Annotated in this window: 59 protein-coding genes, 1 tRNA gene and 1 pseudogene (2 of these 61 only partly in view); 29 read left to right on the forward strand and 32 right to left on the reverse strand. The window is 62.7% G+C overall.

Translation table 11 applies throughout. From position 1 onward, the window contains the following. A protein-coding gene (locus LB553_RS00305; RefSeq protein ID WP_224509259.1) for a hypothetical protein crosses the window boundary here: on the reverse strand, positions 1–574 show its 5' portion. Its footprint begins 68 nt before the window's first position; only the first 574 of its 642 coding nucleotides appear in the window; the start codon lies at positions 572–574; its stop codon lies beyond the left edge, outside the window. Positions 575–763: 189 nt separating this feature from the next. Between LB553_RS00305 and LB553_RS00310 the strand changes: the two genes are divergently transcribed. From LB553_RS00310 to ptsP, 5 genes are read left to right on the forward strand one after another with little or no spacing between them, the layout of a single operon-like run. Then, positions 764–1,201, forward strand: coding sequence for a transcriptional regulator GutM (locus LB553_RS00310; protein WP_224509260.1), 438 nt, complete (start codon positions 764–766; stop codon positions 1,199–1,201). Positions 1,202–1,253: 52 nt separating this feature from the next. Next, positions 1,254–2,021: a PTS glucitol/sorbitol transporter subunit IIC gene (locus tag LB553_RS00315; RefSeq protein WP_224509262.1), complete on the forward strand. Its 768-nt coding sequence runs from the start codon at positions 1,254–1,256 to the stop codon at positions 2,019–2,021. Positions 2,022–2,036: 15 nt separating this feature from the next. After that, a complete protein-coding gene (locus LB553_RS00320) occupies positions 2,037–3,041 on the forward strand; it encodes a PTS glucitol/sorbitol transporter subunit IIB (protein WP_224509264.1) in 1,005 nt (334 codons plus the stop codon). A 26-nt stretch (positions 3,042–3,067) separates the two neighbouring features. Next, positions 3,068–3,448 (forward strand): PTS glucitol/sorbitol transporter subunit IIA, encoded by a 381-nt coding sequence (locus LB553_RS00325; protein WP_224509266.1) that lies wholly within the window; start codon positions 3,068–3,070, stop codon positions 3,446–3,448. Positions 3,449–3,495: 47 nt separating this feature from the next. Further along, a complete protein-coding gene (gene ptsP / locus LB553_RS00330) occupies positions 3,496–5,472 on the forward strand; it encodes a phosphoenolpyruvate--protein phosphotransferase (RefSeq protein WP_224509268.1) in 1,977 nt (658 codons plus the stop codon). A 17-nt stretch (positions 5,473–5,489) separates the two neighbouring features. Here the strand turns inward: ptsP and LB553_RS00335 are convergent, their stop codons facing one another. After that, a complete protein-coding gene (locus LB553_RS00335) occupies positions 5,490–6,275 on the reverse strand; it encodes a hypothetical protein (protein WP_224509270.1) in 786 nt (261 codons plus the stop codon). Positions 6,276–6,425: 150 nt separating this feature from the next. Here LB553_RS00335 and LB553_RS00340 point away from each other — a divergent pair, with 150 nt between their 5' ends. Then, a complete protein-coding gene (locus LB553_RS00340; RefSeq protein ID WP_224509272.1) occupies positions 6,426–7,439 on the forward strand; it encodes a sugar-binding transcriptional regulator in 1,014 nt (337 codons plus the stop codon). Between the two features lie 178 nt (positions 7,440–7,617). Here LB553_RS00340 and LB553_RS00345 read toward each other — a convergent pair whose 3' ends face one another. From LB553_RS00345 to LB553_RS00380, 8 genes are all read right to left on the reverse strand, one after another. After that, positions 7,618–8,133, reverse strand: coding sequence for a hypothetical protein (locus LB553_RS00345; RefSeq protein WP_224509275.1), 516 nt, complete (start codon positions 8,131–8,133; stop codon positions 7,618–7,620). Positions 8,134–9,258: 1,125 nt separating this feature from the next. Beyond that, positions 9,259–9,335 (reverse strand) — tRNA-Pro (locus tag LB553_RS00350). A gap of 145 nt (positions 9,336–9,480) precedes the next feature. Then, positions 9,481–10,392 carry a putative phage abortive infection protein gene (locus LB553_RS00355; RefSeq protein WP_224509278.1) on the reverse strand — a complete coding sequence of 304 codons (912 nt, stop codon included), beginning with the start codon at positions 10,390–10,392 and terminating at the stop codon, positions 9,481–9,483. A gap of 98 nt (positions 10,393–10,490) precedes the next feature. Further along, positions 10,491–11,786 carry an O-antigen ligase family protein gene (locus tag LB553_RS00360; RefSeq protein ID WP_412033171.1) on the reverse strand — a complete coding sequence of 432 codons (1,296 nt, stop codon included), beginning with the start codon at positions 11,784–11,786 and terminating at the stop codon, positions 10,491–10,493. A 41-nt stretch (positions 11,787–11,827) separates the two neighbouring features. Further along, positions 11,828–13,363: an undecaprenyl-phosphate glucose phosphotransferase gene (locus LB553_RS00365; protein WP_224509281.1), complete on the reverse strand. Its 1,536-nt coding sequence runs from the start codon at positions 13,361–13,363 to the stop codon at positions 11,828–11,830. 99 nt (positions 13,364–13,462) lie between these two features. Further along, positions 13,463–14,593, reverse strand: coding sequence for a glycosyltransferase (locus LB553_RS00370; protein WP_224509284.1), 1,131 nt, complete (start codon positions 14,591–14,593; stop codon positions 13,463–13,465). A 10-nt stretch (positions 14,594–14,603) separates the two neighbouring features. After that, entirely contained in the window at positions 14,604–15,167 is a 564-nt protein-coding gene (locus LB553_RS00375; RefSeq protein ID WP_040983193.1) for a polysaccharide biosynthesis/export family protein, read from the reverse strand. Positions 15,168–15,232: 65 nt separating this feature from the next. Then, positions 15,233–15,493 carry a hypothetical protein gene (locus LB553_RS00380; RefSeq protein WP_224509287.1) on the reverse strand — a complete coding sequence of 87 codons (261 nt, stop codon included), beginning with the start codon at positions 15,491–15,493 and terminating at the stop codon, positions 15,233–15,235. Between the two features lie 203 nt (positions 15,494–15,696). Between LB553_RS00380 and LB553_RS00385 the strand changes: the two genes are divergently transcribed. Continuing rightward, positions 15,697–16,971 (forward strand): acyltransferase family protein, encoded by a 1,275-nt coding sequence (locus tag LB553_RS00385; RefSeq protein WP_224509290.1) that lies wholly within the window; start codon positions 15,697–15,699, stop codon positions 16,969–16,971. On the opposite strand, the gene LB553_RS00390 is transcribed toward LB553_RS00385, so the two are convergent. Then, positions 16,920–17,144 carry a hypothetical protein gene (locus tag LB553_RS00390; protein WP_224509292.1) on the reverse strand — a complete coding sequence of 75 codons (225 nt, stop codon included), beginning with the start codon at positions 17,142–17,144 and terminating at the stop codon, positions 16,920–16,922. The two genes, LB553_RS00385 and LB553_RS00390, sit on opposite strands and share 52 nt — an antisense overlap. A 299-nt stretch (positions 17,145–17,443) precedes the next feature. Here LB553_RS00390 and LB553_RS00395 point away from each other — a divergent pair, with 299 nt between their 5' ends. After that, on the forward strand, positions 17,444–19,684 hold the full coding sequence (locus tag LB553_RS00395) for a GumC family protein (RefSeq protein ID WP_224509294.1): 2,241 nt from the start codon (positions 17,444–17,446) through the stop codon (positions 19,682–19,684). Between the two features lie 59 nt (positions 19,685–19,743). Here LB553_RS00395 and LB553_RS00400 read toward each other — a convergent pair whose 3' ends face one another. Further along, positions 19,744–20,973 carry a GNAT family N-acetyltransferase gene (locus tag LB553_RS00400; protein WP_224509296.1) on the reverse strand — a complete coding sequence of 410 codons (1,230 nt, stop codon included), beginning with the start codon at positions 20,971–20,973 and terminating at the stop codon, positions 19,744–19,746. A 90-nt stretch (positions 20,974–21,063) separates the two neighbouring features. Here LB553_RS00400 and LB553_RS00405 point away from each other — a divergent pair, with 90 nt between their 5' ends. Further along, positions 21,064–22,122, forward strand: coding sequence for a polysaccharide deacetylase family protein (locus LB553_RS00405; protein ID WP_224509298.1), 1,059 nt, complete (start codon positions 21,064–21,066; stop codon positions 22,120–22,122). Positions 22,123–22,175: 53 nt separating this feature from the next. Here LB553_RS00405 and LB553_RS00410 read toward each other — a convergent pair whose 3' ends face one another. After that, positions 22,176–22,391, reverse strand: coding sequence for a DUF2842 domain-containing protein (locus LB553_RS00410; RefSeq protein WP_224509300.1), 216 nt, complete (start codon positions 22,389–22,391; stop codon positions 22,176–22,178). 151 nt (positions 22,392–22,542) lie between these two features. Here LB553_RS00410 and LB553_RS00415 point away from each other — a divergent pair, with 151 nt between their 5' ends. After that, positions 22,543–23,634 carry a COX15/CtaA family protein gene (locus tag LB553_RS00415; RefSeq protein ID WP_224509302.1) on the forward strand — a complete coding sequence of 364 codons (1,092 nt, stop codon included), beginning with the start codon at positions 22,543–22,545 and terminating at the stop codon, positions 23,632–23,634. Positions 23,635–23,821: 187 nt separating this feature from the next. On the opposite strand, the gene argC is transcribed toward LB553_RS00415, so the two are convergent. Continuing rightward, positions 23,822–24,754: an N-acetyl-gamma-glutamyl-phosphate reductase gene (gene argC, locus LB553_RS00425; protein ID WP_224509304.1), complete on the reverse strand. Its 933-nt coding sequence runs from the start codon at positions 24,752–24,754 to the stop codon at positions 23,822–23,824. Positions 24,755–24,777: 23 nt separating this feature from the next. After that, a complete protein-coding gene (gene speB / locus LB553_RS00430; protein WP_224509307.1) occupies positions 24,778–25,785 on the reverse strand; it encodes an agmatinase in 1,008 nt (335 codons plus the stop codon). A gap of 124 nt (positions 25,786–25,909) precedes the next feature. Between speB and LB553_RS00435 the strand changes: the two genes are divergently transcribed. Then, entirely contained in the window at positions 25,910–27,124 is a 1,215-nt protein-coding gene (locus tag LB553_RS00435) for an acyltransferase family protein (protein ID WP_224509309.1), read from the forward strand. Between the two features lie 83 nt (positions 27,125–27,207). Next, positions 27,208–28,265 (forward strand): annotated as a pseudogene (locus LB553_RS00440) (glycerophosphodiester phosphodiesterase family protein). 202 nt (positions 28,266–28,467) lie between these two features. On the opposite strand, the gene LB553_RS00445 reads toward LB553_RS00440, so the two are convergent. Continuing rightward, entirely contained in the window at positions 28,468–29,340 is an 873-nt protein-coding gene (locus LB553_RS00445) for an aldo/keto reductase family oxidoreductase (RefSeq protein WP_224509311.1), read from the reverse strand. Between the two features lie 95 nt (positions 29,341–29,435). Here LB553_RS00445 and LB553_RS00450 point away from each other — a divergent pair, with 95 nt between their 5' ends. Further along, positions 29,436–30,344, forward strand: a complete 909-nt coding sequence (locus LB553_RS00450) for a LysR family transcriptional regulator (protein WP_224509316.1) — start codon at positions 29,436–29,438, stop codon at positions 30,342–30,344. 57 nt (positions 30,345–30,401) lie between these two features. Here the strand turns inward: LB553_RS00450 and rpsI are convergent, their stop codons facing one another. The 4 genes from rpsI to LB553_RS00470 all read right to left on the reverse strand — a co-directional run bounded on the left by rpsI (position 30,402) and on the right by LB553_RS00470 (position 32,766). Beyond that, positions 30,402–30,872: a 30S ribosomal protein S9 gene (gene rpsI / locus LB553_RS00455; RefSeq protein WP_040999876.1), complete on the reverse strand. Its 471-nt coding sequence runs from the start codon at positions 30,870–30,872 to the stop codon at positions 30,402–30,404. Then, positions 30,872–31,336 carry a 50S ribosomal protein L13 gene (rplM, locus tag LB553_RS00460; RefSeq protein WP_040983169.1) on the reverse strand — a complete coding sequence of 155 codons (465 nt, stop codon included), beginning with the start codon at positions 31,334–31,336 and terminating at the stop codon, positions 30,872–30,874. Before rplM ends, rpsI begins: the two co-directional genes overlap by 1 nt. A 272-nt stretch (positions 31,337–31,608) precedes the next feature. Further along, on the reverse strand, positions 31,609–32,220 hold the full coding sequence (locus LB553_RS00465; RefSeq protein ID WP_224509320.1) for a LysE family translocator: 612 nt from the start codon (positions 32,218–32,220) through the stop codon (positions 31,609–31,611). An 81-nt stretch (positions 32,221–32,301) separates the two neighbouring features. Continuing rightward, complete coding sequence (locus LB553_RS00470) at positions 32,302–32,766, reverse strand: PaaI family thioesterase (protein ID WP_224509323.1); 465 nt, start codon at positions 32,764–32,766, stop codon at positions 32,302–32,304. Between the two features lie 151 nt (positions 32,767–32,917). Between LB553_RS00470 and LB553_RS00475 the strand changes: the two genes are divergently transcribed. From LB553_RS00475 to LB553_RS00500, 6 genes are all read left to right on the forward strand, one after another. Continuing rightward, the gene (locus LB553_RS00475) at positions 32,918–33,739 is read left to right on the forward strand and encodes an enoyl-CoA hydratase (RefSeq protein WP_224509326.1); all 822 of its coding nucleotides are present in this window, start codon (positions 32,918–32,920) and stop codon (positions 33,737–33,739) included. A gap of 9 nt (positions 33,740–33,748) precedes the next feature. Further along, a complete protein-coding gene (locus LB553_RS00480) occupies positions 33,749–33,916 on the forward strand; it encodes a hypothetical protein (RefSeq protein ID WP_224509329.1) in 168 nt (55 codons plus the stop codon). A 10-nt stretch (positions 33,917–33,926) separates the two neighbouring features. Beyond that, positions 33,927–34,682: a GNAT family N-acetyltransferase gene (locus LB553_RS00485; protein ID WP_224509331.1), complete on the forward strand. Its 756-nt coding sequence runs from the start codon at positions 33,927–33,929 to the stop codon at positions 34,680–34,682. Further along, positions 34,679–35,200, forward strand: coding sequence for a CoA-binding protein (locus LB553_RS00490; protein ID WP_224509334.1), 522 nt, complete (start codon positions 34,679–34,681; stop codon positions 35,198–35,200). The genes LB553_RS00485 and LB553_RS00490 overlap by 4 nt, the downstream gene beginning before the upstream one ends. Before the next feature lie 160 nt (positions 35,201–35,360). Further along, complete coding sequence (locus LB553_RS00495; protein ID WP_224509337.1) at positions 35,361–36,641, forward strand: O-acetylhomoserine aminocarboxypropyltransferase; 1,281 nt, start codon at positions 35,361–35,363, stop codon at positions 36,639–36,641. Between the two features lies 1 nt (position 36,642). Next, positions 36,643–36,987, forward strand: a complete 345-nt coding sequence (locus LB553_RS00500) for a cupin domain-containing protein (RefSeq protein ID WP_224509339.1) — start codon at positions 36,643–36,645, stop codon at positions 36,985–36,987. A gap of 17 nt (positions 36,988–37,004) precedes the next feature. Here LB553_RS00500 and LB553_RS00505 read toward each other — a convergent pair whose 3' ends face one another. From LB553_RS00505 to LB553_RS00515, 3 genes are all read right to left on the reverse strand, one after another. Beyond that, positions 37,005–37,712, reverse strand: a complete 708-nt coding sequence (locus LB553_RS00505) for a transporter substrate-binding domain-containing protein (protein ID WP_224509341.1) — start codon at positions 37,710–37,712, stop codon at positions 37,005–37,007. 51 nt (positions 37,713–37,763) lie between these two features. Beyond that, on the reverse strand, positions 37,764–39,011 hold the full coding sequence (locus LB553_RS00510; protein ID WP_224509343.1) for a cytochrome P450: 1,248 nt from the start codon (positions 39,009–39,011) through the stop codon (positions 37,764–37,766). Between the two features lie 146 nt (positions 39,012–39,157). Beyond that, positions 39,158–39,886, reverse strand: coding sequence for a hypothetical protein (locus LB553_RS00515; RefSeq protein ID WP_224509346.1), 729 nt, complete (start codon positions 39,884–39,886; stop codon positions 39,158–39,160). A 59-nt stretch (positions 39,887–39,945) separates the two neighbouring features. Between LB553_RS00515 and LB553_RS00520 the strand changes: the two genes are divergently transcribed. Both LB553_RS00520 and LB553_RS00525 read left to right on the forward strand, forming a co-directional pair. Beyond that, positions 39,946–40,341 carry a DUF6949 family protein gene (locus LB553_RS00520; RefSeq protein ID WP_411962215.1) on the forward strand — a complete coding sequence of 132 codons (396 nt, stop codon included), beginning with the start codon at positions 39,946–39,948 and terminating at the stop codon, positions 40,339–40,341. A 19-nt stretch (positions 40,342–40,360) separates the two neighbouring features. Continuing rightward, entirely contained in the window at positions 40,361–40,888 is a 528-nt protein-coding gene (locus LB553_RS00525; protein ID WP_224509349.1) for a gamma carbonic anhydrase family protein, read from the forward strand. A 28-nt stretch (positions 40,889–40,916) separates the two neighbouring features. Here LB553_RS00525 and LB553_RS00530 read toward each other — a convergent pair whose 3' ends face one another. From LB553_RS00530 to LB553_RS00545, 4 genes are all read right to left on the reverse strand, one after another. Beyond that, a complete protein-coding gene (locus LB553_RS00530) occupies positions 40,917–41,468 on the reverse strand; it encodes an ankyrin repeat domain-containing protein (protein ID WP_224509352.1) in 552 nt (183 codons plus the stop codon). 258 nt (positions 41,469–41,726) lie between these two features. Next, entirely contained in the window at positions 41,727–42,332 is a 606-nt protein-coding gene (locus LB553_RS00535; RefSeq protein WP_224509355.1) for a transglutaminase-like cysteine peptidase, read from the reverse strand. 249 nt (positions 42,333–42,581) lie between these two features. Next, positions 42,582–43,199, reverse strand: coding sequence for a PilZ domain-containing protein (locus LB553_RS00540; protein ID WP_224509356.1), 618 nt, complete (start codon positions 43,197–43,199; stop codon positions 42,582–42,584). 173 nt (positions 43,200–43,372) lie between these two features. Then, positions 43,373–44,011 carry a PAS domain-containing protein gene (locus LB553_RS00545; RefSeq protein ID WP_224509359.1) on the reverse strand — a complete coding sequence of 213 codons (639 nt, stop codon included), beginning with the start codon at positions 44,009–44,011 and terminating at the stop codon, positions 43,373–43,375. 428 nt (positions 44,012–44,439) lie between these two features. Between LB553_RS00545 and LB553_RS00550 the strand changes: the two genes are divergently transcribed. Continuing rightward, complete coding sequence (locus tag LB553_RS00550) at positions 44,440–45,177, forward strand: rhomboid family intramembrane serine protease (RefSeq protein WP_224509361.1); 738 nt, start codon at positions 44,440–44,442, stop codon at positions 45,175–45,177. 235 nt (positions 45,178–45,412) lie between these two features. Further along, entirely contained in the window at positions 45,413–45,844 is a 432-nt protein-coding gene (locus tag LB553_RS00555) for a CBS domain-containing protein (RefSeq protein WP_095767888.1), read from the forward strand. Positions 45,845–45,899: 55 nt separating this feature from the next. Here LB553_RS00555 and LB553_RS00560 read toward each other — a convergent pair whose 3' ends face one another. After that, positions 45,900–46,157, reverse strand: a complete 258-nt coding sequence (locus tag LB553_RS00560; RefSeq protein ID WP_224509363.1) for a YjhX family toxin — start codon at positions 46,155–46,157, stop codon at positions 45,900–45,902. Between the two features lie 282 nt (positions 46,158–46,439). Here LB553_RS00560 and gatB point away from each other — a divergent pair, with 282 nt between their 5' ends. The 3 genes from gatB to LB553_RS00575 all read left to right on the forward strand — a co-directional run bounded on the left by gatB (position 46,440) and on the right by LB553_RS00575 (position 49,261). Beyond that, positions 46,440–47,942 (forward strand): Asp-tRNA(Asn)/Glu-tRNA(Gln) amidotransferase subunit GatB, encoded by a 1,503-nt coding sequence (gene gatB / locus LB553_RS00565; RefSeq protein ID WP_224509365.1) that lies wholly within the window; start codon positions 46,440–46,442, stop codon positions 47,940–47,942. A gap of 2 nt (positions 47,943–47,944) precedes the next feature. Further along, positions 47,945–48,433 carry a GNAT family N-acetyltransferase gene (locus LB553_RS00570; RefSeq protein WP_224510461.1) on the forward strand — a complete coding sequence of 163 codons (489 nt, stop codon included), beginning with the start codon at positions 47,945–47,947 and terminating at the stop codon, positions 48,431–48,433. A 129-nt stretch (positions 48,434–48,562) separates the two neighbouring features. Then, complete coding sequence (locus LB553_RS00575; protein ID WP_224509367.1) at positions 48,563–49,261, forward strand: AIM24 family protein; 699 nt, start codon at positions 48,563–48,565, stop codon at positions 49,259–49,261. A gap of 29 nt (positions 49,262–49,290) precedes the next feature. On the opposite strand, the gene panC is transcribed toward LB553_RS00575, so the two are convergent. After that, positions 49,291–50,142: a pantoate--beta-alanine ligase gene (gene panC, locus LB553_RS00580; RefSeq protein WP_224509370.1), complete on the reverse strand. Its 852-nt coding sequence runs from the start codon at positions 50,140–50,142 to the stop codon at positions 49,291–49,293. Further along, complete coding sequence (panB, locus tag LB553_RS00585) at positions 50,139–50,978, reverse strand: 3-methyl-2-oxobutanoate hydroxymethyltransferase (protein WP_224509373.1); 840 nt, start codon at positions 50,976–50,978, stop codon at positions 50,139–50,141. The genes panC and panB overlap by 4 nt, the downstream gene beginning before the upstream one ends. 214 nt (positions 50,979–51,192) lie before the next feature. On the opposite strand from panB, the gene LB553_RS00590 reads away from it, so the two are divergent. The 3 genes from LB553_RS00590 (at position 51,193) to LB553_RS00600 (ending at position 52,802) form a co-directional block, all read left to right on the forward strand. Further along, complete coding sequence (locus tag LB553_RS00590) at positions 51,193–51,591, forward strand: NADH:ubiquinone oxidoreductase subunit NDUFA12 (protein ID WP_224509378.1); 399 nt, start codon at positions 51,193–51,195, stop codon at positions 51,589–51,591. A 125-nt stretch (positions 51,592–51,716) separates the two neighbouring features. Beyond that, positions 51,717–52,349, forward strand: coding sequence for a DUF2155 domain-containing protein (locus LB553_RS00595; RefSeq protein ID WP_224509381.1), 633 nt, complete (start codon positions 51,717–51,719; stop codon positions 52,347–52,349). A 60-nt stretch (positions 52,350–52,409) separates the two neighbouring features. Beyond that, positions 52,410–52,802, forward strand: a complete 393-nt coding sequence (locus LB553_RS00600; RefSeq protein ID WP_224509383.1) for a hypothetical protein — start codon at positions 52,410–52,412, stop codon at positions 52,800–52,802. Here the strand turns inward: LB553_RS00600 and aat are convergent. Beyond that, positions 52,793–53,410, reverse strand: a complete 618-nt coding sequence (gene aat / locus LB553_RS00605) for a leucyl/phenylalanyl-tRNA--protein transferase (protein ID WP_224509386.1) — start codon at positions 53,408–53,410, stop codon at positions 52,793–52,795. The genes LB553_RS00600 and aat overlap by 10 nt on opposite strands. A gap of 12 nt (positions 53,411–53,422) precedes the next feature. After that, on the reverse strand, positions 53,423–54,740 hold the 3' portion of the coding sequence (gene accC / locus LB553_RS00610; RefSeq protein ID WP_224509389.1) for an acetyl-CoA carboxylase biotin carboxylase subunit. Its footprint extends 26 nt past the window's final position; the window shows 1,318 of its 1,344 coding nt (coding positions 27–1,344); its start codon lies off the right edge, out of view — the gene reads right to left on this strand; its stop codon occupies positions 53,423–53,425.

Here is a 54,740-nt window from a genome sequence, read left to right on the forward strand (position 1 = left end):
GCGCGCGGTCCGGCGTGATCCAGTTGGGCTCGGCGCCGAGGAACCGGTCGAGGAAGGCCACGGCGTAGGCGGGCATTTCCGTTGCGTTCTCGCGGTAGGACCACCATGTGCGCAGGTCGTCGGCGCATTTGTCGATGCTGGGCGCCGTGCCGAACTCCTGTTCGTGCACGGCCAGGATCGCCGACACGCAATAGTTGGTATAGAGAAAACCCTCCGGCCAGAAGCGCACGATTTCCGCCGTGCCGGCATTGGCTTCGGTCTCGATCATTTCGGTGAGTCCTGAGACCTCCCGCGCCGGCGCCTGCCGGATCAGCTCACGCAGAACCAGCCCGGCGGCGAAGACGATGAAGTCGGCGCGGTCTATCGCCGCGAATCGCTTCTGCGCTTCCATGACTTCGATCCAGTCGAGAAAGGCGCGCGTCAGCTTGGCCTCGTCGATCTCGAAACGAACGCCGAAGGTTTCCGACACCACCTTTGCGCTGCTGCGGAAGGTGGCGCGGAACCAGCGCAGCTGCCGCAGCCGGTGACGAAGGTCCGGCATAAGCGCGAGTTCGTGCCTGAAAGGCAGATCCATGTCTCTAATCCCGTTTGACGACAGGCTAGCACAGGCGCTGCCGATGCCGAAATCGATCAGCCGCCTGTGGAGCGTTACGGTGGCTAATATAATACATGTTGACATTCTAGGAAACAAATGTTCTCACTTTCGGGTCATCTCGCCTCCGTCCAATATGTGCCGGAGGAAGAGAATCGGGAGGAAACCGAAATGGCGATCTGGCAGTGGGCGCTGCTTCTGCTGTTTGTTGTCTGGGCGCTGCAATCGCTCGGTGTCTGGCTGCAGATGCGGCATTATTCGGACGTCTTCAAAGGTGTCACCGGAGAGTTCAAGGACGGCTTCGTCGGCGCTGGTAATTTCCGCGGACGGCTGGCCAAGGGCACGATTGCGCTGATTGTCGTGACGCCGGACCTCATCGTGCGTCGCATGATGGTCATGAGCGGCCGCTCGGTGCTGACCAAGTTCAAGCGACATGAAGAATTCGAGGGCATCCCCCTCGATCGACTCCGGTCCAACCCTGCGATCATGGGGGAGGGGGAACCCGGTGTGGCCGAGGCCGTGAAACGGGCGATCGAGCAGATCGACCGCGCGCGGTCGGAGCCGGGGAAGAAGCCGGGCCTGTCCGGCTTGAACGTAGCAAGGGCTTAACGGACGCCGGCAGCCGGCTGGGAATGACCGGCAGGGGTCATAAGGAGGAGAAATGTCTGTAATTGCACTATTGGCGCAGCATGCCGACCTGGCGGTGCATAACCTGCATGTCGCAGGCACCATGGTCTCGGATGCTGCCTGGCACGGCAAGCTCGGCGTCGAGCACGCCACCGATCATCTCGTGGTCCTGGCGCAGGCGACGACCGACAATGCGCCGGTCACCGCCGATCAGCTCAAGGAACAGCTCAAGAACGTGCAGCAGGAAGAGCAGCTCGGCTGGCTGACTGCGATCGGCAAGTATTTCATCGGCATCTTCCAGAAGGGCGGCGAAGTGTTCGCCGGCTTCGTCACCGGCATCATCCCGACCCTGGTCGTGCTGATGACCGCATTCTATGCCGTCACCGAACTGGTCGGCGAAGAGCGCGTCCACGGCCTGGCGCGCGGCGCCGGCCGCATCGCCCTGACCCGCTATACGGTGCTGCCGGTCCTGTCGGTGTTCTTCCTCACCAACCCGATGGCCTACACCTTCGGCTCTTTCCTGGAAGAAAAGCACAAGCCTGCCTTCTACGATGCGGCAGTGTCCTACGTGCATCCGCCGCTCGGTCTGTTCCCGCACATCAATCCCGGCGAATATTTCGTCTGGGGCGGCATGCTGGTCGCGCTGCTCGACCTTGAGAAGCGGGGCGTCATCTCCAATGGCTATCACGTCAAGGTGGCGATCTGGTACGCCATCGTCGGCCTCGTCGTCATCCTGCTCAAGGGCATCCTGACCGAGCGCATCACGGCCATCATGGCACGCCGCCAGGGCGTCGAGCTCTAAGGGCGGGAGGACACCATGGCCAAGACATACAAGGCAGTAAAGATCTCGAAGGGCTCCACCGGTTGGGGCGGGCCTCTGGTCATCGAGCCGACCGAACAGCGCAACAAGGTCGTGTCGGTAACCGGCGGCGGCATTCATCCGGTGGCGCAGCTCATCGCCGACATGACCGGCGCCCAAGCCGTCGACGGCTTCAAGTCGCCGCCGATCGAAAGCGAGATGGCGGTCGTCGTCGTCGACTGCGGCGGCACCGCCCGCTGCGGCGTCTATCCGCGCAAGCGTATCCCGACCGTCAACCTGACGCCGGTCGGCCAGGCGGGTCCGCTCGCCCAGTTCATCACGGAAGACATCTACGTTTCGGGCGTGAAGCCGGCCAACGTCACAATGGCGGACGGATCCGAAGCGGTCACCACTGCGGGGGGGGCAGCATCGATGAGTTCAAGCAACAACACAACTGCCAGGGCGACCGAGCCGCTGCCGAGCGAAGGCGGGCTTATCGGCCTGATCAGCTCGATCGGCCGCGTCATGGGCCGTGTGGTCGGCATCTTCTTCAATTCCGGCCGCCGCACCATCGATCAGGTCGTCCGCAATGTGCTGCCCTTCATGGCCTTCGTGACCATGCTGATCGGCCTGATCCTCTATACCGGCATCGGCGACGTACTGGCGCAGCCGATGGGACCTTTAGCCAACAACATCGTCGGCCTGCTGGTTATCTCGGCCATCTGCGGCCTGCCGTTCCTGTCGCCCATCCTGGGGCCGGGCGCCGTCATCGCCCAGGTCATCGGCGTCGCCATCATCGGCCCGCAGATCGCCAACGGCACCATCTCGCCCGCAATGGCCCTGCCGGCGCTGTTTGCCTACAACACGCAGGTGGGCTGCGACTTCGTTCCCGTCGGTCTGGCGCTCGGTGAGGCCAAGCCGAAGACGATCGAAATCGGCGTCCCGGCGGTGCTCATCAGCCGCCAGATCATGGGCCCGGTCTCCGTGCTGATCGCATGGATCGTCTCCCTGATCGTGTTCTAAAAACGCGTAACAACGAGGTTCGCCATATGTCGGTTCTTCTCAAGACACGGGTCACAGCAATAGGACCCGAAGTGGCGGACCTCGCCGAGGGCGGCGTGGTCATCCTTTTCGCGGATGGCTCGCCTCCCGAACTGGCGGAAGTTTCCGTGCTGCATAAGACGGAAGAAGGCCCAAGCGACGATGCGCCGGCGACGGGCGCCTCGATCACGCTCGGACCGATTTCGGCGACGATAACGGCGGTCGGCTCCACGGCCTGGAGCAAGGTCCGCGAAATGGGTCATGTCGTGATCTCCTTCAACGGAGCATCCGAGGCCGAACGGCCGGGCGAGGTTTGCGCATCCGAGGTCGATAGCGGGGCGCTCGTGGCGGCGCTGACGCCAGGCGCTGTCATCACCATCGCCGCCTGATAATATCCGCGCTGTCTGTCGACGGCGCCCAAACCTAGAGTATTGCCATGGAACGCTCGACTATCGTCAGAGTGCACGAAGGTTTGCACGCCCGTCCCGCCACGCGGTTCGTGAAACTCGCCAAGGGTTTCGAATCCGATGTCGAGCTGGTCAAGGACGGCAAGGCGGTTAGCGCCAAGAGCTCGGTCAAGCTGATGCTCCTGGCTGTCAAGGAGAACCAGGAAGTCACCGTGCGCGCCAACGGCGCCGACGCGATCGAGGCGATCGAGGCGCTGATCGGCTATCTTGAGAACCCGCGCGCCGGCCTCGACGACGAGAACGACGGGGGTGATGAGGGCTCGGAAGCAGCCGCGCCTGCCCCGAAGGCAACGCCGGCTGCCGCGCCCACGGATGGGACACCCAAGCTCCAGGGCGTCGCCGCAAGCGAGGGCGTGGCGATCGGGCCGGCCTTTGCCCATTTCCCGCCGGAGATCGAGGGGCCGGGCAGGCGCCTGCAGGCCGATGAGATCGAAGACGAGCTCAAGCGCTTCCGCGGTGCTGTCGCCAGCGTCCAGTCCCGCATGGACCGCACGCTTGCCGAGAGCAATCTCTCCGCCGGCGACCGTGGCATCGTCGCGGCCCTGCGCGACATCGCCGCCGACGACAGCCTGACCGGCGAGGTCGAAAGGCTGATCAAAGGCGGTGACGATGCGGTCTCGGCGGTCATCGCGGCCGCGGCCACCATCGCCGCCGATTTCAGCGCGGTCGACGACCCTTATCTCAACGCCCGGGCCGACGACGTCCATGCCGTCGGCCGGCAGATCTGCCTGGCGCTGCTCGGCCAGGACGAAGTCAGCCTGGAAACCATACCGCAAGGTGCGATCCTCATTGCCGACGACATCGGCGCCTGGGATCTGGCGCGCGCGCCGCTGAAGCGCATCGGCGGCGTGGTCTGCGGCCATGGCGGCGCCACCTCGCACATCGCCATCATCGCCCGCTCGCACGGCATCCCGGCCGTGCTGGGTCTCGGCGACAAGATCAACGAACTGCGCACCGCTAGGGAGGTGGCGATCGACGGCAATGCCGGGCATGTGATCGTCGATCCGGACGAGACCGCGCGCGCAGACTTTACCCGGCGTCTCGAGGCAGCGGCGCAGGAGCGCGCCGGGCTAAAAGTGTTCAAGAACGTGACCCCGACCCGCGCCGACGGCACGGTGATCGAGGTCGCGGCCAACATCGGCTCGCTGGAGGAGATCGAGGCGGCGCAGGAAGCAGGCGCCATGGGCGTCGGCCTGTTCCGCACCGAGCTGCTCTTCATGCGCCACATGCATCTGCCGTCGGAAGAGATGCAGGCCGAGACCTACAGCGCGCTGGCCAGGGCCTTCGCGCCGCATCCGGTCATCGTGCGCACGCTCGACATCGGCGGCGACAAGCCGATCGCGGGCATCGAGTTCCCGGCCGAAGAAAACCCGTTCCTCGGCTGGCGCGGCATCCGCATGTGCCTGGACCGTCCCGACATCTTCAAGCGCCAGTTGCGGGCGCTGCTCAGGGCCGCCGTCCATGGCAACATCAAGGTGATGCTGCCGATGGTCTCGGAGATTGGCGAGGTCAGGCGCACGCGTGCGCTGGTCGACGAGTGCGCAGGTGAACTGAACGCCGAAGGCGTGCGGCATGCGAGCTTCGACCTCGGCGTGATGATCGAGACGCCCGCCGCCGTGCTGATCGCGCCCGCATTGGCGAAGGAGGTGGGGTTCTTTTCGATCGGCACCAACGACCTGACCCAGTACATCATGGCCGCCGACCGTCTCAATCCGACCGTTGCCAAGCTTAATGACGTCACCAATCCGGCGGTGATGTCGGCGATCGAGCTGACGGCCAAGGCCGGTGTCGCCGCCGGCATCATGGTGGGCATGTGCGGCGAGGCTGCCGGCCGTCCGGACCTGATCCCGACCTTCATCGGGATGGGCCTGACCGAGCTCAGCATGAGCCCGGCCTCGATCCAGCGCGCCAAGAAGACGATTGCGGCCATGGCGGCCGAGCGATAGCGGATCCCTCGCGGCGGTTACGTCAGATGCGCGAGCAGGGTGGCGAGTACCGGTGTCAGTTCCTGGACGGCATTGGCCTGGACGCAGGCCTGCCGGATGCGATCCTCCCGCACTTGGGCCGCCAGCACTGCGATCTCGAGAATGTCGGGTTCGGGCGTGGCGCCGTCCGCCTTGGTTGCCAGTCCGCAGGCAAGCACCACGGGCGCGAGGCACCTGATGTCGAGAGACCGGTCGCCGGCTATCGCCGGGCCTGTCCCGGTCTCGCCGGACTGAACCGGACGGTGGTTGAGGCATTCGACGAGGAGAGCCGCGCAGGCCGCGGCGACCTGGTCCGTGGAGGCCGTTTCCGCGGTCGCGCCGGCCAGAAGATCCGCGTGGCGCTTGCGCATCGCGACATGCACTGCCGAAAAACTCGCCTCGTGAACGCGGGGATTGTCGATGCCGTAGCCGGCGAGAACCGCGCGGGTCAGATAATACATATCACGCCTGAACTGACGCTCGCCGCTGATCTGCCGGTCTTCGTCGCCGTGCGGGAAATAGGCCCGCAGGCTTTTCACGGTCGTGCCGTCGACCTTGAGCGGCCGGAAATGCGGAACGAAGGATTCTGCGATCGTCAGCGCCTCGTCGACGGCGCTCGCGGCATGGCCGAGCAGGCTGCGGCCCGGAAAGGGTGGCAAATTCGCGGTGATGTCGCGCGGGGTTTCGCCGGCGCTGTCGTGGCGGCTTTGGCGGATCGCGTCGCGCAGTTCCCGAAGCCGGTCCTTCAGGTTGGCGCGGACATCCTCGGAGATTTGTCGCAGCATCGCCAATCGCCTCGAAATCCTGAAGCCGCTCACGGCTTGGGCGCCAGTCGCCCTCTCTAGATTGTTCGTCTCGATTGGTAGATCAATAGACGGTATTTAACCAGCATGCAGAATCGGCGAGGCGGTGCCATCGCCGGGTTGGAGGGGAACTTGGGCAGGCGACGGCAGGGTGAACCAGAAAACGGCAGGGCGGCGGCCGAGGCATCCGAGCAGGTCGTCAGCGAAAGCCGGACCGACCGCCTCAGGATCCGCGCCGCCTGGATGTATTTCGTCGAACAGATGACGCAAAACGAGATCGCCGATGTGCTCGGCGTTGGCCGCGTCACCATCGTGCGCATGCTGGCCGAGGCAAGGGCGCGCAACGAGGTGAAGATCACCATCGAGAGCGAGCTTTTGGAGATCGTGCGGCTGGAGCGCGCGCTCGAACGGACCTTCGGACTACAGCAGGCGCTGGTGGCGCCGCTCACCGATCCCAATGCCGACCCGATCCCGGCGATCGCCGCCAAGACCGGCATGTTCCTGTCCGACGCGATGAAATCCGGCATGCGGGTCGGCGTCGGTTGGGGCGTGACGTTGTTCAACACCTTGCCCTTCATCAGCGCCAAATCGCTCACCGATTTCAGTGTGATCTCGCTGCTTGGCGGCGTCGGCGTCGCGCGGCGGGTCAATCCGGCGGAATTCGCCTGGCGCTTTGCCCAGATCTTCCAGGGCGACGGCTATCTGATGCCGACGCCGGCCGTCGTCGACAGCGTCGAGACCAAGATCGCGCTGGTCGAACGCTGCGGCCTGCAGGAGATATTCGAGATGGCCGACGCGCTGGATGCCGTGCTGCTCAGCGTCGGCGGCATCGCTTCAGCCACCACCTTCTCGCGCGGCGGCTTCCTCAAGGAAGCGGACCGCGAGGCGCTGCTTGCGCGCGGCGCCGTCGGCGACCTTCTGTTCCATTTCTACGACCGCAATGGCGACTTGGTCGACCACCCCGTCAACAGCCATGTGATGTCGGTCGATGTCGATCGCCTGCGCAAGGCGCCGATCCGCATCCTCACCTCCGGCGGCGCGGAGAAGACCGAGGCGCTGCTCGGCGCCATGAACCTGATCGCGCCGACCATATTGATCACCGATGAGGAAAGCGCGCGGCGGATGTTGGCGGCGCACGGAGCTTAAGCGGCGGAATAAGCTCGCCTGGCATGTTCGTGCCGCCTTCGCGGGGGATTTCAAGGATGCCCTTCCCGAGAGATGGGCGACAGTTCATTCCGGATAGATGGGGGTACACTTTTGGCCCTTTGCAAGGAGAGCAATGTGCCTTGGAAGGAGTGTAACGTCATGGACGAGCGGTTGAGGGTCAGACCGGCTTTTCGGGCGCCCCAAACTCGACAACCGGCTTTGCACCCGGCCGGATGCGATCGGCTTCTGAAGCCCAGATGCGCCAGTGGCTTACTGGGACATCATTTTCGGTACGGTCTCCGCAGCCGCCAGCGAGGAGGTTGCCGAAAACGTAGTCGAACGAATTAGGATTCTGTGGTCGATCGAACCGCAACAGCGCCCTATCCGATGCCAAATACAAGGTGCGCTCCGTGCGTTCGGCGTAGCCGTTCGATGGGAAGCTTTCGGCGCCGTAGACAGGTTCAATCAGCCAGTCTGCGCCATATGAGGCACACGGAATTTTACCATCCGTGATGAGGTATGATGGCCGGTCTACGGCTGGAGACTGCAGTATTCCTACAAGAAATTGCCCGCCTTCCCGGATTTCCAACGTGATGCAGGTTGCATTTCCCCCACGAAGAGGCATCCGATAAAGCTCGCCAGGTTGCGTATCAGATACCGACTTGTGACCCAATCCAGACAGAAGAACCGCCATATCCACCCCCATTTTTCTCGCCGCGGCAAACTGCCCGTGAGAGGGAAGGAATGTCAATCCTTGAGCGTTGTCGCAGATCTGTCGCTTACATTCCCGTTGCGATCGACGTGCCTTTCGTCGTCGCAATACTCAAAGGGTTCAAAAGTACCCTGCCAAAAATTTGTGATTTAAAAATTGGGTGGTTGCGAAAAACGCAACATGTCACCAAAATGGTTACACCCACTTAAGACGGGAACGAGGAGGCAGCGGTAACTGCCTCCTCGCCGCGGGTGTCGCTCCGTACTGGAAGGCGGGGTTTGCGACTGTAGTCATTTGCCAGATGACGTCGCAAACCCCATCCAGCACTCTCCAATGTACTGAAAACTGAGAGACTCCGCCCGCATAGGCGGGAGTTTCCCACAAGGTTTTTGTTTCTATGTGCGCGTTCCAAAGACGGCTGGCCGGAATTCCTATCCTGCCACCCTCGCCATGGAAAAAGGCAGGATAGCGACAAAAAAGCTACCGCCGACTATCGCTCATAAGCTGACGACCACTATGACGCCACATAACGCATAAGAGCGCACCCCGCTTATGATCACCGGCACCGCTAATGAGCCTGGCAGTGCGCGTTGCGCGGAATGCCCACTTTGGTATCAGGGGCGTTGCGGGCTGGTCTGCCGCTGATTTCAAAAGCCCCGCTTCGGCAGGTTTTCACTATCCGGTCGCGCGCACAATTTTTCGGCGGCGTGCCCTTATGATGATTTCGGAGCGGCGCTCAAAAGCTCCGCCCTCATCGGAAAGGACGCCGAAAATGATGACTTCGACACTGCCGCCACACGGTGCGCTTGCGAGTTTTGCGAACCAGATTGCGGAGCGTCACCAACATGTCAGTTTTATCAATGAGCGGTGGCGCGCTTACGAGCCGGTTGTGGCGGGCGATGCAAAATGCCCCGCGTGCCGCATTCTAAGGAACAAGGCGTCGAATCTAGAAGCCGTTCAGGATGACGACCCCGCCAACTCACGCAGGTATGTTTGCGAAGTTTGCGGCCAGGAGTTTCGAGTCGGTGTCTAAGTCGCGGATTGGCTATAATCTGGCTGCAATTTTATAGCCACCTCTGGGGGAAATGACTAAGCCTTTGATTTTGTTGGTCGGAGTGGCCGGATTCGAACCGACGACCCCTTGACCCCCAGTCAAGTGCGCTACCGGGCTGCGCTACACTCCGGACCGGGTGGCGATGTATCGTGATAACCCCGTGCGGGTCAACCGAATTCGGTGTCTATCGCGCAGGTGAAATCGCAAGGGGGATGCCGGCCTTACCAACCGCAATTCGCGTTGGTGCCGGTACTCCGGTGCGATCGCTCCCCTTTTCAAGCCACATTGTCATCCGGATCGCCATAAGCCGACGCGTTGAGAAGCGAGTAGTGATCGGTATCGAAAAGCAGTCGCCTTGGAAGGTTGTCGAACAGCGCATACTTCTCAATGTACGGCCGGAATTTCTTGCCGATATCCGCCACGGAATTGTAAAAGAGTATCACCAATTCATAGTCCGAAAGCTGAGCCCGGAGCAGCTTCATATAACGCAAGTCGTTTGGCTGAGCGTTGTCGATGAACTTTACGACATTGAACAGATAGCGAAAATAGTGACCTAGGTCCTGCTGTCTATCTTCCCAGAATCGACCGTAGGCGCGCTGGATACGTTCCTGAGGTGTGCCGTTTTCATTGTCAAACGCCACATATTTGCCTCTGAGGGTTGTAGCGAAGAACTTAAAGCAGTCGCGACCTTTAAGGTCTTTATCCTCCCGGCGCTGGATGTCCATCGAATTGACGATGGTATTGTGCAAGGTAAGCATCTGGAAAAAAGTCGATTCGAAGCTCTCGCGCTTCTGCGATGAAAGCTGTTTCTCAAAAGCCTGCTCTGCCTTTGCAGCCTCTGACCTCGCTTCCCGGTTGGCATTCTGCTGGAGGATGATGGTCACCAGCAGGCCGACAAAAGTGAAGAACGTCAGGATAGGGTTGATAACCCCTCCGACGAAATCGCCGAATCCCGCTAGGTCCTTGATCTCATCAAACTTGGCATAACCAGTTATGAAGATCCCCGCGACGATGATTACTGCCACGAGGAGGATTTTGTAGAAACCGTGGGCGGAGTCACCGAGCTTCGGAGCAATGATCCCCTCAAACCAGGCGAAGCCAGGCCATCGAGCATCGCCCCGAGTATTTGCCCAAGTGAGCGTGACGAAGGCAACTATTGCCAACCAGAATATAACCCAGCCGCTCATTTCGATTTCCCCCGGGAAAAAGAAATATCAGCCGATATTGCCGGCTGCAATATCATTGAGGGTGCGGTGTCGATCCGGAAACGCGAGCCATTCGGCGGCTATCTTGCCGCTGAAATTGCCAGCACGGCGATCGGCCTTACCAACCGCAATTCGCGTTGGTGCCGGTACTCCAGCGCGATCGCCCCCCACACCAGGCCGAGCAGCAGGTAGAGATGGCGCCAGTGGTCGATATCGATGAAGGTGCCGAGCCCGATATTGCCGAGATAGGCGACATAGGCGCAAAGCAGATAGGGCTGCCACGGCCGGTCGCGCAGAAGGATGCGGAAGCCGGCCCCGATCGTCCATAGCGTCAGCATCAGGAACGAGACGAAGCCGAGCCAGCCATAATCCATCAGCGCCTTCAGCCAGATGTCGTGCGTGTCCTCGCCATAGATCGTGCCGAAGACCAGCGGGCCGATGCCGAACGGATGCTCCATCGCCAGTTGAAAGCCAATCGAATAGCGGGCGAAGCGGCCGAGCCGGGCCGAGTCATAGCTCTGCTCGAGTTGCGCGCGCTGCGCGAACATGTCCGACACGCCGGGCAACTGCAGGATGACGATGAAGGCGATGACCAGTAGCGCCATGGCCGCGATCGTCATCACCACCACGCGCAGCCGGAATTTGCCGCTGGCGCTCTGCAGGAAGAGGCACGCGGTGAGCAGCACCGCCGACACGGCGAACATACCCCAGGCGCCGCGCGAGAAGGAGAAGAAGATGCCGGCGCTGATGATGAGCAGCGGCACGGCCAGAAGCGGCATCCGCGACACCGGGCCGGTGAGCAGCAGGTAGAGCAGGTAGGTGCCGGGCAGCACCAGGAATGGGCCGAACACGTTCGGGTCCTGGAAGGCGCCGGCGGCGCGGTCGTATTTGGTGAACATTTCCGCGCCCGGAAAGGCATGGAAGTAGCCGGCGATGCCGAGCAGCGACGTCGCCACCGCCGATACGACATAGGCGATGAAGACCAGCCGATAGAGGCTCGGCTGGACCGAGGTCACCGAAGCGAAGAACACCGCGCTGAAGGCCAAAAACAGCGAGACGGCGAGATAGAGCGGCGTGTTGGCGAGGTCCGCCATCTGCGTCATGGCGATGATGCCGCCGATGTTCATCGCCACCAGAAGCACCAGCAAGGGCACGATCGCGCGCGAGATCCGAAGCCCGAACAGCGCCCAGACCGCGATCAGCCCGGCCATGTAGATCTCGTAAGGCGCAGGCTCGCTGATGACGAAGCCGGAGAGCAGGATGCCGATGCCGATCGCCGCCGAGGCGATCAGCGAAATCAACTTCGCGTTGACCGCCTGCGGCTGCAATTTGTTGACAGCCTGCGGCTGCAACTGGTTGACCGCCTGCGGCTGCAACTGGTTGACCGCCCGCGGCTGCAACTCATGGGCGACGGCGCTCAATAGGCGTTTTCCGTGTTGAGCAGGCGGATCGGCGTCAGGAACAGGATGCGCAGATCGAACAGCATCGACCAGTTCTCGATGTAATAGAGGTCGTATTCGGTGCGCATGCGGATCTTTTCGTTGGTGTCCATCTCGCCGCGCCAGCCGTTGATCTGGGCCCAGCCGGTGACGCCGGGCTTGACCTTGTGGCGCGCGAAATAACCGTCGACCACTTCGTTGTAGAGCAGGTTATGCGACTGCGCGGCGATGGCATGCGGGCGCGGCCCGACCAGCGACAGCGAACCGAACAGCGAGTTGAAGAACTGCGGCAGCTCGTCGATCGAGGTCTTGCGGATGAAGCGGCCGACGCGGGTGACGCGCGGATCGTTCTTGGTCACCGTCTGCTTGGCGGTCGGATCGGACCGGTCGGTAAACATCGAGCGGAACTTGTAGACCTCGATGATCTCGTTGTTGAAGCCGTGCCGCTTCTGCTTGAACAGCACGGGACCCTTGCTGTCGAGCTTGATGGCGATCGCGGTGGCGAGCATCACCGGCGAAAACAGGATGATGCCGACGAGCGAGAAGACGATGTCGAAGGCGCGCTTGGCGACCGAATCCCAGTCGTTGATCGGCTTGTCGAAGATGTCGAGCATCGGCACCGAGCCGATATAGGAATAGGCGCGGGGCCTGAACTGCAGCGCGTTCGAGTGCGCCGAGAGCCGGATGTCGACCGGCAGCACCCAGAGCTTCTTCAGAAGCTGCAGGACGCGCGATTCGGCGGTCAGCGGCAGCGACACGATCAGCATGTCGATGCGCGCGATGCGGGCGAATTCGATGAGCTCGGAGATCGTGCCCAGCTTCGGATAGCCGGCGACGATCGGCGGCGAGCGCTTGTCGTTGCGGTCGTCGAAGATGCCGCAGATGCGGATGTCGTTGTAAGGCTGCTTTTCGACCGAGCGGATCAGCTGCTCGGCCGCCTTGCCGCCGCCAACGATAAGAGCGCGGCGCTCCATGCGGCCGTCGCGCGCCCAGCGCCGGATGAGGCTGGACATCACGAGCCTCAGGCCGAAGATCAGCACGAAGCCGACCACGAACCAGGTGCCGAACAGCAGGCGCGAATAGTCTTCCGACGCCTTGATGGCGAACGCGGTGAGCGCCATCAGCGCGAAGCTGCCGGCCCATACAAGCAGTACCCGGCCGAAATTGGCGAGGGGGCGCATCAGCGCCGCGATCTGGTAGCTGTCGGTGACGTCGAGCAGCACCACGGCCAGGAACGACGTCGCCGCGATAGCCAGTGGATATTGCCAGGCCAGGTAGCTGAAGAAGCCGACATAATAGAAATAGGCGCCGAGCCCCGACAGGAAGAGCACCGCGAACTCGACCATGCGCAGCACGCCGCTGACCATGATCGGCGACATGGTATCGCGCCGGTACTGCGAGGCGACCTGGCGCGCCACATCGTTGATGCCGCCAGGCTTTTCGCCATCGGCGGGAGCATCGTAGTTGCGCACCGCATCCATGGAAAAGCGGTGCGCGGGGTCGATCTCATTCATGGGAACTGTCCGCGAGCTTCGCGGAACTGCATAGCAAAAGAGAGCTAAGAAAGCCTTGACACAACCGGTGGTTTTGGAGTGGTCGGACCAGCCGCGTACCTACTTTTTCAGCGCGGCGAAATAGGCCTTCTCGATCTCGGCCGCCATCACATCGGCTCCGAACCGGCTTTTGAGTTCGTCTGTCTGCGGCATGGCCTTCCGGTACGCGTCGCGGTCGCCGAACACTGTTTCCATTTTGCCCGCAAGCTGCGAGGCATCCGGCCGGATAAGGGCAGGGGAGTCTTCGCCGAAGATTTCCGGAATGCCGCCGACCGCAGTCGCGATCATCGGCATGCCGGCGGCCAAAGCTTCGAGCACGATATAGGGCATCGCCTCCGCGCGGGATGGCACGACAACCAGCCCGGCCAGAGCAAAAGCTTGTCTCGCCGGCATGGGCGGCAGGAATCGGACGTGGCTCTTCAGGCCGAGCCGCTCCACTTGCGCATGGTAGCGCGGCAGGTCGTCGCCGTCGCCGACCATCACGGCGCTCAACGAACGGCCCAACGCGCTGCCGGCCAAAGCCAGAGCATCGATGAAGATATCCGGACCTTTCAGATCGCGCATCATGCCGATATATAGAAAATCGGCGGCGTTCGCCGCCGTCGCCACCGGTTCGAATTCGGCGGCGCGCAGGCCGTTATAAACAAGCGCGTTGGGTATGGGCGGTTCGCCGACCTTGCGGCGATAGGTGTTGCGCTCATAGTCGGAAACGAACAGCAGGCAGTCGGTGAAGCGCGCCATGAAGCGCTCCAGACCGAAGAACACCTTCCCCGTCGCCGTCGTTTCGTCATAGTGGAGAGAGCCGCCATGCGGCGAATAGAGGCGGGCAACGCTAAACCTTGATACCCGCAACAGTGAGCCGAACAGCCGGGCATAGGCGCCACCCTTGGCGCCGTGCCCGTGCAGCACGTCCGGCCGCAATTCCTTGATGATTCGATAGGTGCGCCAGGCCGAGGCGAGGTCGCCCGGCCCGACATGGCGCTGCATCGGCGTGCGATGGATGCCGAGCGCGAGGCTGTCCTTCATCGCCTCGAACAGCCGCTCCTCATAGTCGCCGCCGGTGGTCGAGTCGCAGACGATTCCCACCGCATGGCCGGCGGCGACCTGCGCCTCGGTCAGGTCGCGCACATGCCGGAAGATTCCGCCGACAGGTGAGCGAAAGCAGTGGACGATCCTGAGATTCACCGCCACGACGGATTTTTCAGAACAGGCGTTCGCGGACGTAGACGGTGTCGCCGGGCAGGAGCGGATCGGATGTCAGCACCCGTCCGGTCATCACCTTGCCGTTGATGTCGCGGGTGATGTCGACGCTCTCTTGATTGGCGCGCGGCGTGAAACCGCCGGCAATGGCGACCGCCTTTTGCACCGTGAGTCCCGGCACATAGGAATACTGGCCGGCAGCGCCCACTTCGCCCATGACGAAGATCGGCCGGTAGCGGTCGATTTCGACCGAAACGTCAGGATCGCGCAGATAGCCTTGGCGCAGCTTGTCGGCGATCTCCTTTTCCAACTGCTGCGCGGTGTGGCCGCGCGCCGGCACCGCGCCGACCAGCGGGAAGGAGAGATAGCCGGACTGGTCGACGCTGTAGGTGTTGGTCAATCCGTCCTGCTCGAACACCGTGACACGGACGCGATCGCCGGCGCCGAGCCGATAGGGTTGGTCGAGCACCTCGTGAAAGGCGGCCGGCGTCGGGCGGTAGCTCGAGCAACCGGTGAGCAGCGACAGGGCAAGCAAAGCGCGAAAGAGGGAAGCAGTGCTTTTCATGACCGGCCAGGAACCTTCATCGCTCTTGCCGCAAGCCGCGGCACAACCCCAGGAAAGTGCGACCGTTATCGTCCTGTTAGGGTTAATGGGCGGTAAAGGAGCTGGTCCGGGACCGCGTTCATGAACTCCGCGAAGCCGCGCTCCTTCAGCAGGTCGTAGCCGAGCGCCATCTGCATCGGGCCGTCAAGCAGTTCCTTGCCGGTGAGCCCGAGCTTCTTCTTCAGGCGCTGCAGCGTGGCGCGCATGAACTGCAGGAAGCCGGCGGCCGAGCTGCCGAACGCCCTCGTCCAGCGCGGCCCGGCCGCGATCACCTCGTCGATCGTCATCGAGGTCAGCGGCTTGGGCAGCTTGGCCTAGTTGTTGCCAACAGGTGTCGAAGCCGTGCGGCGCCTCGATGACGCCGATGAAAGCAAGCAGCATCGCCGCGCCCGAGGGAACGGTTTTGTCCATGAATAAACCTCTTTTATGGTTGTTTCGGCTGGGTTACTTCGGGTAAGAAGATCGCTACTTCCGCGGGTGGCATTCATCAGTGAATATTCAGCACAAGCTAATAGATGCTGCTACAGCCTCGCGGCACCTTTATATCGCGCCTTTGGATGGCCTTCGTTTTCTTGCTTTCCTGGCGGTGTTTTTCCATCACATGCCACAGTTCACGCCTTCACTTTTTCTCACGACGGCCCACAATTATGGATGGGTCGGCGTCGAACTGTTCTTCCTGATATCGTCGTTCCTGTTCTTCCACCTGCTCGACGCCGAGTATGAGAGAGCAGGCTCGATCAATATCCGTAACTTCTACGTGCGCCGTCTCCTGCGCATATATCCGCTGATGATCGCTTTTGCCGTCACTATGCTGGCGATATACGGAAACCCTGACGGAAACGGCTATCTCCGCCTGGCAGGACTGGCTCTCTTCCTCGACAACGCAATCACTTGCTTTCGCGGCTACAACCTCTCCAGCCCCACGTCGCATCTCTGGACGCTCTCTTTCGAGTTCCAGATTTATCTCCTGATACCGTTCGTGTTCCTGGCTTATCGGCGGTTCGGCAAAGGGGCATTTCTGGCGGGGCTCGTCGGCGTCCTGGTCTATTGCTTCCTTGCCCGCATGCTGTTCTTCGCCCTCGACGTGAAGCACCCCGTCGTGTGGGTGACGCCCTTCCTGCGCCCGGAGTCCGTGCTCGCTGGCATGGCCCTTTACGTCATCAGGCCGCGCTGGCACTGGGGATTTTCCCTTGTCGGTTCAGCAGTGGCAGCAACGCTGTTTTTGTGCCTCACAGATCCCTGGAAATCGGCACTCGGATCGGCCTTCAGCTACCCGCTGGCTGCCGTTGCCTTCGCGGGATTGGTGGATTCCGGCCTGCGTGCGCCTTGGCTGGCCAGCATTCTTTCGACTTGGCCCATGCGATATCTGGGCCGCATATCCTACGGTCTTTACGTCTTCCACTACGTGCTCATCGTCTGCTCCGTGAGAAGAGCGACGATGATGCAAGGACACGCCATAGACCCCGCGAATTCGGCCGGAGATTATTGGCTGCTTTGGCTGGTCGCACTGACGCTGACGATCGCCGCCGCCAGCGTGAGCTACTATGCCTTCGAGAAATGGATAGCTCGATTCAAGCGCCGTTTTGAAAGCCAGTGGAATGCGATCAACCTGACGCCTGCGTCTGCTCGGCCTGCGCAAGTCGATCCGCCTGATTTGCGCACGGCGGCCCGCTACATCCGGATCGCTGCGCTGAATTTCAGCCAAGTTAGCAATCAAAGCGGCAGCCTTTCCAGGACGGGCGGGAAGCCCAATTCCGCCAAGTGAATATTCACTGCGGCAATCTGATCATCGACAGAACCAAGAGCATCCACTGCGGTCCGGTGAGGCTTAGAAAAAAGCACATTTCCGCCATCGTCGGTGATGACCTTGAGAAACTTTATATCGATAGAACCGTCGGCACAAAGCGTCGTTTGGTCAAGAACAGCAGTCTTTTGCATTGGAATCACCTTCCTTTTCTAGGAGACCGTGTAGAAGCCTGAACCATACAAGCGGACCGCGCTCGCGGTTGGCACTTCGCCGCCGGAAACGCTCCATGACAATGCCCGAGAGGTGGGCCGTCGGCGCAGGGAAAGAGACGTTGCCGCTGTAAACCGGATCGGCAAAAAGCCCAATTGTTCCATTGCTTTCGAGCAACCTTCTTTGAGTGCCCGCTAATAAGCATGCATTCCGATCTTAACGGGTGAGTTACCATAGTTGTTTACGGTCCATCCTCGATTCAAAGTTCGGAGCAGGATGCATGTCCGTTCAGTCCGCGGCCGCAGATGTCGATGTCGATCTGAGGCAGCTTTTCGCCAGCCTGGCTCGAAACTGGCTGCGCATTGTTCTCGTGACCCTCGTGGTCACCGGGCTTGCCTTCGCTTTGGCTTGGCTCGCGACGCCCTACTATAAGGCGACGGCCAAGCTGGAGATTGGCTCGCGCGAATCGGAATACACCCGGCCGCCGGGCACCAATGACGACGAGAAGCCGATTCTCGACGAACAGGGCGTGGCCACCCAGGTCCAGATCATTTCCTCGCCCGACATCCTCAAGCAGGTGGCGAACAAGCTCAATCTGGACAAGCTGCCGGAGTTCGATGAAACGCTGAAGATGTCGGCGCTCGGGCGCGTGCTCGTTCTTGTCGGCTTGAAAAGCGATCCCTTCGATATTCCGCCGGAAGAGCGCGTGCTGAATGCCATGCACGACAAGCTCAATGTCTATGCCGTTGAAAAGACGCGTGCGATCGCCATCGAATTTGCTTCGAAGGACCCCAAGCTTGCGGCGGCGATCGCGAATGGCATTGCCGACGCCTATATCGCCTCGAAGAGCGACGCCAAGCTCGAATCGAACGCCGCCGCCACCGACTTCCTGGCGCCGGAAATCGCCGACCTGCAGAACCGAGTGAAGGACGCCGAGGCAAAGGTCGCGGCCTTCCGCGCCCAGTCCGATCTTCTGATGGGCGGCAACAATGCGGTGCTTCCGACCCAGCAGCTCGCCGAACTGTCGAGCGAATTGTCGCGCGTGCGCGCCAGCCGCGCCGCTGCCGAGGCGAGCGCCGAGAGCGTGCGCCGGGCGCTGCAGAATGGCGGTTCGTTGGACAGCGTGCCGGAAGTCCTGTCCTCGGAGCTGATCCAGCGCCTGCGCGAGCGCCAGGTGGAGCTGCGGGCCAACATTGCCGATCTTTCCACGACCTTGCTCGACAACCATCCCCGCATTCGCGCGCTGAAGTCGCAGCTTGCCGACCTCGACGGCCAGATTCGCAATGAGGCCCAAAAGATCATCCGGGGGTTGTCGGCCCAGGCCCAGACAGCCAAGGCCCGCGAGGATCAGCTGATCGCGGACGTCAACACGTTGAAAGCCGCCGCGGCGCGAGCCGGCGAGCAGCAGGTGCAGTTGGACGCCTTGCAGCGCGACGCGAACGTCCAGCGCCAACAGCTTGAATCCTATATGGCAAGTTACAACGCGGTGGCCTCGCGCAAGGATCGCAGATACTCGCCCGTCGCGGCGAATCTGATCGCGCGGGCCCAGGTGCCGTCCCAGCCCTATTTCCCGAAGATCGGACCCATCACTGGGGCCGCCGCCGCCGCTTCGCTGCTGTTGATGGCGATCGGCACGCTGCTTGGCGAGTTGTTCTCGGGCCGCGCCATGCGTCCTGCCGCCGGCGCTCGTTTCACCGATATCGAGCAGGTGGCGATGCCTGCGGCCAGGGTGGAACCCATGATCGCCGAGGCACATGATGAGGATCGGGCTTTTGCGCCTTACGAGGACACCGCGGCAGGACATTCGATCGCGGAAGCGGAGCTCCCGAGACCGGCAGAGAGCGAGCCGGCGGAGGATCGCGCAGCCGCCATGGAGGCCTCCAAGCCGAGAGAATCGATGCCTGAACCAAGGCAATCCAGGCTCGGCGAGATGGATGTCGAAAAGGCTGCGGAGAAGCTGATCGCCTCAGGCGCCGCGCGTGCGATCTTCGTGTCGCCGGAAGGCGACGAGGCGGCCGCGTCCGCCGTGCTCGTGGCGCGCGAAGTATCCGACGCCGGCCTGCGCGTGTTGCTGCTCGATCTGACCGCGTCGGGCGCGGCGTCGCGGCCGATGCTGGATTCGAGCCTGTTCCCGGGCATCACCAATCTGCTCGCTTCCGAAGCGCAGTTCAGCGACGTCATCCATCCCGATCTCTATTCGGATGCGCATGTCATTCCGGTCGGCACCGCCGACCCGGTCCGCGCGATGCGCGCCGCCGACCGGCTGCCCATCATCATGCAATCGCTGACCACGGCCTACGACCTCGTCGTGGTCGAATGCGGCCCGGCCGATGCGCAGGCCATCAGCCGCCTGGTCGGCGACGGAACCGAAGTCTTCCTGTCGATGCTGGAAGCCGACGACCAGGTGACCCAGGCAGCGGTGAAGCTGATTGAGAACGGCTACCCGAATCTCATGCTGGTGACGCCGATCGGCCATGAACCGCCCGGAACGCCGGTGCCGGGCAGGCGGTCGGCCGCCTGAGCGTAGGGCGAAAGCGCGGCAGTGCTGAAGCTGCGCCGTCCGTTTCAAAGCGCGACGGGTCAGTTATCGTCCTCGGCGGGAGCGGGCGCTGGCTGTCCGGCAGCCTTGCGGCGCAGCATCTTGGTCAGCTTCCAGATCGTCGGGTTATTCTTGATGAAGGCCTTCGCCCGCGCGCCTTGCCGCAGCCCTGTCGCCAGCGCCCGGCCCTTCAGCGTCAGCGGCGCAAGCACCTCGAAATGCTGGACCTCGATGTCGCACCAGAGCCGCTTGTAAGGCTCGTCGCCGACCGAGAAGTCATACACATCGAAGCCAAGCTTGCAGGCTTGCTGGATGTTGTCGAAGAACAGGAACTCGCCCGGGCTGGTGAAGGATAGATCGTCCTCGGCGATGGCGCCGAACTCGCAGATCAGCCGCTTGCCGGACCGGCTGGAGCCGGTCACCGCGCGCAGCTTGCCCGCCACATCCAGGCCGTGCAGCAGGAAGGGCGGCTTTTCCTCGGCCAGCGCATCGGCGAACAGCGCCCGGAAAAAGTCGCGTACTTGCCTGTCGCCGAAGACATTGGCGATGCCCATCTTGGCGAAACGCGCTTCCTTCATCTCGAAGAAGGCATCGAGCAGCCTGTCGACCTCCTCGCGGGTGCGGGCCTCAATGCGGCGGAAGGCGCCGACAGCCTCGAACTTGCGCGTCTGCGAGCGGTGCTTCTTGCGCTTGCGCTTGCCGCTCGCGCGTGACAGCAGCGCGTCGAACCCGCCGTCGAGATCGACCGCGAGAGCGAGGTTCGGACTTGGGAAACCGGGCAGCGCGGCGAGCGGGTTAGCGACGCCATCGAGGTCGGGCAGCAGCCTTTCCAGTGAGATCAGGTCGATATCCGGCCGCGTTCGGGCGATTGCCTTGAACATCGCGCGGATCGCAGGGCTGTCGATAGCGGGGAGGAGCCGCGGGTCAGCAGTGGCGAAATTGCCGTTGGCATGTCGACCGCCGGCGAAACGGGCAACCTTGAATGGGCCGCGTCGCACAACTTCCAGCGCCAAAGATAGCGCCGGGCGGCCATCGTAGGACAGCGTCGCGACAACCATGTCGGCGCCGGTCGCGGCCGCCCAGTTGCTGACCCAGGATGCGCTTTGCGCCGGCGCGAACAGCGCCGAGCCGCAGAATTGAACGTAGTCGGCAACGCCGGTGTCGTCGCTTGCGGTCGCAGTCCACCGGTCCTGGTCGGCTCGCACCGGGCGCGCGGAAGCCTCGTTGGCCGCGACCCGATTGCCGTCAAATGACGCGGTGGCGTCAACCATCCCTCAATCCTTAAGACGTATTGGTTGCAACCTGGGGTTCGCATAGGCGAATGTCGTGCTTGAATAAGCCTAGGCCCAAAAGGTGAAGGAATGATCGACGGGGACGATGCAATGCGGAAACTGGCGTTGAACCTTGCCCGCTACTCCGGTCTCGCACCGTTGGCGCGGCCGTTTGTCGGCGGCATCGGCGCTGTCCTGATGCTGCACCGTGTCACCGCGACACCGGAGAAGCCGAACAGCTTCAATCGGCACCTGAACATCGCTCCCGCCTTCCTCGACAGGCTGATCGCGGACATGAAGGGGCGCGGTTATGCCTTTGTTTCCCTTGATGAAGCGATCGAACGCATCAAGGTGGGTGGCAAAGGCGGCCAGTTCGCGACAATCACCGCGGACGACGCCTATCGCGACAACATGACCGAGGCGCTTCCGATCCTGGAACAGCACGGCGCGCCGATTACTATTTACGTCGCCCCCGGCCTGATCGACGGCGCCGTCGATCTCTGGTGGGACCTGATCGAGGACATCGTCGACACCAGTTCGCGCCTGACGCTGACAGTGGCGGGCAAGCCGACCGTGATCGATTGCTCGACACAAGGCCGAAAAATCCAGGCCGTCGCGCGGCTGAACGCCTGGCTGACGTCGGAAGTCCCCGAGGAAGAGCAGGGCCCTACGCTGCGTGAACTGGCCCGTTCGAACGGCTATGAATTCGGCACAGGCCGCCCATGCACCTTGATGAGCTGGGATGAGCTTCGCACCATGGCCGCCCATCCGCTGGTGACCATCGGCGCGCACACCGTCAATCATCGGAACTTGAAGCGGCTGTCCGAATCGGATGCGCGCCATGAGATCGGCGATGTCCGCCGCATCCTCAAGGAAAAGCTCGGCGAGGAGCCGCGTCATCTGGCTTACCCTTATGGCTATGCCAGCGCCGTCAGCTGCCGCGAAGTGGGCTTTGCCCGCGACGCAGCCTATGCCTCGGCGGTGACCACGCGGCACGGTGTACTGCGTGCCGAGCATGCCGGTTTCCTGCACGCGCTGCCCCGCATCTCCGTCAACGGCCGATATCAGAGCGTGGCGCATATCCGCACGATGCTGTCCGGCATCACGACGCCGCTGGCCAATGCCGGCAAGATGGTCGTCACGATCTGAAGTCTGCCTCGCTCTGCGCCTTGGTCGGTACCATGACGTGACGCCTGTGAGGATCAGCCCTTCGGGCGCGGCTCGATGATCAGCCATTTAATGATGGCCATGGCCGGCAGAACCCAGAGAAAGCCGCTGAGCAGGAAGAACAGGAGATGCGACATAGGCCCGTATTCGGCAAGCCTGGTGACCGCGACGGCGGAGGCGATCAGCGCGTAGATGACGACCAGCGCCACCAGCAATATGGTTCCGATCAGCTTTTTCAGGCGAATGGGCATGTAGCGGTTCCGTTGACCCGCCCCGCTTAGGCCGAATGACGATAGCGCGCAACCGTCGGGACTTGGCGCGACGGCGTGCCGCGCTGTCCAGTCTTGCCAGTTGAGCGGCCTTGGTCCACCAATCGCGCGTTTCAACCGCCGGGAGAGCGAAATGGCTGCCATCACCGCCACAGCCCCCTATGCTGCACGCGACCGCAACCGCCACAACCGCGCTTTGGTGCGCGGCTGGCTCTACGTCGTACTGCTCGTGCTGTTCGCGCTGGTGCTGGTCGGCGGTTCCACTCGTCTCACCGGCTCCGGGCTGTCGATCACTGAGTGGCAGCCGATACACGGCGTCATCCCACCGCTCAACGACGCCGAATGGCAGGAAGAGTTCCAGCGCTATCAGCAGATCCCGCAATATACCGAGATCAACAAGGGCATGAGCGTCGAGGACTTCAAGTCGATCTTCTGGTGGGAGTGGGCGCACCGCGTCCTGGCGCGCAGCGTCGGCGTGGTCTTTGCCTTGCCGCTGCTGTTCTTCTGGGCGACGCGCCGCATCGAACGCGGCCTCGGGCTGAAGCTCCTCGGCATCCTTCTGCTCGGCGGACTGCAAGGCGCCATCGGCTGGTGGATGGTGGCTTCGGGCCTGGCCGACCGTATCTCGGTCAGCCAATACAGGCTGGCGACGCATCTGACGCTCGCCGCGCTAATCTTCACCGCCACCATGGTGGTCGCGCGCGGGCTGGCGCCGCACTCCGAGCCCGCCGCCGACCGGTCGACGCAGCGGCTCGCGGGCTTCATCGTGCTTTTGGCGCTGATCCAGATCTATCTCGGTGGGCTCGTCGCCGGGCTGCACGCGGGCCTTTCCTACAACACATGGCCGCTTATGGACGGAAAGGTGATCCCCTCCGATCTGCTTCTCCTGAAGCCCGCCTGGCTGAACTTCTTTGAAAATCCGAAGACCGTGCAGTTCGTCCACCGGCTAGGCGCCTATACGATCTTTGTCGTGGCGCTCTGGCATATGATCGCGACGTGGCGGCACCAGCCCGGCACCACCCATGCCCGCCGGGCCACGCTTCTGTTCGCGCTGGTGGTCGTCCAGGCCTCGATTGGCATCGGCACGCTATTGATGCAGGTGCCGCTGCACATGGCGTTGATGCATCAGGCGATCGCGCTTGTGTTGCTCGGCTTCGCCGCCGCGCACTGGCGCGGCACCAAAGGCGCTTATCCGTTGCCGACGAAGGTGAGCGTCAGGAGCTGAGGCCGATCTTTCGAACGGCATCGGCGACGGCCAGTTCGCGGTTCTCGTCGACCGCATTCTTGTCCTCGCGATGCCAAGGGGCTGACAGGCAGCCATAGGCGATGCATGGTCAAGAATGGCGCGTGGCGGCTGTCCGAATGAGTTCGGGAGCGCTGACCTTCCAGCACTCGGGAAATGCCTGCATTACTCAGTGCTTGATGCCGAGCATCAGGTCCAGGTTCTGCACCGCGGCGCCGGACGCGCCCTTGCCGAGATTGTCGTAGACGGCCATCAGCAGTGCCTGCGCCCTTTCGTCATTGGCGAACACATAGACCTTCATCCGGTTGGTGCCGTTATAGACCTCCGGATCGATCTCCGGCATGCGCTCTATGTGGGTGTAGGGCGCGACCTCGACCACGCCGCCATCGATCGACGCATAATGGTCGGCAATCGCCGCGTGAAGCTCGGCGCCGGTCGGAACGCGGTCGAGACCGCCGAGCTGCAGCGGCACCACGGTGATCATGCCCTGCGCGAAATTACCCACCGCCGGCTGCATGATCGGGTCGTGCGACAGCTTTGCATAGGTGCGGAGCTCCGGCACATGCTTGTGCTGCAGCGTCAGCCCGTAGGGCAGGAACTCGGGCGCGTCCTCGCCCTTGCTGACATAATCCTCGATCATCGGCCGACCGCCGCCGGAATAACCGGAAATGCCGTTAACGGTGATTGGGAAGTCGGCAGGCAGCAGGCCGGCCGCAACCAGTGGCCGCAGCGTCGCGATCGGCCCCTGCGGCCAGCAGCCCGGATTCGCGATGCGTTTCGCGCTGGCGATCTTCTTCGCCTGGTCCTTGTCCATTTCAGCGAAGCCATATTCCCAACCTTCAGCCACCCGATGCGCGGTCGAGGCGTCGATGACCTTGGTCGTATCGTTCGCAATCAGCGACACGCTTTCCTTGGCCGCCGCATCCGGCAGGCAAAGGATCGCGACATCGGCGGCATTGAGGAATTCAGCCCTAGCTGCGGCTTCCTTGCGGCGGTCGGCGGGAATGGAGATGATCTCCAGGTCGCCGCGATCGGCAAGCAGCGCCCTGATCTGCAGGCCTGTCGTGCCATGCTCGCCGTCAATGAAGATTTTCGGTTTCATCGGTTGCCAAATTCCTTGCGATCTCAGGCCTGTATGCCGTGCGCGTTTTGTAGGACGGCATGGGTGCCGTTGTTCAGATCCTCGAGCCGCACCTTTCGTTCGGCCACGAGGCCCAGATAGTGCATGGCGATCATCGATCCAGCGATCGCCGTAATATCGGCATGGTCGTAGGCAGGCGCAACCTCGACGACGTCGGCGCCGACGATATCGACCTGGCCGAGCTGGCGCAGCGTCGAGAGCATCTTGGCAGATGATGGACCGCCGGCAACCGGCGTGCCGGTGCCTGGCGCGAAGGCCGGGTCGAGGCAGTCGATGTCAAAGGTGAGATAGGTCTTTCTGCCGCCAGTCCGGTCAACGATCGCGTAGGCAATATCCGACGCCCGCATCTCCTCGACCTCATGGCCGTAGAGGATCTTGATGCCGAACGTGTCGGGCGCATGCGTGCGGATGCCGATCTGAATCGAGCGATCCGGGTCGATGATGCCCTCCTTCACCGCACGGGCGACGAAGGAGCCATGATCGATGCGCTTGCCGTCATCCGGCCAGGTGTCCTGATGCGCGTCGAACTGAACGAGCGCCAACGGCCCATGGATCGCGGCATGCGCCTTGAGCAGCGGCCAGGTGACGAAATGATCGCCGCCGAGCGTCAGAAGGAACGCGCCCGATCTCAGGATCTTCGCCGCCTCGCGCTCGATCGCGCCGGGGGTCTTCTGATGGTTGCCGCTGTCAAGCAGGCAATCGCCATAGTCGACCACCGCGAGCGGTTCGAACAGGTCGCGAGAGAAAGGGTATTGCGGATCGTTCTCGAGGATCGCCGAGGCGCGGCGGATCGCCTGCGGCCCGAAGCGGGCGCCCGGCCGGTTGGTGACTGCCGCGTCAAAGGGAATTCCCCACACGACAGCGTCCGCACCCTTCACGTCCTTGGTGTATTTGCGCCGCATGAACGACAGCGCACCGGAATAGGCTGGCTCAAGTGCCGCCCCCGTTTTCGAACGGGCGGTGAAGGCGTGGTCGATCTCTTTGTTCGCCATTGCGGGTCCTCGGTTTTCATCGGGCAGCCACAACTACAGAACCGGCACGCAACATGCCAGTCACGGCATGCGGAAAGGAAGCGGCGCACGGCGAGTGCCACGGCAACACAGGATTTGTATCATTATGGCTGAGACGGCCTTGCTTAACCTTGCGCCCGCGCCCGCGGCGACCCGAGTCGGCACGATGGCCGGCGAGCGCTTCCTGGTGCTGGATTCCTGGCGCGGCATCTGCGCGCTGCTGGTGGCGCTGTTCCACTTTCCGACCACCTCGATGATTTCGCAAAGCGCCTTTGTCGGCGGCTCCTATCTGTTCGTCGATTTCTTCTTCGTGCTCTCCGGCTTCGTCATCGCCAGCGCCTATGGCAGCCGGCTGAACGCGCAGGACGACCTTGCCCGGTTCGCACTGGTGCGCTTCGGCCGCATCTACCCGCTGCATGTTCTGATGCTTGCTGCATTTGCCGGCTTCGAGGCGCTGCGGCTCGTCCTGCCGGCCCTGCACGGAACGGGTCCCGCGCCCTTCACCGCTGGTTTCGACTTGAAAAGCCTCGTCGCCAACCTCTTCCTTCTGCAAGGCATGGGGATCGAGGATCATCTGAGCTGGAATGCGCCGAGCTGGAGCATCTCGGCCGAGTTCTTCACCTATCTGCTTTTCGCCGCCGTCGTGTTCACCGCCGGCCAGCGTGCCTGGACATGGCTCGTCGCCGCAGCCGTGACGGCGCCGCTTTTCCTGCTCGCGGTCTCGACGCGTCATATGGACGTGTCCTTCGATTTCGGCTTCATCCGCTGTCTTTACGGCTTCTCGCTCGGCGCGCTGCTTGCCTGGTTTCAGCACGATTCCATTGCAGAGGCGCGACAGGCGCTGAGCGGCGGGGCAGGGCGCCTCGCCTGGACGCTGGCCGAGCTGGCGATGATCGTCGTGATCGCGCTGTTCGTTTCGGTGGCGGGAACGAATGACGCCGGCATTGCCGCGCCAGTCGTCTTCGCTCTGGCGCTTTATCTTTTTGCGCATGAGGGCGGGTGGGTCAGCGTGGCCTTGCGCAGCCGGCCGATGCTGCTGCTCGGCTCGCTCTCTTATTCGATCTACATGGTCCACATCTTCGTACAGGCCCGCATGATCAATGTCGGCGGCCTGATCGAACGCAAGCTCGGGCTCGGCATCGTCGGCGACCTGGTGCTGCGCGGCGACCATGCGACCGGCTTCGGAACCGGCTCGCCCTGGATAGGTTTCGCGGCTTTGGGCGCGATGTTGGTCGCCGTCATCGCCGCGTCCTGGTTCACGTGGCGCTTCGTCGAAATGCCGGCGCTGGCCTGGTTCCGGCGCCTTTCGAAGCGGATCTAATCCAAAAACTAGCCGGCTTCGTTCACTGCCCTGTCATGGGCATCGCCTAACCGGGTCCCAACCCGGAACGGAGCGATTCCCCGATGCGAACACTCTGGCTGAGCCTTGCCTTTTCCGCCGCCCTTGCCACTGCTGCGGGGCAAAGCTTAGCCGGTGAAAGCCGGGCTAGCCAAATCCTCGGCCGCTTCGAGCATGCCAATCAGTGGCGCGATCATGTGATGATCGCCGCGCACCGCGCAGGCAGCATGCAGGCCGGCAAGACGCTCTACGCCGAGAATTCGCTGGCGGCGGTCGAAAGCTCGATCGCCATCGGCGCCGAGATCGTCGAAGTCGATGTGAGGCGCGCGAAAGACGGCGCGTTCGTCATCATGCATGACAGCTGGCTAGACAGGACGACCACGTGCAAGGGCGAAGTGGCGAGCTACACGCTTGCCGAGTTGAAGAAATGCCGGCTGGTCATCGAGGGCACGGGCGCCGTCACCAATGAGACGGTGTCGACGCTGCGCGAGATGCTGCTGACGACCAGGGACAGGATCCTGATCAATCTCGACAACAAGCTGGAGGTGACGGACCTGCCTGGCATGATCGCGGAGGCGCGCGATCTCGGCATGGCCGATCAGGTGATCGTCAAAGAGAGCCTCTGGAACCGGCAGCGCGTCGATGCCGCGAGCGCAGCACTTGCCAAGGCCGGCGGCGGCTTCCAGTTCATGCCGATCCTCGCCGACGACGCCGTGCATGACGCCGCCTTCGCCGGCGAGGTCGACAAGGCGTTTGCACCGCGCGCATGGAATTGATCACCTGGCGCAACGGCGCCGAGACGCTGACGCCGACCGGCGGCCCGCTGTTCAGCACCCAAATGCGGGCGGAAGCGGCCCGCGGCGACTGGCACCTTTGGGCCGACACCTATGCGATCGTCAACAAGTCGGGAGGCTTCCTCGCCGGCGGGCGCGGCGACGAGCTTGCCGTCGCCGCCGGCCTGCCACGCGAAGCTTGGGGTTTCTGGGTCGATCATGGTGCCACCATCATCCAGACCGACGAGCCGAAAGCGGCGATCGAGTGGCTGGCGGCCAATGGCTATCGCGTGCCTTATGCGACGGGCATCAAGCAGGCTGAGCCGGCGCATACGGCGAGTATCAATTAGCTGGCGTTGGCGCTTCACCCCGCCCGGCGCTTCGCGCCGACCTCCCCATCGAGGGGAGGTAGAGCGTCGTGCGAACTCCTCTTCGCTGGACGCCTGCGAAGTCGATGAGATTAAGCGGACCTTCGAACGTATGGCTCGGCGCCCTACCTCCCGTTGTTGGGGAGGTCGCGCCGCAGGCGCGGGCGGGGTGACGGCGCCGACCTTACGCCGCTTTCGCCACGCCCTCCAATTCCCGCAGCACATCCCCCGGCAGCTCCAGCTTCGCCGCCGCCAGATTCTCGCGCAGATGCTCGACCGATGACGTGCCCGGGATAAGCAGGATATTCGGCGAGCGCTGCAGCAGCCAGGCTAGCGCAACCTGCATCGGCGTCGCGCCAAGCCGTTCCGCCACGCCGGATAGTGTCGACGATTGCAACGGGCTGAAGCCGCCAAGCGGGAAGAACGGCACATAGGCGATGCCTTCGCGCGCCAATTCATCGATCAGCGCGTCGTCGTTCCGGTGCGCGAGGTTGTACTGGTTCTGCACGCAGACGATGTCGCAGATCTTTCGGCCTTCCGTGATCTGCGCGCGGGTGACGTTGCTCAAGCCGATATGGCGCACCAGGCCCTTGCGCTGCAGTTCGGCCAGTGCCGTCAGCGGCGCTTCGATCGAGCCTTCGGCGGGGCCATGGGTATCGAACATGATGCGCAAATTGACCACTTCGATCACGTCGAGCCCGAGATTGCTCAGATTGTCGTGCACAGCCTGCATGAGTTCTTTGGGCGAATAGGCCGGCAGCCAGGAGGCATCGCTGCCGCGGCGTGCGCCGATCTTGGTGACGATGGTGAGATTGTCGGGGTAGGGCGCCAGCGCCTCGCGGATCAGCCTGTTGGTGACGTGCGGGCCGTAGAAATCGCTGGTGTCGATGTGATTGACCCCATTTGCCAGCGCTTCGCGCAGCACGGCGATCGCGGCGTCATGGTCTTTCGGCGGACCGAACACGCCTTTGCCCGCAAGCTGCATGGCGCCATAGCCGAGGGGATACACCGCGCGGTCGCCGAGTTTATAAGTACCGGATTTGTCTACGCTGGACATTGTTGCTCTCCTTCGCTGTCGGCGAGGGAGATAAGGGATGGTTGCTGTCCTGATAACCGGGTATAATCAGCACGACCTGTGCGGAACTAGGAACAATGGCGGCAGATCTCAACGATCTCCAGGCATTTATGGCCGTGGCACGCGCTGGCGGCTTTCGCGAAGCGGCCCGAGTGACTGCAGGCAGCGCGTCAGTGCTCAGCGAAGCCGTCCGCCGTTTGGAAACCCAACTCGGTGTTAGGCTCTTCAACCGCACCACGCGCAGCGTTGCTTTGACGGAGGCTGGTGCCAGCCTGCTGGCGCGGCTCGGCCCCGCATTGGGCGAGGTAGAAGCTGCGCTAGATGTTGTGAACGGCTTTCGTGACCGGCCTGCCGGCACCTTGCGCCTCAACGTGCCGATAAGCGCCTCGCGGCTGGTGCTGCCCAAAATCGTTCCGGGATTTCTCGCTGCCTATCCCGCCATTCGCCTGGAGGTGATCGCGGAGGAGAACTTTGTCGACCTGCTGGTGGCTCGTTGCCATGCGGGCATCCGTTATGACGAGCGGCTGGAGCAGGACATGATTGCGGTGCCGATCGGGCCGCGGGCGCAGCGCTTCACCACCTCCGCCGCGCCGTCCTACCTTGACCGGCATGGTCGGCCACAGCATCCGCGCGACCTGCTTGAGCACGCCTGCGTGCGCGGTCGCTTGCCGAGCGGGGTCATGACGCCCTGGGAGTTCGAGCGCGACGGCGAGGTGGTGCGGGTCGATACCACCGGGCCATTGGTCGTCAGTATCGGCGGCGGCGTCGATCTCGCTGTCGATGCGGCAATCGCCGGCGTCGGCATTCTTTGGCTCTTCGAGGACTGGGTACGTCCGTATTTCGACAGCGGCATCCTGGAACCTGTGCTCGAGCCGTGGTGGCAAAGCTTCTCGGGGCCGTTTCTTTATTACCCTGGCCGGCGCCTGGTGCCGGCGCCGCTGCGCGCCTTCATCGACTATATCAAAACGCCGGCCGGCCACTGGTGACGGAAGCAAGAAAGGCCGCCCGGAGGCGGCCTTTCGAAATGCTTGGACTTCGAGCGCTTAGCGCTTCGAGAACTGGAAGCTGCGGCGGGCCTTGGCCTTGCCGTACTTCTTGCGCTCGACCACGCGGCTGTCGCGGGTCAGGAAGCCGCCCTTCTTGAGCACCGAGCGCAGGCCCGGCTCATAGTAGGTCAGTGCCTTGGAGATGCCGTGACGCACCGCGCCGGCCTGGCCGGAGAGGCCGCCGCCGATGACGGTGGCGACGATGTCGTACTGGCCGGCGCGGTTGGCCGCGACGATCGGCTGGTTGAGGATCATCTGCAGCACCGGACGCGCGAAATAGGTCGCGAATTCCTTGTCGTTGACGGTAATCTTGCCGGAGCCCGGCTTCACCCAGACGCGCGCGATGGCGTTCTTGCGCTTGCCGGTGGCATAGGCGCGGCCCGACTTGTCGAGCTTCTGGACATGCACGGGCGCGGCCGGCTGCGCGGCGACGGTGCCGAGTTCTGCGAGCGAGGAAAGCTCAGCCATTACGAGGCCCTCTTGTTCTTGGAGTTCAGCTTGGCCACGTCGAGCGTGACGGGCTGCTGGGCGGTGTGCGGATGCTCGGCGCCGGCATAGACGCGGAGATTCTTCATCTGGCGACGGCCAAGCGGGCCGCGCGGGATCATGCGCTCGACGGCCTTCTCGACGACGCGCTCGGGGAAACGGCCCTCGAGCAGCTGGCGCGCGGTGCGCTCCTTGATGCCGCCGGGATGGCCGGTGTGCCAGTAATAGACCTTGTCGGTGTACTTTTTGCCGGTGAACACCACCTTGTCGGCATTGATGACGATGACATTGTCGCCATCATCGACATGCGGGGTGAAGGTGGGCTTGTGCTTGCCGCGCAGATGGTTGGCGATGACAGTGGCCAGACGACCGACGACGAGACCTTCGGCGTCGATCAGCACCCACTTCTTCACCACATCCGCAGGCTTCTGCGAAAAGGTAGCCATGGTTTTGCTCTCAGGTTGACCTTTCCCGTCCGGGAGGGACAGGAGAAGGCGTTTTTTGTTGCTTGGATTGACGGAAGGACCGGAGCCGCCCCGCCAATAACAAAACGGCGGCTTTTGCGGGCCGCTGCTTCGGGTCGGCTTATAGGCGAGGGCGCTTGGCACGTCAAGCATCGATTGCGGCTTAAGATCGCGAAAAGCTATTTAAATTCAATAGCTAACTGAGATGGTATTATTTTACCTCATGCCGCAGTTGTCAAAATAGCTTCTTTCGTTCACCGCCCCCCGGTCATGGCGCCAAGGAGAAGCCTGACGCCGATAGCGACCATCAAGGCTCCTGCGAGCCTTTCTTGCCAAACGAGGAACGCGCCTCGGCGCGCCAGCCAGCCGCCAACCGCGCCGGAGGTCAACGCGACAGCGCTGAGGACAACCAGTCCCATCATCTTCATGGTCGTACCGAGAATGATGAACTGCAGTGCAGGCGAACCCCCCCAGGGATGGACGAATTGCGGCAGCACCGCCAGCATGAAAGCAAGTGTCGTCGGATTGGTGAGATTGCAGATCATGCCTTGCCGGAAAGCGGCTGGGATACTGCCCGTCTCGGCAAAGGTAGACGCACCGCCACCTTTGCCCGGCCGACGGGCCAACAGGAATCTGATCCCGATGGCGATCAGATAAATGGCGCCGACGATCTGAAGGAAGCTGTAAAGAGATGGAGAGGATGTGATCAGCGAGGCAAGCCCCATTGCCAGTAATGGAATCTGGACGACGCCGGCCGACACGCAGCCCGCTCCAGTCGCCAAGGCGTGGCGCCAGCATTGCCCGACGCCGCGGCTGATCACCAGCATCATGTCGGGACCGACACCAGAAAGCTGATAGGCGAGCACGGCGCCGACAAAGGCAAGGTAGGTTGTAACATCGGGCATGCTGCAGAACGAACGTATCGACTGGGGAGTTCCGGCAGGACGTCAGCCCGGCTTATCATTTATTCGCTTCCTCGGAATCGAATAGGTCCCGGTGGCGTGCGCGACGGTGTGTCCGTCCGGGCCGGCGACAATATCGATGTCGAACACCATCAGACTCTTGCCGAGCTTCAGGATCCGGCAATGGCCGTCGATCGGACCGGCTTCGGCCTTACGCATGAAATTGATGTCAAGGTTGACCGTCACCGAAAGCGCGTCCGGGCCGGCATGGCTGAGCACGCAGACATAGCCGCCGATGTCGGCCAGCGTGAACAGCGCCGGACCGGATACCGTGCCGCCGGGGCGCAGATGCCGCTCGTCGGCGTTGAGCCGCACCGTGCAGCCGCCCGGAAAAACGTCGATCGCCTCATAGGAGATGAAATTGTCGTTGAGTTGCGGATAGACGCTTGCCATCAGCGCATTGACTTCCGCCGCGTTGAGCATTGGCTTCAGATCGCTTTGGGCGGGCATGGCGATGTCCTATATGAAATGGCAAGCTCCGGGCGACATGCCTGGACCAAACGGTGCGACGGAGAAAACACGCCTCGCGGCTGTTCTTCAACCGGCAGCATGGTAGTTCTGTTGCTCCATAAGCCGCGAGCGCTGATCGAGAGGTCTAAAAATGGCTGAAGTCGTTGCCATCAAGCCCGCCGTCCCCGACGGTCCCGTTCTTGTCAGCCAGGACAAGGGCATCCTGCGCCTCACGCTTGCCAGCCCGCCGGCCAATGCGTTGTCGCTGGCGACGATGGCGGCGCTGCAGGCCGAGTTCGATCGCGTGAAGACTGACAAATCCGTGCGCGTCATCATCCTGGCGGCGTCGGGAAAAGTGTTCTGTGCCGGCCACGACCTCAAGGAAATGACGGCGCATCGCGCCGAGCCGGACCGCGGCAGGGCTTTCTTCGAAAAGACCTTCGCGGCCTGCGCGACGCTGATGCAGACCATCGTGCGCCATCCGAAACCGGTGATCGCCGAGGTCGACGGGCTTGCCACCGCCGCCGGCCTGCAGCTGGTCGCGAGCTGTGATCTCGCCATCGCCTCGCATGAGGCGAGTTTCTGCACGCCTGGCGTCAATATCGGCCTGTTCTGCTCGACGCCGATGGTGGCGCTGTCGCGCAATGTCTCGCGCAAGCAGGCCATGGAAATGCTGCTCACCGGCGAGACGATCGACGCCGCCGCCGCCAAGGAGTTCGGGCTGGTCAACCGGATCGTGCCGCGTGAATATCTGAATCAGGTTGTCAGCAAATACGCGCAAATCATTGCATCCAAATCGTCTTTGGTCGTCAAGACAGGCAAGGAAGCCTTCTACGCCCAGGCCGAAATGGGGCTGGCCGACGCTTATGCCTATACCGGCCGCGTGATGGTCGAAAACATGCTGGCGCGCGACGCCGAGGAAGGCATCGGCGCCTTCATCGGCAAGCGCAAGCCGGAATGGACCGACGAATAGTTCTTCCATATGCCGCGCTTTTCTATTGCTGAAGGTTCGACGTGGCTGCCCGCAAGCAGCCGCTTCGGCCTCGACCCGATCGATTTTCAGGACACCTATCATTTTCGCATAATGCGCGACTTCTGCAGCGATCCACACATGTTTATGGAGGAGGCGTTGCGGGACGACGATGATTAGCGGTGGGCGCGTGAACCGGGAAGATCTCAGTTGGGAAGTGGAAGAAGCCTGCCGCGAGGCGTGGCCTGCTGCGCTTGAAACCGTCGCTCTCGGATGGATGTTTCGCCGTTCAGGCGGACGGATAAGGCGGCCGAATTCCGCTAATCCCCTGCGCGGCAGGCGAGGTGCGCCGGGGCGGGTAATCGATGCCACCGAGGCATTCTACGCCAGCCATGGCCAGGCTCCGCTGTTTCGCGTACCCGACATCGCGGCCGAACTGGAACTCGAACTCGACCGTCGGGATTACAGCCGGGAAGGCGGTACGATACACCTCCATGCCGAGATCGACGCGCTTCAGGCAAACAATGATGGCGACATCACGGTCTCCGCAGCGCCGACCGAGAACTGGTTCGAGGCGCGCTTCCGTACCGGCGGCTACGACGAGGCGGAGCGACGCATCTTTCGCCATATGACGAGCTTGATCGTAGGCGACAGGGCATTCGTGTCGTGTGAGCGTGATGGCCAAATCGCGGCCTTTGCCTTCGGCGTCATCCGCAACGGGCTGCTTGTCGTCGAGGCGGTTGAAACCGACGCCCGATTCAGCCAGCAGGGGCTCGGCCGTAGGACGGTGGGCGGGCTGGTCGGTTGGGCCGGGCGAGCAGGCGCCCAGGCCGGCTGTCTGCAGGTGGTCGCCGACAACACGCCCGCACGCGCGCTCTACGCTTCTCTCGGCTTCAACCGCGAGCTCTATCGCTACCATTACCGCAGGAAGACCATCGCAGCATGAATCACGATAGCTACGACAACGCCTACATTGCCGGTATCCTCAACTCAGTGAAGACGATCGCCATGGTCGGCGCCTCGCCCAACGACGTGCGGCCAAGCTATTTCGTGCTGAAATACCTCTTGGCCAAAGGCTTTTCGGTGCTGCCGATCAATCCCGGCCATGCCGGCAAGCAGATCCTCGAACAGACGGTCTATGCCAGCCTGGCGGATCTGCCGCATCCGGCCGACATGGTCGATATTTTTCGAGGCTCGGCGGCGGTGCCCGGCGTCGTCGACCAGGTGCTGAAGCTCGATCCGCTACCCAAGGTCGTCTGGATGCAGCTTGGCGTGCGCAACGATGAGGCCGCGGCCCGCGCCGAAGCTGTCGGCATCAAGGTGGTGATGAACCGCTGCCCGAAGATCGAATATGGCAAGCTGTCCGGCGAGATTGGCTGGACCGGCGTCAACTCGGGCGTGCTGTCGTCGAAGAAGCCTTTGATGAGGCGGGGCTTCCAGAGCTTCGGTGTGCGGCAGAAATAGGCCGCTGGCCCGGCGTGAAAAAATTATCCGGGAAGAATTGGATTTTTCCCGGCGTTCGTCGCAAATCGCGTCCCGAAAGGTATTTTCTTCTTTGCATTCCCAGCCGCGCTTGGCCAAGAATGCCCGGCGATTTTCGAAAGATCAGGAGAGGTAGGTTTCGATGACCCGTACGCCCGGCTTCAACACTTTGGCGGTTCATGCCGGCGCAAAGCCCGACCCGGCAACCGGCGCCCGCGCTACGCCGATCTATCAGACCACGTCCTATGTCTTCGACGATGCCGACCATGCCGCCTCGCTGTTCGGGCTGAAGGCCTTCGGCAATATCTACACCCGCATCATGAATCCGACGCAGGCGGTGCTCGAGGAGCGCCTTGCCGCGCTGGAAGGCGGTACCGCCGCGCTTGCCGTCGCCTCTGGCCATGCCGCCCAGGTGCTGGTCTTCCACAATCTGATGCAGCCCGGCGATAATTTCATCGCCGCTAACAAGCTCTATGGCGGATCGATCAACCAGTTCGGCCATGCCTTCAAGAATTTCGGCTGGGGGGTGCGCTGGGCTGATCCGATCGATCCCTCGACATTCGAGAGCCAGATCGACGACAGGACCAAGGCGATCTTCATCGAGAGCCTTGCCAATCCCGGCGGCGTCTTCGTCGACATCGAGAAGATCGGCGACATCGCCCGCAAGCACGGCCTGCCGCTGATCGTCGACAACACGCTGGCCTCGCCCTATCTGGTGCGGCCGATCGAGCACGGCGCCGACATCGTCGTGCATTCGCTGACCAAGTTCATCGGCGGCCACGGCAATTCGATCGGCGGCGGCATCATCGATGGCGGCACTTTCGACTGGTCGAAGTCGGGCAAATATCCAATGCTGTCGGAGCCCCGCCCCGAATATGGCGGTATCGTCCTGCACGAAACCTTCGGCAACTTCGCGTTCGCGATTGCCGCGCGCGTGCTTGGCCTGCGCGATATCGGCGCCGCAATCTCGCCCTTCAACGCCTTCCTGCTTTTGACCGGCCTGGAAACGCTGCCGCTCAGGATGCAGCGCCACTGCGACAACGCCGCGAGCGTCGCGGGCTGGCTCTCCAATCATCCCAAGGTTGCCTGGGTGAATTATCCCGGCCTTCCCGGCGACAAGAACAATGCGCTGCAGAAGAAATATTCGCCGCAGGGCGCGGGCGCCGTCTTCACCTTCGGCCTCAAGGGCGGCTATGAGGCCGGCGTCAAATTCGTCGAGGCGCTCGAGCTCTTCTCGCACCTCGCCAATGTCGGCGACACCAAATCGCTGGTCATCCATCCGGCCTCGACCACGCACCGCCAGCTGTCCGACGAGCAGAAGGTCAAGGCCGGCGCCGGGCCGGATACGGTGCGGCTGTCGATCGGCATCGAGGACGTCAACGACATCGTCGCCGATCTCGAACAGGCGCTCGGCAAGGTCTGACATGTCGGCCTTTCTTGCGGTCAATGTCGAAAGCGTCGAACCGGAGGCCGGCGCGCCGGCCCCAGATCGCGTGCTGTCGGGCGATCCGAAATTCCGCACCTGGAACGTCGAGGAGCGTGACGGCGGCCTCTATGCCGGCATCTGGGAAGCGACGCCGGGCAAATGGCGCATCGTCTATGACGAATGGGAGTTCTGCCACATCCTGTCCGGCGTCTCGGTGATCGCCGAGGATGGGGGCGAGGCGCGCACCGTGCGGGCCGGCGACAGTTTCGTGCTGCGGCCAGGGTTCAAGGGCACCTGGGAAGTGCTCGAGACGACGCGCAAGGAATATGTGATTCGGCTTTGAGTACTTCGCAGCCGTAATCAGAGCAGCCGGTCGACATCGTCGTCGGAAAAGCCGTATTGGCTCATGATCTCCCGGTGCCAGCCACTCCCGAGCAGATCACCAAGGCATTGATCGACGCGCCGGCGCAGCGCGCCGTTGCCCTTGGCGAGGGCGAAAGCGCCTGCCGCAGGCTGCTTTTCAGAGGCTGGGACATCGATGACGGCAAGCGGTGCGCCAGTCCGTCCGTTGACATAGCCGCGATGCGCCATGGCGACGCTGGCATACGCGTCGACATGGCCTGCCGCGACGGCTCCGGCTGCTTCGGCCTGCGTGGCGAATATCCTTATCCGTTGGGGCGGCACGCCGTTCTGCAGCGCGGTCTGGTGCTGGATCTGGCCCGATATGACTGCGAGCACCGCGGAAGGATGCTGGGCGACGGAGCGATAGCCGTTCAGCTCCCGCGGATTGCCTTTGGCGACCATCAACCCGTCCGGCAGTGACCAGATCGGCCGCGTGAAGTCCACGAGCTTGCCGCGCTCCTCGGAGATGAACAGGCCGGTCGTCATGTCCCAGCGGCCGTCGACCAAACCGGGGAGCAGTTCGGCGAATTCCGCCTCAATCGGCCAGAAGTTCTCCAGTTCAAGCATCTGGCAAACCTTCTCGGCGAGCACCGCGTCGCAGCCGCCGAGCTTGCCCGCAGCATCGGTGAAGCAGAAAGGCGGCTCCTGCAGATAGGCGAATTTCATGTCTGAGTTCCGAACGAAAATTTCAGCTGTTCGAGGCGGATCGTTCGCCGGTCAAAAGGCAACTGCAACCCGTTCCAGCCCGTGAAAATGGTAAGTGTCGCGGAAGCGCGGTGTCTCCGCTAAGCGTAAGTTGGGCAGCCTATCGAACAGCGTCTTCAGCGATACTTGCAACTCCAGCCTGGCCAATGGCGCGCCGATGCAGAAATGGATGCCGGCGCCGAAGGAAACATTCTTCTGGTCCGTGCGGGCCGGATTGAAAGTGTCGGGCTCGGCAAAGGCAAGCGGATCGTGGTTCGCCATGCCGAGCAGCAGCGCGACCATCTCGCCGGGTTTGACCAGGATACCCGGCGAAACCTCTATCTCCTCATAGGCGTAGCGTAGAAACATGTGCAGCGGCGCGTCGTAGCGCAGGCACTCCTCGACCGCCGCGACGTTTTTCTCAGGCGTCTCGAAGAAACGCCGCGGATCGCCGCCTTGCGCGAGGATCGAGCGCACCGCATTGCCTGTCTGGTGCACGGTCGCTTCGTGGCCGGCATTGAGAAGCAGGATCGCCGAGGAAACCAGCTCGTCTTCCGAAAGCTTCTGGCCGTTTTCCTGGGCCTCGATCAGGAGCGACAGCAGATCGTCGCCAGGTTTCTTGCGCCGCTCCGCAATATAGCCCCGCAGGAAGTCGGAAAAATCGCGTGCGGCGCGGTTCGCCGTCTCCTCGGTCTCGCGCGTGCGGCCATGCATGTACATGGCGACCATCCGATGCGACCAGTCGAGCAGTTTCGGCCCCATCTCGACCGGAACGCCGAGCATCTCGGCGATGACGGTGATCGGCAAGGGCGAGGCGTAAGTCGGCAAAAGATCGACGCCGTTTGGCTCGAGGCGGTCGACCAGCTCGTTGGCCAATGCCTCGATCCGCGGCCTGAGTCGCTCGACCTGGCGCGAGACGAAGGCGCGGTTGACCAGCGTTCTGAGCCGCGTATGCACCGGCGGCTCGAGCTCCAGCATGGAATTGGCCTCGATCGCGTCGAACACCACAAGATGTGAGCGGTCGTCGCCCACGCCGCGGCTGTCGGGAATGCCGGCCGGGTTCTGCCGGCCGAAACGGCGGTCGCGCAGCAGCCGATTGACGTCGTCGAAACCGCCAAAGCACCAGAAGCCATAGTCTTCCCAGAATAAGGCGTTGGCGGCGCCATGCAGGAAGGCATAGGCCTCATAAGGGTTCTGCACGAAGGCTGGCTCGTGCGGGTCGAGACGCAGGCGGCGGCTGGCGGGGTCGAAGGCAAGATAGGAAGGCTTCAAATCGGTCATGCCTGACCATTAGCGCGCCTTGTCGGCCCGATGCCAGACCGTATCTTGGCGCACCCGTGAAATCGAACCGTTGAGCCAGATTGCCGGCTTGAAGCGCTGGCTGCGCGCCGAAATGATCTAGTTGGATATTCGGCTAGCCGCCAGCGTCAGTGGCCAGTCTTCAGAATACTCGCCACTTTGGCTGCAATCGCCGCGTCGAGTGCCGGCCAGTTCGCCAGCAGCTCGCGCGGAAAGCGGTAGGTGAGGCTGAGATCGTCGCCGACCTGGATGTCGCGCTCGCAGGGCGCCAGCGATTGCTCCGCGTTCGGGCCGCTGAGGCAACGGGCGACGAAGGGATCCTTGCCGGGACGCTCGGCGACGGCCAGCACCTCGTTGAGATAGCCTGATTTTTCCGTGAAGGCGTAAACCGTCGTGCCGGCCGGGCCGGGCGTGCCCGGCTTTTCGATCAGGGCGCTGTAGATCGGCGCGAAACGACCGCTCATGTCGAGCGACATCATCCGCGGCTCGAACGACAGGAAGATGATCTTCCTGGTCGTCGTATGGTTGAAGTCGTCGCGCGCGGCCGAGCTGTAGCCGTCCATCTCGGGATAGCGCAGATAGAGGTCGAGCCGCGAGGCGATGCCGTCGCGCCTGGCCTGGTCGAAGCGGATGAAGTTTGTCGGCACGCTGATGAGATTGTTGCCCATGACGATCTGGCGCACCGTCGTATCATCTGTATAGCCGGCCATGGCGATTGACCGTCCAAGCCATTTGCCGCCGACGCTGATCGCCACCGAAAGCAGCGCCAGCGCCGCGAAGATGTAGAAGACCCGCTTCATCAGGGTCGAATCGACGACCTCGAAGTCCGGGCTCTCGGCAGCCGTTGCGTCTCTCATTCGCTCTTCCCCGATCCGTCCACCTGTCCTTCGGCGGCACAGCCGGCGCGGCATAGCTCTTGCAGCGCGTTGGCACGACTGTGCGTTTTCATGGTAAACGGTTGGTAAACATGGATCCCGTTGTGCCTGTTCTTTACGCGTTTGCGGTTGGCGTCACGGCTTGCGGGCTGGCCGGATCGGCCATGGAACTTTTGTCCGGCCGGCGCCTGGCCTTTGCCGAACCCTATGTTTCGCCGGTCCATATCCTGCGTTCGCTCGCGGCAACGGCCTGCGCCGGGCCGTTCATGCTCACCAACGAGGCGTTGGCTGCCCGGCGCGAAGGGCGCATCGGCACGATGGCGCTGTTGTCTTGCGGCTGCACGGCCATCGCCTGGGCGCTGGCGCTCGGCGTCGTGCTCATCGCCATTGCATCCTGGGCGACCGAGAACTTAGGGTCTTTTGAATTCGCTGGTTGAGACGATTCGGAGACGAACAATGCCGGTACATGCGATCGATGGGAAGGCGCCCGAGTTCGAAGACGCCGATACGAACTGGATCGCGCCCGACGCCACGCTGATCGGCAACATCCAGATCGGCCGCAATGCCGGCTTCTGGTTCGGCGTCGTCGTCCGCGGCGACGGTGAACCGATCATCATCGGTGCCGACACCAATGTGCAGGAACACACGATCATGCACACCGATCCCGGCTTTCCGCTGACCATCGGCAAAGGCTGCACGATCGGCCACCGCGCTCTGCTGCATGGCTGCACGATCGGGGACAACAGCCTGATCGGCATGGGCGCCATCGTGCTGAACGGCTCCAGGATCGGCAACAACTCGCTGGTCGGCGCCGGCGCCCTGGTGACGGAAAACAAGGTTTTTCCGGACAATTCGCTGATCGTCGGCTCGCCCGCCAAGGTGATAAGGACGCTGGACGAAGCGGCGATCGAGCGGCTGCGCGTCTCGGCGGCCCACTATGTGGCCAATGCCAAACGCTTCAAGGCCAAGCTCAACACAGTGTGACGGCGGCGGGCGGCAACTCCGCCTGTCTTCATCCGCGGCGGCTGTTCATCGCTTCACGCAACAGAAAGGCGCCCGCTTCGAAGCCGGCCTGGTCGGCGCCTTCCAGGGCCGTCTCATAGTCGTCGATGCGGGTCCTCAGCGAAGCGTCCGCGCCTGACAGGAGCAGCAGACGGATCGCCTCGGCGTCACGCCGGGACGCCGCATAGTGCAGGGGCGTCCAATCGTTCACGCCGCGCATGTTCGCGTCGGCGCCGTGCTCGAGCAGGATATGGATGACGTCCAGCCGGTCCGGCCGTTCCGTCGACAACGCTGCGATGATCGAAGGAAAGCCGGCAGGATCCTCGTAGTTCGGGTTCGAACCGGCATCGAGAAGCGCGGCGATGAACGTGGCCGGGCTCCAGTAGATCGCGTATTCTAGCGGATGGCCAAGCCCGAGTTCGAACGGCATCCTCTCGTCGAACCAGCGCGGCGAGCCGCCGAGCGCAACACCCAGGGCCGCGAAGTCTCCGGCCTTGAACGCGTCGTCTATGGCCTTGAACAACAGGTGGCGGGTGCCGCGATCCTCGGGGACTTCTAGCATTGGCTTCATCCGCAACGAACGAGCCATACTGCTCCCATCCGCCTCGGCGGGGAAGGCGTGCCGACCATGGCGCTTCGGCAGCGCAGCGCCGATTAGTTGCAGCCGGCGGGCGGCGACCGAAATGGCGGAGCCGGCCCCGGGGACAGGGGCCGGCTCCTAAAACCCGGTCGTTGGGGACGGGGAGGGTGGGGACTCGACCGGGCTTTCTTCCTGGGCGCGCCGCCGCGTCACGGCGACGTACCCGATCGCTTTGGCGCCTTAGCGGACGCTGGCGACCGCGTCGTCGCGGCCGTCGTTGATCGTCACCCAAACGCCCGAATTCTCGGTCGATTGACGCTTGAGGTAGGTGTAGACCGTATCATTCCAGGCGAGCACTTTTGGCTCGAGATTGTCGAGGATGAATTCGCCGAGGCTGGTGCGCACCGTCAGCACCGCATGGCCGTCGCCATTCGGCTGGCGCACCACCGTCATCAGCAGATTGCCGGCCGGCACGCCCACGGCCATCAGCTCACGGCGCTTCTCCAGCGCGTAATCCTCGCAATCGCCATAACCTTTGTCGGGATAGGCCCAGTATTCCTCGACACCGTAGATCTCCATGTCGGTGCGCGGCTTGACGCGGGTGTTGACCGAATTGTTGACGTTGACCATCGTCGCCCACAGCTTGCGCGTCAGCTCGACCGGCGGACCCTTCGGCGTCCGCTGGTTGCATTCGGCCGGAATGCGCTGGCAGAAATCGTAGTGACCGACCGGCTGGGTGGTGCGGCCACCCGTGTGCATGAAAGCCGGTCCTGCGCTTGCCGTGCCCCACGCGGAAAGCTGCATCGCTATTGCCAAGAGCAACAGCTTGCCCCTCGTCATTTTCATTGTGGTAGTCTCCCCGTTTGAGAAGACTGTGCCACGATGGGATTTATTTGACGCAAAAACGCGAAGCAGACATTGAGTAAAACTCCAATAGAATAAACATAAAATTTGAACTATCGCGATTTTGAATTATTCAGATTTTCTGGGCTTCGTTAGGACTTCACGCGCTCGAGAGCTGCGTCCGGCAGCCCAAAAAGGCAACAAAAAACCGGCCGCCAAGGGCCGGTTCGCTTCGCTACTGGTGAGCTTAGGTCAGGACCGCGGCGCGTTGAATTCCTGGTCGAGTGTTTCCGGACGCTGGATGACCGCGAACTCGATGGCGACGCCGTCCTCGAAATGGCGCACCACCTGGCCACGCATCGTGCCGAGCATAACCTGGACACCGAGGGCCGGCTTGACGTCGATCTCGATCGCAGCGCCCGAGAGCGACAGGTCGATGATGCGACACTGGTACTGACGCCCGTCGGTAAGCTGCAGAACGCTCATCGGATTGCGCGGCGCCACGCGCTCGTGGCGGCGGTCCTCGGGCAGGTCGAGCTCATGCTTGTTGGCAAGCCAGGTAAGCTGCGCGGCAAGCTTGTCTTTCTTGCGATCCGAGGCGATGACGGTCATGGCGAAACCGTCCTGCGACGTGCGTGTCACAATGCCTTCGACGCGACCGATATGGTCGATATAGGCGATGACCTTCTCGCCCGGCTTGCCGATACGTTCCGTGCGCAACGCCACGTTGCCGGGCGACATATCGATCACCTGGCAGGGATGTTCGGTGCGGTCTTCCAACATGAAACGTCCGTAAATCTTGACGCGGACACGCTGGAAATTGCGCCGCTCAGCTCGTGACGGCGCATATTCTACCGCCGCTGACCTCATGACTGCCTACACCCCGTTGGCATTCCGCGCGACGATGCGAGGAATTTCGCCCGAAAAGCTACAGCAATGCAGGTTAACAAACGGGAAAAGTCGGCCGCACAAGCCTGGCCCAGGAGGCCTCGGGACGCGCAAAAATTGGCCTCGGGGGAAGGGTAAATCCCGCGCGGCCAGGTTCATTCGTGACGCCCGCCGTCGAGGACGACGAGATGGCGGATGCGGCGCACGCGGCCGAGCGCCGGAATAGTCTCGGGAGGATCGAATTCGGCCGGAACGAGCGAGGGGACGTCGATCGCCGGACGGTTCTTCAGGAACATCGGCTCCTTGTCGGGGTCAATCACCCGGATGGTATCGATGAGCGCATCGGTGATCGGATCGGCGCCAAGCCAGAACGGCTTGTCGGCGGTGCTGATGATGCCAAGGCAGCGCTGGTTTTCGGCGCCCCCATCCAGCGGCAGCGACAGGAGCTCGAATTTGTTGGAGCGGCCGTTCCGGCTGAATCCCTCATAGGTCATGAGCAGGACCGACCTCTGATCGAAAACGCCTTGCATCAGCCGCGACATCAGCCGCTGGTCCTTCTCGCGCCAGAGCGAAGGGAAGGAGAAGCCTTTGAGCTCCCGGCCGTAATAGGCGCAGAGCCTTGTGCCGGCCAGCCGGAACACCGCTTCGCCACGCGTATCGCGCTCGAGGATGAAGGTGTCGGCCAGAAGCGACTTGATGTCCGCCGGCTCCACCTCCGATCGCTTCGGGGCGAGGCGGCCATCACGCAGCTGGTTCCAATATTGGAACAGCGCGATCGATCCTTTTTCGTTCATGTCCATCCTGCTCCGCACAACCTGTCTTTTGATGTCCCATCGGCGAACAGACAGGGCGCCCTCCGATGACCTTCATGCGGTGCGGAGCAGGATGCGTGCCAGTATCGTTAACGTTTGTTCACGCCTCGGGGCCGTTAAGGTTAACAAGTGGTTTACATTGCGTGCCGCCGAGGCCTGTGGCACACCAAAACCACTCCAAAACGGTCGTTCTCGCAGCGATCGGCAGCACTGCAGCCACGAGTTTATGGGGAGCAGGGGGACTCGACCGGCCGTTCAGGGAATTCCTGGACGGCCTTCTTTTTGATTCGTCCCTGTTCTGATTCGCGCTTTTTTCTGCGCGCGCGCTGTGGCGAATAGCCGTTTGTGATTCGAAAGGGCGTGATCTACATGCTCGTCGAAATCCCGAGTCCCCTAACCTGCAAGGGTGCATGAGCGAGCCCGTAAGCCCCACTGAAAACGAACCGCTGCCGGAAGAGGCTTCCGAGCCGCCGCGCCGCGAACCCGTCTTCAACCTGCCGCCCGCAGTCCTGGCGGTGATCGGCATCTGTGTGGCTGTCCACCTGGTGCGTGTGTATCTGCTGACCGACGATCAGGATTTTGCCCTGCTCGTCCGAGCAGCCTTCGTCCCCATTCGCTATTCCGGCCGATATGACTTCGATTTATATGCCTTTTCCAGTCCGTTCACCTATGCGTTCCTGCATGGCGGCGTGGCGCATCTGTTGATCAACATGATCTGGCTTGCCGCTTTTGGTTCGCCTTTGGCCAATCGATTTGGCACGCTGCGCTTCGCGTTGTTCTTCGCGGTAACGAGCCTCGCATCGGTGGCGCTCTTCTGGGCGCTGCATCCGCTTGGCGAGGTGCCGTTGGTTGGTGCGTCGGGCGCGATCTCCGGCATGATGGGGGCGGCGGCGCGCTATGGTTTTCGCGTCGACCGTTCATCCGGCAGGGCGGCCTTCGCCGGCGAGCCCTTGCCGATCGCGGCGGTATTGCGCTCGCGCGGCGTCATGACCTTTCTGGGAGTCTGGATGGTCATAAATCTCGCTACGGGCCTGCTCGGCTTCGCACCGGGACTAGAAGGCCAGATCGCTTGGGAAGCGCATATCGGCGGCTTCGTTGCCGGCTTTTTCGGACTGCGTTTCTTCGACCGCCCGCTGGCTGCCGCCTAGAGCATGATCCCGAAAAGTGGGAACCGGTTTTCGGAGAAGATCATGCTCCAACAAAGAGATAGATCAGGATAGCGATTCAACGAGAAGTCATCCTGATCTAGTCCTTAGGCGCACTTGAAATGCAACCAATGACGGCGCACGATGTTGCCTAAGCACCCAGTGTCTTCCTAAGGGCGCCGGGGCTCAGAAGCCGGTTGGGCGGGGGGAGCCGGCGTCAAAGGCTGAGGAGGACGCCATGACGGTTAAGGCAATTCTTGAAAGCAAGGGCCATGACGTGTTCACGCTCGGGCCCAATGAGAAACTCAGCGAGGCCATTCGCATGCTGGCCGAGCATAGGATCGGCGCGCTCGTCATCACCAATGGCGACCGCAAGATCGTCGGCATTCTCTCGGAGCGCGATATCGTCAGGGTCGTGGCCAAGGAGGGCGCCGCCGCGCTCGACATTCCCGTGCGCTCGGCAATGACTCCGAAGGTCAAGATCTGCAACGAAAACCACACCGTCAACGAGGTGATGGAGATCATGACGAGAGGCCGCTTCCGCCATCTGCCGGTGGAGAAAAACGGCCTGCTCGACGGCATTGTCTCCATCGGCGACGTGGTCAAGCGCCGCATCGAGGATGTCGAGCGCGAGGCCGAGGAGATCAGGGCCTACATCGCTACCGCCTGAGCAGGCAGGGCGAGGAAGCCGCCGGCTGTTTCCAGCCGGCGGCTTGTGGCACGTTCTATCGGTTGTCGAGCTCGGCGCGGACCAGTTGGAGCCCGCGTCGGGTAATGCGGTAAGGACCGCCATCGGTCGAGGAAACCGCTTTCTTGCGCCTGAGCTTCCGAAAGAGTTCCAGGTCGAAACCCGGATAGCGCCAGCCATCGCGGGTCAGGCACCGGACCGCGGCGATCTTCCTGCTCTCGTTCTTTTCGATTTCTATGCGCCCGCCTTGCGCGAGAAGGTGCAGGATGCGCTGCTCGTTGCGCGAAATGTCCATTGGAGAATTCCCGGGAAAAACAACAAAAGCCGCCGCCGCAAGACATCGCGGCACGGGTTTCAGGTTTTTCTGCCCTGCCTCGCTTATGAGGTCAGGGCTTCACCGGGACTGAGCGTAAGTGGACATCCACTCTCCATTGGAATGGATGTCCTATAAGCGAAGGTGGCGGAAAAGGCCAGCCCGCGGCCTTTGCGCTTGTCTCGTAGGGCTGTTTGCACTAGCGAAGTTGCGCACCGAAATATGCGTTCTGCATATCGCGAATTCTAAGTACGCAGGCCATCCATGAGCATCATCGACACCCGCACCCCCGACGCAAAACGTCTGATCCCCGGCGCCACCGGCGACTGGGAGATCGTCATCGGGCTCGAAGTGCATGCGCAAGTGATCTCGCAGGCCAAGCTCTTCTCTGGCGCCTCGACCTCCTTCGGCGCGGCGCCCAACGGCAATGTCAGCCTTGTCGACGCGGCGATGCCGGGCATGCTGCCGGTCATCAACGAGGAATGCGTCAAGCAGGCGATCCGCACCGGACTCGGTCTGAAGGCCGCGATCAATCACAAGTCGGTCTTCGACCGGAAGAACTATTTCTATCCGGACCTGCCGCAGGGCTACCAGATCTCGCAGTACAAGCAGCCGATCGTCGGCGAAGGCAAGGTGATTGTCTCCGTCGGCCCCGACCGCCAGGGCGAGTTCGAGGATATCGAGGTCGGCATCGAGCGCCTGCATCTGGAACAGGATGCCGGCAAGTCCATTCACGATCAGCACCCGACCATGTCCTATGTCGATCTCAACCGCTCTGGCGTCGCGCTGATGGAGATCGTCTCCAAGCCCGATATCCGCTCGGCCGACGAAGCCAAGACCTATGTCACCAAGCTGCGGTCGATCATGCGCTATCTCGGCACCTGCGACGGCAACATGGACGAAGGCTCGCTGCGCGCCGACGTCAACGTCTCGGTCCGCCGTCCGGGCGGCGAGTTTGGCACGCGCTGCGAGATCAAGAACATGAACTCGATCCGCTTCATCGGCCAGGCCATCGAATACGAGGCGCGCCGGCAGATCGCCATTCTGGAAGACGGCGGCAAGATCGTTCAGGAGACGCGCCTGTTCGATCCGGTCAAGGGCGAGACGCGTTCGATGCGCTCGAAGGAAGAAGCGCATGATTATCGCTATTTCCCGGATCCCGACCTTCTGCCGCTGGAGTTCGACCAAGCCTATGTCGATGCGCTCGCCAAGGACCTGCCGGAACTGCCCGACGACAAGAAGGCGCGGCTGGTCGATGTGCTCGGCCTTTCGGCCTATGATGCCTCGGTGTTGGTTTCGGAAAAGCCGATCGCCGATTATTTCGAGAAGGTGGCGGCGGGGCGCGACGGCAAGCTCGCCGCCAACTGGGTCATCAACGATCTCCTGGGCCAGCTGAACAAGGCCGGCAAGGATATTGAAAATGCTCCGGTTTCGCCCGAGCAGCTCGGCGCTGTTCTCGACCTGATCAAGGAGGGCACGATTTCCGGCAAGATCGCCAAGGACCTGTTCGAGATCGTCTGGAACGAGGGCGGCGATCCGCGCCAGCTCGTCGAGAGCCGCGGCATGAAGCAGGTCACCGACACCGGTGCCATCGAGAAGGCCGTCGACGAGGTCATCGCCGCCAACCCGGACAAGGCCGAGCAGGCGCGCGCCAAGCCGACCATGGCCGGCTGGTTCGTCGGCCAGGTGATGAAGGCGACCGGCGGCAAGGCCAACCCGCAGGCGGTGAACGACCTCGTCAAGGCCAAGCTCGGCATCGAGGGTTAATGATGTTCGTGCGCACGGCGAGCGAACGTGATCTCGCAGCCGTCCGTGCGTTGCTGGTCGAGACCTGGCACGCCACTTACGACGCCATCTATGGCGTCAAGCGGGTAACTGAAATCACGGATGACTGGCATTCGATCGCCTCGCTCAAGGCGCGGCTGACGCGCCCGAATTCCGAGTTCCTGGTGGCTGACGACGGCAAGCGGCTCGGCGGCATGGCGTTCGCCGCCGCCACCACCGACCCGAAGATCGTCCTTTTGAGCCAGCTCTATGTGCATCCGACCTGCCAGCGGCAGGGGATCGGCCAGTCCCTGCTCGATGAAGTCGAAGCCAGTTTTCCGGAGATGGATACGCTGCGCCTCGAAGTCGAGGAAGCAAATGCGGTGGCGATCGCCTTCTACGAAGCGAATGGGTTCCGTCCGGCAGGCAGGACCGCCGATTGCGGCGGCAATTCGGGATTGCCCGCCCTCATCATGGAGAAGCGGCTCCGCTAAGTCGGCGGCGAGCCCCCATTCATCGCGCGGTTTTGATTTGATCGCGCCGACCCGCGTGGTCAAGGCTGCGCATCGCCGGTGTCCCGCTCTCCACTAGGCGGAGGCGTCGCCGGCAAATGGGGGATTGCCATGCCGAGCTTGCCGGAACTGATGCCGACCGAGGTGTCGGATGAGACTTTTGGCGGCGTGACTTATCACGTCGCCGGCGAACTGGTGCCGGTGCTGTCGGTCGACGTGACCAACATGCCGGTCTATTTCGAGCATCACATCCTGCTCTGGAAGAATACCACCATCACCATCGGCCTGAAATCGCTAAAGGGCGCGCTGAAGCGCATGATCGCCGGCATGCAGATATTCGTCACCGAGGCGTCCGGGCCGGGCATCATCGCCTTCAGCCGTGACGGCCCCGGCCATATCGTGCCGATCCACCTTCGGCGCGGCGAGGAGATCCAGGTGCGTGAGCACCAGTTCCTCGCCGCGACCGCGAGTGTCGACTACTCTTTCGAGCGGGTGCGTGGATTGGGAACGATGCTGTTCGGCCAGAGCGGCTTCTTCATCGACCGTTTCCGCGGCGAGACAGGTGACGGCATCGTCTGGCTGCATGGCTACGGCAATGTCTTCGAGAAGGTGCTGGCAGCGGGCGAGACCATCGACATCGAGCCGGGCGGCTGGCTGTTTAAGGACGCTTCGGTGAAGATGGATACGAGGATCGACCGGCTTTCCAGTGGCTTCTTCGGCGCCGCCATGAATTTCGTCGTCAATCGCTTCACCGGGCCGGGCCGCGTCGGCATCCAGTCGATGTATCTGCATATGCCGTCGGAAGAGTAGGCGGCGAGCCTGATCGAACGATTGTCCGATCAGGCGGAGGGAATTTCCACATTGTCGATCAGCCGGGTCGTGCCAAGCCAGGCCGCGGCGAGCAGGCGGCCGTCACGATTGCGCTGCCAGGGTCCGAGCGTGACGCTCGCGCGGGCGGCGACATAGTCGACCTTTTGAAAGCCGGCTGAGACGAGCGCCTTTGCGGCATCTTCGGTGGCGCCGGCCTCATCCGTGCCGGCTGAAAGCGTCGCCGCCGTGCGGCGCAGGACCACGTTGAGCTTGCGCGCGATTTCGAGCTCGGTCGCGCCGAGATAGGCATTGCGCGACGACATGGCGAGGCCGTGAGTGTCACGCACGGTCGGCGCGCCGATGATCTCAACCGGCAGGTCGAGATCGCGGCAGAGCTGCCTGACGACGCAGAGCTGCTGGTAGTCTTTCTCGCCGAACACGGCGCAATCGGGCGCCGCCTGCAGGAAGAGCTTGGCCACCACGGTCGCGACGCCGTCGAAGAAGCTCGGCCTGAAGTCGGTTTCAAGGCCGCGGGAGGGGCCACCTACCGAGATCTTTGTGGCGAAGCCTGCAGGGTACATTTCGCTCACGCCGGGCGTGAAGGCGAGATGCGCGCCGGCGTCGTGCAGCCGGTCGAGGTCGCGCGCCAACTGGCGCGGATACTTGTCGAGATCTTCCGTCGGCGCGAACTGCGCCGGATTGACGAAGATCGAGACCACGCAGCGTTCGGCCCGTTCCAGCGCGATCCTGACCAGTGAGATATGGCCGTCATGCAGCGCGCCCATGGTCGGCACCATGGCGACCTTGAGGCCGGCCTGCCGCCAGTTCCGGACCTGCGCCCGAAGGGCGGTAACGCTGTCGATGACGATTGGCGCGTTCATGCCTTGTCCTTGCCGGAGACCGCCGTGAAGACGTGATCGGGGCCGGGGAAAGCGCGGCTGCGCACCTCGGCGGCGTAGCGCGCCGCCGCATCCGCTATCGCGCTGCGCAAGTCGGCGTATTCCTTGACGAATTTCGGCACGCGGTCGACGGTCATGCCGACCATATCGTCGATCACCAGGATCTGGCCATCGCAGTCGGCGCTGGCGCCGATGCCGATGGTCGGTATGGAAATATGACGGGTAAGCTTCGCGGCCACGGCCTCCATCGTGCCCTCGATGACGACAGAGAAGGCGCCGGCTTCTTCCACCGCCTCGGCATCAAGCAAAAGGGCAGCGATATTGTCCTCCGTCCGGCCCTTGATCTTGTAGCCGCCGTCCTTCTCCACCGATTGCGGCTGCAGGCCGATATGGCCCATGACGGGTATTCCTTCGGCGACGATCGCCGCGATCTGGGCTGCCATGCCGACGCCGCCTTCGAGCTTCACGGCCTGGCAGCCTGTTTCCTCGACGATGCGCCGCGCGGAGGCGAGGGCCTGGCTGGCCGACGCCTCATAGCTGCCCGCCGGCATGTCGACCACCACGCAGGCCTTGACCGAGCCGCGCATCACGGCCTGGCCGTGCGCGATCATCATCTCCAGCGAGGCGCCGAGCGTGGTGGCGTGGCCATGCAGGACCATGGCGACGCTGTCGCCGACCAGGAGCAGGTCGACGTGCGGATCGAGCAGGCGCGCGACAGGATAGGTGTAGGCGGTGAGGCACACGATCGGCACGCCGCCCTTGCGGCGGCGAATGTCTTCGGCGCTGATCCGGCTGTCGGCGGGCGGATCCCGGCTCAATCCTCACCTCCCTAAAGGCGCGCCCGAAACGCGCCGGGCCGAGCTTTAGAAAGACAGGCAACGCTTGGCAAGCCGCGTTGCCGCCGGCAGGGCAACTGCATCGATTTAGCGCATGGAGCATTTCCACTCGGGCTGTGGCAAAACCCTTGCCTTCGCGGTGACGTGACGCCATAAGCAGGGCAAAGGCGCAGCCGCTGACGCCGCGAGGATCTGGATGAAAACTTTCCTGCTGCAGTTCTTCACCTGGTGGAACAGCCAGACGCTCGGCACCCGCTTCCACACCTGGCGCTTCGGCAGGAGGGTCGGCGAGGACGAGGCCGGTAACGTCTACTATGAAGGCGGCATCGATTCGGAAGGCCGCACCCGCCGCTGGGTCATCTATCGCGATTATTCGGAAGCCTCGAAGATCCCGCCGGGCTGGCATGGTTGGATCCACCATCGCGTCGATACACCTCCATCGAGCGAGAACTACAAGGCTCGCGAGTGGCAGAAGGAGCATCGGCCGAACCTGACCGGCACGCCCGGCGCCTATCGTCCGCAGGGTTCCATCCTGACCAACCAGCATCGCCCGCAGGTGACCGGCGACTACGACGCCTGGACGCCGGGATCGTAATCCACGTCCCAGACGCCGCTTCGGTCCTTTGTCGCCACAATTGGCGTTTAGCTGCTTGCTGATTGCGCAGCCTCGACTAGCCTTGGGCGTTGAAGAATCACCCGGGCACAACCACCGGTATTTGCATGAGCTCTCCTAAGCAATTCCAGGAAAAGTGCGCAGCGGTTTTCCGTCCGGAATTGCGCTCCAGGATTCCAAGCCATATCTCAAAGGCGCTCATCGCGGCGACGTCCATTCTGCTTGCCTCGACGGCAGCCTTCGCCGCTGCGCAGGCGCCGGTCCCTGCGCCTGCCGCCTCAGACCGCATCACCAATCCGGTGGCCGAGTTCGCCGGCATCGACAAGATAACCGGCCGCATCATTACCTTCGACGTCTATATCGACGAGACCGTGCAGTTCGGCGCTTTGCAGGTGACGCCTCGCGTCTGCTATTCGCGGCCGGATACGGAGCAGCCGAAGACCGATTCTTTCGTCGAGGTCGACGAGATCACGCTCGACCGTAAGATCCGCCGCATCTTCACCGGCTGGATGTTTGCCGAAAGCCCAGGCCTCAACGCCGTCGAGCACGCCGTCTATGACGTCTGGCTCAAGGGCTGCAAGCAGAAGTCGGACGTGCCGCCGCCGACCGCGGCCAAGGCCGACACGGCCAAGCCCAAGACCCAAGCCGCCAAGCCCAAGGCTGCGGCGCAACCGGCCGACGCCGCGTCCGAGCCGGCTGAGGCGGCCCCGGAGCCGGACGACACGACCGACACGAACTGATCTCGGAACCTGCCCGCCTTTGAGCCGTTGCAAATCTGCGAAGGCGAGGAGGGTTCCGCGATGACAGCCACGAAGCCGATTACCGCCAACAAGCAGGAGCTTCTCGACATCGAGAGGGGCTTTTGGTCAGGCGATTCCGCCTATTATGAAGCCAATGCCGACGTGGAGTGCCTGGTGGCGTTCCCGCAGATGGTGCAGGCGATGACCAACGCCGATCTCGCAAAGACGGCGACCAAGCCTAACAGATGGCGCGACCTCGATATCAAGCTGAAGGGCATGGTCGAGCCGGGCAGCGATATCGTCATGCTCACTTACGAAGCGCGCGCCACGCGGGAAAATGGCGAGCCCTATGCGGCTCTCGCCAGCACTGGCTACGTCCATCGCGCCGACGGCTGGAAGATGATGTTCCATTCGCAAACGCCGATCGAGGCGGCAGAACAAACTCAAGGATAAAAGACGGCCTCGCCCCTCAGCGCCTCGGCGAGCATTTTCTCATATTGGCCGCGCGGCACGTCGACGGCGCCGAAGCGCTTCAAATGCTCGGTCGTGAACTGCGTGTCGAGCAGCGCGAAGCCGCGCGCCTTGAGCCGCTCGACGAGATAGTAGAGACAGGTCTTCGACGCGTCGGTCTCCCTGGCGAACATGCTCTCGCCGAAGAACACGCGTCCGAGCGAAACGCCATAGAGGCCGCCGACCAGCCGGTCCTCGCGCCAAGCCTCGACCGAATGGCAGTGACCTAGGCGATAGAGCTCGACATAGGCTTCGCGGATCGGCGCGTTGATCCAGGTCGAGCGGCGCTCCTCGCGCCTTTCGGCGCAGCCGTCGATCGTCGCTTCGAAATCGAAGTCGTAGCGGATCTCGAACGGATGTTTGCGGATCGTCTTCTTCAGGCTGCGCGGTATGTGGAACCCGTTCAGCGGAATGATGCCGCGCGTTTCCGGCCGCACCCAGAACACTTCCGGGTCGTTGGCGCTCTCGGCCATCGGAAAGACGCCGGAAGCGTAAGCCCGAAGCAGCAGGTCGGTCGGAATGCGATAGCCTGGTGCGTAGGGGCGGGTCATCGCATCCCCGTGCTATTCACCCTTGGCCAGATATTTTTCCAGCCAGTGGATGTCGTAGTCGCCATTGGCGATGTCGGGATTGCCGACAAGGTCGCGAAACAGCGGCAGCGTCGTCTTGATACCATCGACGACGAATTCGTCGAGCGCGCGGCGCAGCCGCATCATGCATTCGACGCGGTTGCGGCCGTGCACGATCAGCTTGCCGATCAAGCTGTCGTAATAAGGCGGGATCTTATAGCCGGAATAGACGCCGGAATCGACGCGGATGCCGAGGCCGCCGGGCGTATGGAAATGCGTGATCGTGCCGGGCGAGGGCGTGAAGGTGCGCGGGTCCTCGGCATTGATACGGCACTCGATGGCATGGCCATTGAACTTGATGTCTTCCTGCCTGACCGACAGTCCGCCGCCCGAGGCGACGCGGATCTGCTCGTGCACGAGGTCGATGCCGGTGATCGCTTCGGTCACCGGATGCTCGACCTGCAGGCGCGTGTTCATCTCGATGAAATAGAACTCGCCATTCTCGTAGAGGAACTCGATCGTGCCGGCGCCGGAATAACCAAGATCGGCGATGGCCCTGGCGCAGATGTCGCCGATGCGCGAGCGTTCCTCCGCATTGAGCGCCGGCGAGTTGGCCTCCTCCCACACCTTCTGGTGGCGCCGCTGCAGCGAGCAGTCGCGCTCGCCGAAATGCACGCCGCGGCCGGCACCGTCGCCGAACACCTGCACCTCGATATGGCGCGGCTTCTGCAGATATTTCTCGATATAGACCGCATCGTCGCCGAACGCCGCGCCCGCTTCCGACTTCGCCGTCTGCAGCGCCACTTCGAGGTCCGCTTCGGTATGCGCCACCTTCATGCCGCGGCCGCCGCCGCCGGCGGAGGCCTTGATGATCACCGGATAGCCGATCTCGGCGGCGACGCGCTTGGCTTCCTTGTCCTCGTTGATCGCGCCGTCGGATCCTGGCACGACGGGGATGCCGAGACGCTTTGCCGTGCGCTTGGCCTCGATCTTGTCGCCCATGATGCGGATATGATCGCCCGACGGGCCGATGAAGGTGATGTTGTGGGCGGCGAGAATGTCGGCGAACTTGGCGTTCTCCGACAGGAAGCCGTAGCCCGGATGCACCGCGTCGGCGCCGGTAATCTCGCAGGCGGCGACGATCTGGTGGATGTTGAGATAGCTTTCGCGCGAGGGCGGCGGGCCGATGCACACGCTCTCGTCGGCAAGCCGCACATGCATGGCGTCGGAATCCGCGGTCGAATGGACGACCACCGTCTGGATACCGAGCTCCTTGCAGGCGCGCAGCACCCGGAGTGCGATTTCGCCGCGA

The sequence above is a fragment of the Mesorhizobium sp. CA8 genome, assembly GCF_020164955.1.
GTDB lineage: Bacteria > Pseudomonadota > Alphaproteobacteria > Rhizobiales > Rhizobiaceae > Mesorhizobium.

Excerpts from the sequence above, each read along its gene's own strand:
- LB553_RS00310 (WP_224509260.1), top strand. The coding sequence starts at position 764 with ATGGCGATCTGGCAGTGGGCGCTGCTTCTGCTGTTTGTTGTCTGGGCG.
- LB553_RS00315 (WP_224509262.1), top strand. The coding sequence starts at position 1,254 with ATGTCTGTAATTGCACTATTGGCGCAGCATGCCGACCTGGCGGTGCAT.
- LB553_RS00320 (WP_224509264.1), top strand. The coding sequence starts at position 2,037 with ATGGCCAAGACATACAAGGCAGTAAAGATCTCGAAGGGCTCCACCGGT.
- LB553_RS00325 (WP_224509266.1), top strand. The coding sequence starts at position 3,068 with ATGTCGGTTCTTCTCAAGACACGGGTCACAGCAATAGGACCCGAAGTG.
- ptsP (WP_224509268.1), top strand. The coding sequence starts at position 3,496 with ATGGAACGCTCGACTATCGTCAGAGTGCACGAAGGTTTGCACGCCCGT.
- LB553_RS00335 (WP_224509270.1), bottom strand. The coding sequence starts at position 6,275 with ATGCTGCGACAAATCTCCGAGGATGTCCGCGCCAACCTGAAGGACCGG.
- LB553_RS00345 (WP_224509275.1), bottom strand. The coding sequence starts at position 8,133 with ATGGCGGTTCTTCTGTCTGGATTGGGTCACAAGTCGGTATCTGATACG.
- LB553_RS00355 (WP_224509278.1), bottom strand. The coding sequence starts at position 10,392 with ATGAGCGGCTGGGTTATATTCTGGTTGGCAATAGTTGCCTTCGTCACG.
- LB553_RS00365 (WP_224509281.1), bottom strand. The coding sequence starts at position 13,363 with ATGAATGAGATCGACCCCGCGCACCGCTTTTCCATGGATGCGGTGCGC.
- LB553_RS00375 (WP_040983193.1), bottom strand. The coding sequence starts at position 15,167 with ATGAAAAGCACTGCTTCCCTCTTTCGCGCTTTGCTTGCCCTGTCGCTG.
- LB553_RS00380 (WP_224509287.1), bottom strand. The coding sequence starts at position 15,493 with ATGACGATCGACGAGGTGATCGCGGCCGGGCCGCGCTGGACGAGGGCG.
- LB553_RS00390 (WP_224509292.1), bottom strand. The coding sequence starts at position 17,144 with ATGCAAAAGACTGCTGTTCTTGACCAAACGACGCTTTGTGCCGACGGT.
- LB553_RS00395 (WP_224509294.1), top strand. The coding sequence starts at position 17,444 with ATGTCCGTTCAGTCCGCGGCCGCAGATGTCGATGTCGATCTGAGGCAG.
- LB553_RS00400 (WP_224509296.1), bottom strand. The coding sequence starts at position 20,973 with ATGGTTGACGCCACCGCGTCATTTGACGGCAATCGGGTCGCGGCCAAC.
- LB553_RS00405 (WP_224509298.1), top strand. The coding sequence starts at position 21,064 with ATGATCGACGGGGACGATGCAATGCGGAAACTGGCGTTGAACCTTGCC.
- LB553_RS00410 (WP_224509300.1), bottom strand. The coding sequence starts at position 22,391 with ATGCCCATTCGCCTGAAAAAGCTGATCGGAACCATATTGCTGGTGGCG.
- LB553_RS00415 (WP_224509302.1), top strand. The coding sequence starts at position 22,543 with ATGGCTGCCATCACCGCCACAGCCCCCTATGCTGCACGCGACCGCAAC.
- argC (WP_224509304.1), bottom strand. The coding sequence starts at position 24,754 with ATGAAACCGAAAATCTTCATTGACGGCGAGCATGGCACGACAGGCCTG.
- speB (WP_224509307.1), bottom strand. The coding sequence starts at position 25,785 with ATGGCGAACAAAGAGATCGACCACGCCTTCACCGCCCGTTCGAAAACG.
- LB553_RS00435 (WP_224509309.1), top strand. The coding sequence starts at position 25,910 with ATGGCTGAGACGGCCTTGCTTAACCTTGCGCCCGCGCCCGCGGCGACC.
- LB553_RS00445 (WP_224509311.1), bottom strand. The coding sequence starts at position 29,340 with ATGTCCAGCGTAGACAAATCCGGTACTTATAAACTCGGCGACCGCGCG.
- LB553_RS00450 (WP_224509316.1), top strand. The coding sequence starts at position 29,436 with ATGGCGGCAGATCTCAACGATCTCCAGGCATTTATGGCCGTGGCACGC.
- rpsI (WP_040999876.1), bottom strand. The coding sequence starts at position 30,872 with ATGGCTGAGCTTTCCTCGCTCGCAGAACTCGGCACCGTCGCCGCGCAG.
- rplM (WP_040983169.1), bottom strand. The coding sequence starts at position 31,336 with ATGGCTACCTTTTCGCAGAAGCCTGCGGATGTGGTGAAGAAGTGGGTG.
- LB553_RS00470 (WP_224509323.1), bottom strand. The coding sequence starts at position 32,766 with ATGCCCGCCCAAAGCGATCTGAAGCCAATGCTCAACGCGGCGGAAGTC.
- LB553_RS00475 (WP_224509326.1), top strand. The coding sequence starts at position 32,918 with ATGGCTGAAGTCGTTGCCATCAAGCCCGCCGTCCCCGACGGTCCCGTT.
- LB553_RS00480 (WP_224509329.1), top strand. The coding sequence starts at position 33,749 with ATGCCGCGCTTTTCTATTGCTGAAGGTTCGACGTGGCTGCCCGCAAGC.
- LB553_RS00490 (WP_224509334.1), top strand. The coding sequence starts at position 34,679 with ATGAATCACGATAGCTACGACAACGCCTACATTGCCGGTATCCTCAAC.
- LB553_RS00495 (WP_224509337.1), top strand. The coding sequence starts at position 35,361 with ATGACCCGTACGCCCGGCTTCAACACTTTGGCGGTTCATGCCGGCGCA.
- LB553_RS00500 (WP_224509339.1), top strand. The coding sequence starts at position 36,643 with ATGTCGGCCTTTCTTGCGGTCAATGTCGAAAGCGTCGAACCGGAGGCC.
- LB553_RS00505 (WP_224509341.1), bottom strand. The coding sequence starts at position 37,712 with ATGAAATTCGCCTATCTGCAGGAGCCGCCTTTCTGCTTCACCGATGCT.
- LB553_RS00510 (WP_224509343.1), bottom strand. The coding sequence starts at position 39,011 with ATGACCGATTTGAAGCCTTCCTATCTTGCCTTCGACCCCGCCAGCCGC.
- LB553_RS00515 (WP_224509346.1), bottom strand. The coding sequence starts at position 39,886 with ATGAGAGACGCAACGGCTGCCGAGAGCCCGGACTTCGAGGTCGTCGAT.
- LB553_RS00525 (WP_224509349.1), top strand. The coding sequence starts at position 40,361 with ATGCCGGTACATGCGATCGATGGGAAGGCGCCCGAGTTCGAAGACGCC.
- LB553_RS00530 (WP_224509352.1), bottom strand. The coding sequence starts at position 41,468 with ATGCTAGAAGTCCCCGAGGATCGCGGCACCCGCCACCTGTTGTTCAAG.
- LB553_RS00535 (WP_224509355.1), bottom strand. The coding sequence starts at position 42,332 with ATGAAAATGACGAGGGGCAAGCTGTTGCTCTTGGCAATAGCGATGCAG.
- LB553_RS00540 (WP_224509356.1), bottom strand. The coding sequence starts at position 43,199 with ATGAGGTCAGCGGCGGTAGAATATGCGCCGTCACGAGCTGAGCGGCGC.
- LB553_RS00545 (WP_224509359.1), bottom strand. The coding sequence starts at position 44,011 with ATGAACGAAAAAGGATCGATCGCGCTGTTCCAATATTGGAACCAGCTG.
- LB553_RS00550 (WP_224509361.1), top strand. The coding sequence starts at position 44,440 with ATGAGCGAGCCCGTAAGCCCCACTGAAAACGAACCGCTGCCGGAAGAG.
- LB553_RS00555 (WP_095767888.1), top strand. The coding sequence starts at position 45,413 with ATGACGGTTAAGGCAATTCTTGAAAGCAAGGGCCATGACGTGTTCACG.
- LB553_RS00560 (WP_224509363.1), bottom strand. The coding sequence starts at position 46,157 with ATGGACATTTCGCGCAACGAGCAGCGCATCCTGCACCTTCTCGCGCAA.
- gatB (WP_224509365.1), top strand. The coding sequence starts at position 46,440 with ATGAGCATCATCGACACCCGCACCCCCGACGCAAAACGTCTGATCCCC.
- LB553_RS00570 (WP_224510461.1), top strand. The coding sequence starts at position 47,945 with ATGTTCGTGCGCACGGCGAGCGAACGTGATCTCGCAGCCGTCCGTGCG.
- LB553_RS00575 (WP_224509367.1), top strand. The coding sequence starts at position 48,563 with ATGCCGAGCTTGCCGGAACTGATGCCGACCGAGGTGTCGGATGAGACT.
- panC (WP_224509370.1), bottom strand. The coding sequence starts at position 50,142 with ATGAACGCGCCAATCGTCATCGACAGCGTTACCGCCCTTCGGGCGCAG.
- LB553_RS00590 (WP_224509378.1), top strand. The coding sequence starts at position 51,193 with ATGAAAACTTTCCTGCTGCAGTTCTTCACCTGGTGGAACAGCCAGACG.
- LB553_RS00595 (WP_224509381.1), top strand. The coding sequence starts at position 51,717 with ATGAGCTCTCCTAAGCAATTCCAGGAAAAGTGCGCAGCGGTTTTCCGT.
- LB553_RS00600 (WP_224509383.1), top strand. The coding sequence starts at position 52,410 with ATGACAGCCACGAAGCCGATTACCGCCAACAAGCAGGAGCTTCTCGAC.
- aat (WP_224509386.1), bottom strand. The coding sequence starts at position 53,410 with ATGACCCGCCCCTACGCACCAGGCTATCGCATTCCGACCGACCTGCTG.